45 protein-coding genes and 3 pseudogenes (1 of these 48 only partly in view) are annotated in these 43,945 nt (G+C 72.2%); 22 read left to right on the top strand and 26 right to left on the bottom strand.

Annotated elements, in window-relative coordinates:
- Positions 1-384: 384 nt before the first annotated feature.
- From ABTX62_RS03390 to ABTX62_RS03375, 4 genes and pseudogenes are all read right to left on the bottom strand, one after another.
- Positions 385-1,024, bottom strand: a pseudogene (locus ABTX62_RS03390) (DUF6328 family protein).
- Between the two features lie 69 nt (positions 1,025-1,093).
- Positions 1,094-1,567 carry a C40 family peptidase gene (locus ABTX62_RS03385; RefSeq protein WP_283970880.1) on the bottom strand — a complete coding sequence of 158 codons (474 nt, stop codon included), beginning with the start codon at positions 1,565-1,567 and terminating at the stop codon, positions 1,094-1,096.
- 551 nt (positions 1,568-2,118) lie between these two features.
- Positions 2,119-2,427, bottom strand: coding sequence for a hypothetical protein (locus tag ABTX62_RS03380; protein ID WP_352114581.1), 309 nt, complete (start codon positions 2,425-2,427; stop codon positions 2,119-2,121).
- A gap of 12 nt (positions 2,428-2,439) precedes the next feature.
- Positions 2,440-3,075: an ATP-dependent Clp protease proteolytic subunit gene (locus tag ABTX62_RS03375; RefSeq protein WP_352114580.1), complete on the bottom strand. Its 636-nt coding sequence runs from the start codon at positions 3,073-3,075 to the stop codon at positions 2,440-2,442.
- 90 nt (positions 3,076-3,165) lie between these two features.
- On the opposite strand from ABTX62_RS03375, the gene ABTX62_RS03370 reads away from it, so the two are divergent.
- From ABTX62_RS03370 to ABTX62_RS03330, 8 genes and pseudogenes are all read left to right on the top strand, one after another.
- Complete coding sequence (locus ABTX62_RS03370; protein ID WP_352114579.1) at positions 3,166-3,453, top strand: type II toxin-antitoxin system Phd/YefM family antitoxin; 288 nt, start codon at positions 3,166-3,168, stop codon at positions 3,451-3,453.
- An 834-nt stretch (positions 3,454-4,287) separates the two neighbouring features.
- The gene (locus ABTX62_RS03360; protein WP_352114669.1) at positions 4,288-4,590 is read left to right on the top strand and encodes an urease subunit gamma; all 303 of its coding nucleotides are present in this window, start codon (positions 4,288-4,290) and stop codon (positions 4,588-4,590) included.
- A 13-nt stretch (positions 4,591-4,603) separates the two neighbouring features.
- Positions 4,604-4,915 (top strand): urease subunit beta, encoded by a 312-nt coding sequence (locus ABTX62_RS03355; protein WP_352114578.1) that lies wholly within the window; start codon positions 4,604-4,606, stop codon positions 4,913-4,915.
- Positions 4,908-6,629, top strand: a complete 1,722-nt coding sequence (locus tag ABTX62_RS03350; protein ID WP_352114577.1) for an urease subunit alpha — start codon at positions 4,908-4,910, stop codon at positions 6,627-6,629. The genes ABTX62_RS03355 and ABTX62_RS03350 overlap by 8 nt, the downstream gene beginning before the upstream one ends.
- A gap of 10 nt (positions 6,630-6,639) precedes the next feature.
- A complete protein-coding gene (locus tag ABTX62_RS03345; protein WP_352114576.1) occupies positions 6,640-7,314 on the top strand; it encodes an urease accessory protein UreF in 675 nt (224 codons plus the stop codon).
- Between the two features lie 62 nt (positions 7,315-7,376).
- A complete protein-coding gene (ureG, locus tag ABTX62_RS03340; protein ID WP_352114575.1) occupies positions 7,377-8,054 on the top strand; it encodes an urease accessory protein UreG in 678 nt (225 codons plus the stop codon).
- Positions 8,051-8,827: an urease accessory protein UreD gene (locus ABTX62_RS03335; RefSeq protein ID WP_352114574.1), complete on the top strand. Its 777-nt coding sequence runs from the start codon at positions 8,051-8,053 to the stop codon at positions 8,825-8,827. Before ureG ends, ABTX62_RS03335 begins: the two co-directional genes overlap by 4 nt.
- A 55-nt stretch (positions 8,828-8,882) precedes the next feature.
- Positions 8,883-9,329, top strand: a pseudogene (locus tag ABTX62_RS03330) (alpha/beta hydrolase); the annotation flags it as partial.
- A gap of 50 nt (positions 9,330-9,379) precedes the next feature.
- Here ABTX62_RS03330 and ABTX62_RS03325 read toward each other — a convergent pair.
- Together ABTX62_RS03325 and ABTX62_RS03320 are read right to left on the bottom strand one after the other, a co-directional pair.
- Entirely contained in the window at positions 9,380-10,411 is a 1,032-nt protein-coding gene (locus ABTX62_RS03325) for an NAD-dependent epimerase/dehydratase family protein (RefSeq protein ID WP_352114573.1), read from the bottom strand.
- Between the two features lie 58 nt (positions 10,412-10,469).
- Positions 10,470-11,186 (bottom strand): lysophospholipid acyltransferase family protein, encoded by a 717-nt coding sequence (locus ABTX62_RS03320; RefSeq protein WP_352114572.1) that lies wholly within the window; start codon positions 11,184-11,186, stop codon positions 10,470-10,472.
- 376 nt (positions 11,187-11,562) lie between these two features.
- Between ABTX62_RS03320 and ABTX62_RS03315 the strand changes: the two genes are divergently transcribed.
- A complete protein-coding gene (locus tag ABTX62_RS03315; RefSeq protein ID WP_352114571.1) occupies positions 11,563-12,018 on the top strand; it encodes an RpiB/LacA/LacB family sugar-phosphate isomerase in 456 nt (151 codons plus the stop codon).
- A 1-nt stretch (position 12,019) separates the two neighbouring features.
- Here the strand turns inward: ABTX62_RS03315 and ABTX62_RS03310 are convergent, their stop codons facing one another.
- The 6 genes from ABTX62_RS03310 to ABTX62_RS03285 all read right to left on the bottom strand — a co-directional run bounded on the left by ABTX62_RS03310 (position 12,020) and on the right by ABTX62_RS03285 (position 19,067).
- Positions 12,020-13,258 carry a PP2C family protein-serine/threonine phosphatase gene (locus tag ABTX62_RS03310; protein ID WP_352114570.1) on the bottom strand — a complete coding sequence of 413 codons (1,239 nt, stop codon included), beginning with the start codon at positions 13,256-13,258 and terminating at the stop codon, positions 12,020-12,022.
- A 65-nt stretch (positions 13,259-13,323) separates the two neighbouring features.
- Positions 13,324-15,783 carry a SpoIIE family protein phosphatase gene (locus tag ABTX62_RS03305; RefSeq protein ID WP_352114569.1) on the bottom strand — a complete coding sequence of 820 codons (2,460 nt, stop codon included), beginning with the start codon at positions 15,781-15,783 and terminating at the stop codon, positions 13,324-13,326.
- Between the two features lie 245 nt (positions 15,784-16,028).
- Entirely contained in the window at positions 16,029-16,307 is a 279-nt protein-coding gene (locus tag ABTX62_RS03300; protein WP_352114568.1) for a hypothetical protein, read from the bottom strand.
- A gap of 61 nt (positions 16,308-16,368) precedes the next feature.
- Positions 16,369-17,604, bottom strand: coding sequence for an ornithine--oxo-acid transaminase (gene rocD, locus ABTX62_RS03295; protein ID WP_352114567.1), 1,236 nt, complete (start codon positions 17,602-17,604; stop codon positions 16,369-16,371).
- A complete protein-coding gene (ddaH, locus tag ABTX62_RS03290) occupies positions 17,601-18,422 on the bottom strand; it encodes a dimethylargininase (RefSeq protein ID WP_352114566.1) in 822 nt (273 codons plus the stop codon). Before ddaH ends, rocD begins: the two co-directional genes overlap by 4 nt.
- 126 nt (positions 18,423-18,548) lie before the next feature.
- Positions 18,549-19,067, bottom strand: a complete 519-nt coding sequence (locus ABTX62_RS03285; protein WP_352114565.1) for an Lrp/AsnC family transcriptional regulator — start codon at positions 19,065-19,067, stop codon at positions 18,549-18,551.
- 56 nt (positions 19,068-19,123) lie between these two features.
- Between ABTX62_RS03285 and ABTX62_RS03280 the strand changes: the two genes are divergently transcribed.
- From ABTX62_RS03280 to ABTX62_RS03265, 4 genes are read left to right on the top strand one after another with little or no spacing between them, the layout of a single operon-like run.
- A complete protein-coding gene (locus ABTX62_RS03280) occupies positions 19,124-19,873 on the top strand; it encodes a LytR/AlgR family response regulator transcription factor (protein WP_352114564.1) in 750 nt (249 codons plus the stop codon).
- Positions 19,874-19,875: 2 nt separating this feature from the next.
- Positions 19,876-20,238 (top strand): hypothetical protein, encoded by a 363-nt coding sequence (locus tag ABTX62_RS03275; protein ID WP_352114668.1) that lies wholly within the window; start codon positions 19,876-19,878, stop codon positions 20,236-20,238.
- A gap of 8 nt (positions 20,239-20,246) precedes the next feature.
- A complete protein-coding gene (locus ABTX62_RS03270) occupies positions 20,247-21,962 on the top strand; it encodes a sodium/solute symporter (protein WP_352114563.1) in 1,716 nt (571 codons plus the stop codon).
- Positions 21,959-23,173, top strand: coding sequence for a sensor histidine kinase (locus tag ABTX62_RS03265; protein ID WP_352114562.1), 1,215 nt, complete (start codon positions 21,959-21,961; stop codon positions 23,171-23,173). The genes ABTX62_RS03270 and ABTX62_RS03265 overlap by 4 nt, the downstream gene beginning before the upstream one ends.
- 4 nt (positions 23,174-23,177) lie before the next feature.
- On the opposite strand, the gene ABTX62_RS03260 is transcribed toward ABTX62_RS03265, so the two are convergent.
- From ABTX62_RS03260 to ABTX62_RS03240, 5 genes are all read right to left on the bottom strand, one after another.
- Entirely contained in the window at positions 23,178-23,357 is a 180-nt protein-coding gene (locus ABTX62_RS03260) for a hypothetical protein (protein ID WP_283970897.1), read from the bottom strand.
- A gap of 80 nt (positions 23,358-23,437) precedes the next feature.
- Entirely contained in the window at positions 23,438-24,388 is a 951-nt protein-coding gene (locus ABTX62_RS03255) for a cytochrome c oxidase assembly protein (RefSeq protein ID WP_352114561.1), read from the bottom strand.
- A 187-nt stretch (positions 24,389-24,575) separates the two neighbouring features.
- Positions 24,576-25,601, bottom strand: coding sequence for a 6-phosphofructokinase (locus ABTX62_RS03250; protein ID WP_352114560.1), 1,026 nt, complete (start codon positions 25,599-25,601; stop codon positions 24,576-24,578).
- Between the two features lie 201 nt (positions 25,602-25,802).
- Positions 25,803-26,531 carry a type 1 glutamine amidotransferase gene (locus ABTX62_RS03245; protein WP_352114559.1) on the bottom strand — a complete coding sequence of 243 codons (729 nt, stop codon included), beginning with the start codon at positions 26,529-26,531 and terminating at the stop codon, positions 25,803-25,805.
- Positions 26,532-26,554: 23 nt separating this feature from the next.
- Positions 26,555-27,793 (bottom strand): MurT ligase domain-containing protein, encoded by a 1,239-nt coding sequence (locus ABTX62_RS03240; protein WP_352114558.1) that lies wholly within the window; start codon positions 27,791-27,793, stop codon positions 26,555-26,557.
- 158 nt (positions 27,794-27,951) lie between these two features.
- Between ABTX62_RS03240 and def the strand changes: the two genes are divergently transcribed.
- Entirely contained in the window at positions 27,952-28,491 is a 540-nt protein-coding gene (gene def / locus ABTX62_RS03235) for a peptide deformylase (protein WP_352114557.1), read from the top strand.
- Between the two features lie 74 nt (positions 28,492-28,565).
- Here def and ABTX62_RS03230 read toward each other — a convergent pair whose 3' ends face one another.
- A complete protein-coding gene (locus ABTX62_RS03230) occupies positions 28,566-29,210 on the bottom strand; it encodes a TetR/AcrR family transcriptional regulator (protein WP_352114556.1) in 645 nt (214 codons plus the stop codon).
- Between the two features lie 172 nt (positions 29,211-29,382).
- Between ABTX62_RS03230 and ABTX62_RS03225 the strand changes: the two genes are divergently transcribed.
- Positions 29,383-30,606 (top strand): acyl-CoA dehydrogenase family protein, encoded by a 1,224-nt coding sequence (locus tag ABTX62_RS03225; protein WP_352114555.1) that lies wholly within the window; start codon positions 29,383-29,385, stop codon positions 30,604-30,606.
- Here the strand turns inward: ABTX62_RS03225 and ABTX62_RS03220 are convergent.
- Positions 30,603-31,124 carry a cupin domain-containing protein gene (locus tag ABTX62_RS03220; protein WP_352114554.1) on the bottom strand — a complete coding sequence of 174 codons (522 nt, stop codon included), beginning with the start codon at positions 31,122-31,124 and terminating at the stop codon, positions 30,603-30,605. The genes ABTX62_RS03225 and ABTX62_RS03220 overlap by 4 nt on opposite strands.
- A 74-nt stretch (positions 31,125-31,198) precedes the next feature.
- Positions 31,199-32,266 (bottom strand): annotated as a pseudogene (locus tag ABTX62_RS03215) (type III polyketide synthase); the annotation flags it as partial.
- 167 nt (positions 32,267-32,433) lie between these two features.
- Between ABTX62_RS03215 and ABTX62_RS03210 the strand changes: the two are divergent.
- A complete protein-coding gene (locus ABTX62_RS03210) occupies positions 32,434-33,099 on the top strand; it encodes a thiaminase II/PqqC family protein (protein WP_352114553.1) in 666 nt (221 codons plus the stop codon).
- 110 nt (positions 33,100-33,209) lie between these two features.
- Here the strand turns inward: ABTX62_RS03210 and ABTX62_RS03205 are convergent, their stop codons facing one another.
- The 5 genes from ABTX62_RS03205 to ABTX62_RS03185 form a co-directional block, all read right to left on the bottom strand.
- Positions 33,210-33,446 (bottom strand): DUF6213 family protein, encoded by a 237-nt coding sequence (locus ABTX62_RS03205; RefSeq protein WP_283970907.1) that lies wholly within the window; start codon positions 33,444-33,446, stop codon positions 33,210-33,212.
- A gap of 25 nt (positions 33,447-33,471) precedes the next feature.
- Positions 33,472-34,857: an NADP-dependent succinic semialdehyde dehydrogenase gene (locus tag ABTX62_RS03200; protein WP_352114552.1), complete on the bottom strand. Its 1,386-nt coding sequence runs from the start codon at positions 34,855-34,857 to the stop codon at positions 33,472-33,474.
- A 75-nt stretch (positions 34,858-34,932) separates the two neighbouring features.
- Complete coding sequence (locus tag ABTX62_RS03195) at positions 34,933-35,391, bottom strand: NUDIX hydrolase (protein WP_352114551.1); 459 nt, start codon at positions 35,389-35,391, stop codon at positions 34,933-34,935.
- A complete protein-coding gene (locus ABTX62_RS03190) occupies positions 35,388-36,926 on the bottom strand; it encodes an ATP-dependent DNA ligase (RefSeq protein WP_352114550.1) in 1,539 nt (512 codons plus the stop codon). Before ABTX62_RS03190 ends, ABTX62_RS03195 begins: the two co-directional genes overlap by 4 nt.
- 29 nt (positions 36,927-36,955) lie before the next feature.
- Positions 36,956-37,885 (bottom strand): NAD(P)/FAD-dependent oxidoreductase, encoded by a 930-nt coding sequence (locus ABTX62_RS03185; protein WP_352114549.1) that lies wholly within the window; start codon positions 37,883-37,885, stop codon positions 36,956-36,958.
- A 77-nt stretch (positions 37,886-37,962) separates the two neighbouring features.
- On the opposite strand from ABTX62_RS03185, the gene ABTX62_RS03180 reads away from it, so the two are divergent.
- From ABTX62_RS03180 to ABTX62_RS03155, 6 genes are all read left to right on the top strand, one after another.
- Positions 37,963-38,535, top strand: coding sequence for a helix-turn-helix domain-containing protein (locus tag ABTX62_RS03180; protein ID WP_352114548.1), 573 nt, complete (start codon positions 37,963-37,965; stop codon positions 38,533-38,535).
- Between the two features lie 207 nt (positions 38,536-38,742).
- On the top strand, positions 38,743-39,708 hold the full coding sequence (locus ABTX62_RS03175) for an NADPH:quinone oxidoreductase family protein (RefSeq protein WP_352114547.1): 966 nt from the start codon (positions 38,743-38,745) through the stop codon (positions 39,706-39,708).
- Positions 39,705-40,886: an acyl-CoA dehydrogenase family protein gene (locus tag ABTX62_RS03170; protein WP_352114546.1), complete on the top strand. Its 1,182-nt coding sequence runs from the start codon at positions 39,705-39,707 to the stop codon at positions 40,884-40,886. Before ABTX62_RS03175 ends, ABTX62_RS03170 begins: the two co-directional genes overlap by 4 nt.
- Entirely contained in the window at positions 40,883-41,956 is a 1,074-nt protein-coding gene (locus tag ABTX62_RS03165) for an acyl-CoA dehydrogenase family protein (protein WP_352114545.1), read from the top strand. The genes ABTX62_RS03170 and ABTX62_RS03165 overlap by 4 nt, the downstream gene beginning before the upstream one ends.
- A gap of 285 nt (positions 41,957-42,241) precedes the next feature.
- Positions 42,242-43,126: a phosphatidylinositol-specific phospholipase C/glycerophosphodiester phosphodiesterase family protein gene (locus ABTX62_RS03160; protein WP_352114544.1), complete on the top strand. Its 885-nt coding sequence runs from the start codon at positions 42,242-42,244 to the stop codon at positions 43,124-43,126.
- 119 nt (positions 43,127-43,245) lie between these two features.
- Positions 43,246-43,440 (top strand): hypothetical protein, encoded by a 195-nt coding sequence (locus tag ABTX62_RS03155; RefSeq protein WP_185013539.1) that lies wholly within the window; start codon positions 43,246-43,248, stop codon positions 43,438-43,440.
- A 2-nt stretch (positions 43,441-43,442) separates the two neighbouring features.
- Here the strand turns inward: ABTX62_RS03155 and ABTX62_RS03150 are convergent, their stop codons facing one another.
- A protein-coding gene (locus ABTX62_RS03150; RefSeq protein WP_352114543.1) for a phosphodiester glycosidase family protein crosses the window boundary here: on the bottom strand, positions 43,443-43,945 show its end. The gene runs 733 nt beyond the window's last position; only the last 503 of its 1,236 coding nucleotides appear in the window; its start codon lies beyond the right edge, outside the window; it ends in the stop codon at positions 43,443-43,445.

Raw genomic sequence — 43,945 nt, 5'->3', positions numbered from 1 at the left:
GGCCCGCACCCCGGCGCCCCCATCGGGTCCCTGCGAGCCACGCCGCCTCCTCAGGCACCCTGTGAGCCGCGGTGCCTCCTTCGGGCCTCCCCACGAGCCCCGGACGCGCTCATCGGGCCCGCACCCCGGCGCCCCCATCGGGTCCCTGCGAGCCACGCCGCCTCCTCAGGCACCCTGTGAGCCGCGGTGCCTCCTTCGGGCCTCCCCACGGGCCCGGCGCCCGCATCGGGCCCCTGCGAGCCACGCCGCCTCCTCCGTGCCTCCCGCGAGCCAGGGCGCCCACTCCGGGCCGCCCGCGAGGCTGCGACGCCCCTTCTGTGCGTCGTACGGCGCGGCTCCAGCCACTCCCCGTGCCTCACAACACGCCGTGGCACGCGACGGCCCTCACCTGTGCCGCGCCGGCGTCTCCCGGTGCGCTACCGTCCCCGAGGCCCTGACGGCGGCCTGACGGTGCGCCGCCGTGGTGAGGGAATCCTGACGTCGTCCCCGGCCCGCTCCCCCTCGGTCGTCTCCGCGGTGCCGTCCGTCTCCGGACGCCGACCCGCGCGCCGCACGAGCCGGGGGAGCAGATTCCACAGGCCGACACAGACCAGGAAGGTCGCGACGCCCGCGGCGACACCGCCCGCCCGGCCCGTGGTCACGTCGACCACCAGCAGCACGGAACCGCTGAACGCGAACACCAGCACGCACAGGCTGGTGTGGCCAGGCGCGAGGAGACCTGCACGATGCGGGGCTTGGCGCCCTGCTGGAAGAGGGAGCGGTGCAGCGCGGCCGGGGCTGTGAACAGCGCGGCGGCCAGGACCGACAGCAGCAGGGTGACGACGTAGGTGACGCGCTGGACCGGGTCGAGGTCCCCGAAGCGCGAGGTGAAGGCGAGCGACAACAGGAAGGCGAAGAGGATCCGCACGCCCGTCTGGGTGACGCGCAACTCCTGGAGCAGTTCGACGAAGTTGCGGTCCGCACGTTGCAGCGGAGTCTCGTTGCGCGCGGTGCAGGGGCGATGCTCGGCCGTGGGGCGACGGATATCCGCACAAGTCCGAGTCACGCTCCGGCGTGCGGCGGCGCGTCAGGACGCCGCCGCACGCCGGGCGGATCACTTCACGCGCCCGTACCAGACGCTCTTGGTCCAGATCTTCTGGAGCCGCACCACGTCCCCGCTCTTCGGGGAGTGCCAGAGCTTGTTCTTACCCGCGTAGATACCGACGTGGTACACGTTGCTGCCCGAGTGGAAGAACACCAGGTCTCCGGCCTTGCGGTTCTTGCTGGAGATGTGGCGTGTCTTGTTGTACTGCTGGGCAGCCGTGCGGGGGAGCTTCTTGCCGGCCTTCTTGAACGAGTAGAGCGTGAGCCCGGAGCAGTCGAACCGGTGCGGACCGGTGGCCCCGTACTTGTACGGCGAACCCTTCTTCGAGGCCGCGATCTGGAGTGCCTTGGTCGCCGGCGTGGCTGCCGCGGCGTCGGAGGCGAAGCCGGGCGCCACTATCGAACCGCCGACGGCGGCGATGGTGAGCGCCGAGGCCGTGCCGGCCCGGGCCATGAGCGACGGGACACGATTGAGCGCAGTCATGCGCAACCCTTCGTCAGCCGCCTGTGAAGGATGACCTGTCGGATTCGGGCTGGCGAAGTTGCCCGGCCGCTGACGCGGCTTCACCCCAAGGGCTGCTCGGGTGCGGTCATGGCGTGACCGTCCCGGCGACCCGTCGTGCTTGGGTCCTCCACTCCTGCCGATCCACTCCTGTCGACCGGTCATCCGGGCGGCGGCAGGACTCGGCGTCCGCCCGGATCGCCCCGCCACAGCGGCGGGGGCTTGTCGTCAGTCAGGGATCTTGGCTCATGCCTGTCCCGATTTCCCAACCGAACCGGGGATTTGTGTTGTTACTCACCACTCACCCGTTCGGGTGGACACGTGTGCGTTCGAGCCACTGTCCACAGGTTCGTGGAGCGTCGGACCAGCGATGGAATGCCCCATTCCGTCCCCTGACTACGCGCGTCGCGCAACCGGAACGGTCCCAAAACAGGTCTCCCATCTACTCCGAACAGCGGTACGTCATTTGGTCCGTTTCGACTCAGCCGCGGACGGTCCACGGTCGATCGGACGTCCGGAGCGACGACCGCGCGTCAACTGACGGATTCCGGGGGCAGGCTGAGGCGGGCCGTGCGCCGCTCACCGTCCAGCACCCGCAGCGCACGCGCCAGGGTGCCGGCGTGCAGTTCCGTCTCACCCCGCTGGTGCATCAGGGCCAGCGCGTCGCGCAACCCGGCCGCCTTGCCGACCAGGGCCTGGGCGGCGCGCAGTCCGCGGTAGATGTCGCCGTCCTGCGCCGGGTTGATACGGCCCAGCAGGTCGACGACCTCGAGGTAACGGTCGATCAGTTCCGCCTCGGCGCGCGTCAGGGCGGGCAGCGGCGGCAGTTCCGGCGGGAGCATCGGGGCCTCGCCTCACCGTCCGGTCGGCGGGACCGGGGTGGCCCGGCGGTGGGGGATGACCCCGTCCACCAGGCCGTACTCCACGGCCTCCTGGGCGGTGAGGATCTTTTCCCGCTCGATGTCCCTGCCGATCTGCTCCCGGCTGCGACCCGTGTGCCGAGCGAGCAGCTCCTCCGTACGGAGCCGGACGCGCGTCACCTCGTCCGCCTGGATGGCGAGATCGCTCGCCTGTCCCCGGACGGGCCCGGGCAGTGCGGGCTGATGGATCACCAGGCGCGCGTCGGGCAGCGCGAATCGCTTGCCGGGCGCGCCTCCCGCCAGCAGCACCGAGGAGGCCGCGCCGGTCCGGCCCAGACAGATCGTCTCCACGTCGCAGGAGACGTACTGCATCGTGTCGTAGATCGCCGCCATGGCGGGGAAGGTGCCGCCGGGGGAGTTGATGTAGAGCGAGATGTCGCGGTCCGGGGCCTGGTGCTCCAGGTGCATGAACTGGGCCATCACGTCGTTCGCCGAGGTCTCGTCCACGGGCGCGCCGAGGAAGACGATCCGCTCTTCCAGGAGCTTCGAGTAAGGGTCCATCGTCCGCTGCCCGGACCCCGTCCGTTCGGTGAACTCGGGCAGCGCGTGACGGGCGGACGGTCGGGTCATGGCGAACCCCCTCCTCGCGGCGCAGCTGTCTCCGGCGGCAGCTGCTTCTGTGAAAAATGTACAGGACGTACATCGCGTTATGATGGGGGCATGGCCTACGAGATTCCGGTGACGCAAGCCAGGGCTGAGCTCGCCGACCTGATCAACCGCGTGGTGTACGGCGGCGAACGCGTCGTCGTCACGCGGCACGGCAAGCCCCTCGTCGCCCTCGTCTCGGCCGATGACCTGCGGCGACTCGAAGTGACCCAGGAGCTCGCGGAGTCCGCGGAGGAGCAGGTGGTCAGCGCGGTCTCCACCGTCCGCGAGGTCGCGTCCGCCCCCGGCGAATCCCAGCGGTTCGGCATCGCGGCGGAGCACCGCAGGGCGGGCCCGGCCTAGTCCCGTACAGGCGAGAACCGCGCGTCCCCGTCCCCTGCCGCGGGGACGCACGGTCGCTTTCCGTGTGCTCGGAGGCGCCGGTGTGGTGGTCGGCCGACGGTCGGGAGTTCCCTTCGGTCGGCCGCGGGCTCACTGCCCGCCCTCCGTGCCCGCAGCGCGTCGCCGAGCAGTACGGCGCCCAGGCCGAGCGCCGCCCACCAGACCAGCCTCAGGGCGGGCCCGGTCGCTGCCGCGCCGTCGAAGTGGGGCATCGAGCGCAGCCAGTGTCGTGCCCGTGCCCGAGTGGCAGGCTGCGCCATCAGGCCAGGGTCAGGGCGGGCCCGGTCGCCGCCACGCCGTCGAAGTACGACACCGAGCGCAGTCAACCTCGTGCTCGCGCCCGGCGGCAGCACTGGCCGACGGCGCCGGCCGGCTCCGGCAGCCTCTGCGGGGCCGAGGTGGCGCCGGAGAAGGGTTGCCCAGCGGCATCACCGTGGCGGCCGCGAGGCCCGCGTCGGCGGGGCCGGCCAGGGCGGCGAGTCCGGCGACGGCACCGCCGACCGCCGGCGTGGACAGAGCCGGCACCGAGGCCTCCGCCCACCGGTCGCCGCCGAGCGCTCCGAGCCGGTTGTGCGCAATCCCGGCCGCGGTCAGGCCCACCAGGGCCGAGGCGCCGAGCAATGCGAGCACGGCCGGACGCCGCGCAGCCCGCGCCGCGACCGGTGGATCCCAGCGCGGTTAACGTGCCCGAAACGCGGTCCAACTAGCCTGCCGCTCCACGCCACCTGGCACTTTGCCCCGTGGCCGCGGCAGCCGGGCCCCGCACGGCCCGGAGCGAGGACTGTGAGGTGGGACGTGCAACTGACCCCGCACGAGCAAGAACGACTGCTCATCCACGTGGCGGCCGACGTGGCCGAGAAGCGCCGCGCCCGTGGCCTGAAGCTGAATCACCCCGAGGCGGTCGCGCTCATCACCTCGCACATCCTCGAAGGCGCGCGGGACGGCCGGACCGTGGCGGAACTCATGGCCTCCGGACGCACGATCCTGACCAGGGACGACGTCATGGAAGGCGTCCCGGAAATGATCCACGACGTGCAGGTGGAGGCCACCTTCCCGGACGGCACCAAGCTCGTCACCGTCCACGAGCCGATCGTCTGACGGGGAGGCCGCCGTGATTCCCGGAGAGATCCTGTTCGCCGAGGACCCGATCGTCTGCAACCAGGGCAGCGAGGTCACCCGTCTCACCGTCCTCAACGCCGCCGACCGGCCCGTGCAGGTCGGCTCCCACTACCACTTCGCCGAGGCCAACCCGGGCCTGGAGTTCGACCGCTCCACCGCGCGCGGCAAGCGGCTGAACGTCGCCGCCGGCACGGCCGTGCGCTTCGAACCCGGGATCCCCGTCGACGTCGAACTCGTCCCGCTGGCCGGCGCCCGTGTGGTTCCCGGTCTGCGCGGGGAGACCGGAGGTGCCCTCGATGCCTGAGATCTCGCGCGCCGCGTACGCCGACCTGTTCGGCCCGACGACCGGCGACCGGATCCGCCTCGCCGACACCGACCTGCTGGTCGAGATCGAGGAGGACCGTTCCGGCGGCCCCGGCCTCGCCGGTGACGAGGCGGTGTTCGGCGGCGGCAAGGTCATCCGCGAGTCCATGGGGCAGGCGCGTGCCACGCGTGCGGAAGGGACCCCCGACACCGTCGTCACCGGCGCGGTGATCCTCGACCACTGGGGGATCGTCAAGGCCGACGTCGGCATCCGCGACGGCCGGATCACGGGCATCGGCAAGGCCGGCAATCCCGACACCATGGACGGCGTCCACCCGGACCTGGTCATCGGCCCCGAGACCGAGATCATCGCCGGCAACGGGCGGATCCTCACGGCCGGCGCGATCGACGCGCACGTCCACTTCATCTGCCCGCAGATCGCCGACGAGGCGCTCTCCTCCGGCATCACGACCCTCGTCGGCGGCGGTACGGGGCCGGCCGAGGGCTCCAAGGCCACCACGGTGACGCCCGGCCCCTGGCATCTGGCACGGATGCTGGAGGCGATGGAGGCCCACCCGCTCAACATCGGACTGCTCGGCAAGGGCAACACCGTCTCCCACGAGGCGATGCTGTCGCAGCTCCGGGGCGGCGCGCTCGGCTTGAAGCTGCACGAGGACTGGGGCTCCACACCGGCCGTCATCGACGCCGCGCTGACCGTCGCCGAGGGGACGGGCATCCAGGTCGCCATCCACACGGACACGCTCAACGAGGCCGGGTTCGTCGGCGACACCCTCGCCGCCATCGCCGGGCGGGGTATCCACGCGTACCACACCGAGGGCGCGGGCGGCGGGCACGCGCCGGACATCATGACCGTGGTCTCCGAGTCCTACGTGCTGCCCAGCTCCACGAACCCCACCCGGCCGTTCACCGTCAACACCGCCGAGGAACACCTCGACATGCTGATGGTGTGCCACCACCTCAACCCCGCGGTGCCGGAGGACCTGGCCTTCGCCGAGTCCCGGATCCGGCCCTCCACGATCGGGGCGGAGGACGTCCTGCACGACCTGGGCGCGATCTCGATCATCTCTTCCGACTCCCAGGCCATGGGGCGCGTCGGAGAGGTCGTCATGCGGACCTGGCAGACCGCGCACGTGATGAAGCGCCGGCGGGGCGCACTGCCCGGCGACGGACGGGCCGACAATCACCGAGTGCGTCGATATGTCGCCAAGTACACGATCAATCCCGCCCTCGCCCAGGGCCTGGCCCGCGAGATCGGGTCGGTGGAGAGCGGCAAGCTGGCCGATCTGGTGCTGTGGGATCCGGCGTTCTTCGGCGTGAAGCCGTTGCTCGTCATCAAGGGCGGGCAGATCGCGTACGCGCAGATGGGCGACGCGAACGCCTCGATCCCCACGCCGCAGCCGATCCTGCCGCGGCCGATGTACGGGGCCATCGGGCGGGCGCCCGCCTCCAACTCCGTCAACTTCGTGGCGCCCCTGGCCGTGGAGGCCGGGCTGCCCGAACGGCTGGGACTCGGCAAGCGGTTCGTGGCGATCGAGTCGACGCGTGGGGTCACCAAGGCCGACATGCGGGAGAACGACGTGCGGCCCGAGGTGCGGGTCGATCCCGACAGCTTCGCCGTGCACATCGACGGAGAGCTGGTCGAGGCGGCACCGGCCGCCGAACTGCCCATGGCTCAGCGGTACTTCCTGTTCTGAGGGTGGTCTGATGTCGCGAGCAGCGCTTCTCGTCCTGGCCGACGGGCGGTTCCCCGCCGGAGGGCATGCGCACTCCGGGGGTGCCGAGGCGGCGGTCAAGGCCCGGCGGATCAGCGGGGCGGCGAGCCTGGGCGAGTTCTGCCGGGGTCGGTTGCACACGGCGGGACTGGTGGCGGCGGGGCTGTCCGCGGCCGCGGCGCTCGGGATCGATCCCGTCGCGCTGGACCGCGCCGCGGACGCGCGGACGCCGTCGCCCGCCCTGCGGACCGCCGCCCGGAAGCTGGGGCGGCAGTTGCTGCGGGCCGCACGGTCGACCTGGCCGTCCGCCGAGCTGGACGCACTCGGCAGGGAGTTCCCCAGGGGCGCACACCAGCCGGTGGTGCTGGGGCTGGCCGCCCGGGCGGCGGGACTCGGCCCGGTGGACGCGGCGTACTGCGCGGCGTACGAGAGCGTGAGCGGGCCCGCGTCGGCGACGGTACGGCTGCTGAGTCTGGACCCGTTCGACGCGACGGGTGTCCTGGCCCGGCTGGCGCCGGAGGTCGACCGGGTCGCGGACCGGGCGGTGGAGGCGGCGCGCCGGGTCGTCGACGAGGGAGTCGACGCGTTGCCGGCGGGGTCGGCGCCACTGCTGGAGATCGGGGCCGAGGCCCACGCGGGGTGGGCCGTGCGGCTGTTCGCCTCCTAGCGGGTCGCCGAGCCCGTCGTCCCCACCCGCATCAGCCGGACACCAACGGAGGAGTCGCTCCCATGCACCTCGACCACACCCACCAGGGCCCCGCCGCCGTCAGCGCCGACGCCCTGCGCCCCGACGGCCGCCGCCGTGCCCTGCGCATCGGGCTCGGCGGCCCCGTCGGGTCCGGGAAGACCGCCACCGTCGCCGCGCTCTGCCGGGCGCTGCGGGACGAGCTGTCGCTCGCCGTCGTCACCAACGACATCTACACGCGGGAGGACGCCGAGTTCCTGCTCCGTGAGGCCGTGCTGCCGCCCGAGCGGATCACCGCCGTGGAGACGGGGGCCTGCCCGCACACCGCGATCCGGGACGACATCTCCGCGAACCTGGAGGCGGTGGAGGACCTGGAGGACGCGGTCGGGCCCTTGGACCTGGTCCTCGTGGAGTCCGGCGGGGACAACCTCACCGCGACCTTCTCCAAAGGGCTCGTCGACGCGCAGATCTTCGTCATCGACGTGGCCGGGGGCGACGACATCCCGCGCAAGGGAGGACCGGGCGTGACCACCGCCGACCTGCTCGTCGTCAACAAGACCGACCTCGCCCCGTACGTCGGTTCCGACCTGGCCCGGATGGCCGCCGACGCCAAAGCGCAGCGTGCCGAACTGCCGGTCGTCTTCCAGTCGTTGCGGAGCGAGGCCGGGGTGGCGGACGTCGCCGCATGGGTGCGTGCGCGGCTCGCCGCGTGGACGGCATGAGCGGGCGCGCCGGCGCCGGGGTGCGGTCCCTCGCTCGGATCGTCGCCCGTGCCGATGGGCGGGGCGGAACCTCGCTGCCCGTGCTGGAGAGCGACGGGCCCCTGGCGCTGCGGCGCACCCGGGCCACCGGCTGCGAGGCGCGGGTCATGCTGGTCGGTGCGATGAGCGGACCGCTCGGCGGGGACCACTTCACCGTGGACGCCCGGGTGGAACAGGGAGCGCGGCTGTCCGTCGGATCGGCCGCCGCCACCATCGCGCTGCCCGGCCAGGTGAAGGGCGACGCCCGCTACGACGTCCGGATAGAGGTCGCCGACCAGGCCGAACTGCACTGGCTTCCCGAGCAGTTGATCTCCGCCCAGGGCAGCGACCTGTCTGTGGGCACTCGCGTGGAGCTGGCCGCCACGGCCCGGCTCGTGCTGCGCGAGGAGCAGGTGCTCGGGCGGGTAGGAGAGGAACCCGGGCGGCTCACGAGCCGTCTGACCGTGCGGGTCGCCGGGCAGACCGTGCTTGACCAGGAGCTGGCCTGCGGCCCCGGCGCGCCCGGCGGCTGGGACGGGCCGGCCGTGCTGGCGGGACATCGCGCGGTCGGTCAACTGGTCGTGGTGCGACCGGAGTTCGCCGCCGAGCCGGTGACGGCCGGGATGCTGGGGGAGAGGGCCTCGGTGGTGCCGCTCGCCGGGCCGGCCGCGCTGGTGACCGCGGTGGCGCCGGATGCCCTGCGGCTGCGGCGGCTGCTCGACGAGAGTCTGAGGTCCCTCGCCCCTCGACCGTAACCGTCCGCAGAGCAGCATCGGACCTCCGTTCATAGGAGGGGCAGAGAAGAACGTCCCGCCGGAGAACGGCAACGCCGTCTGCACGGCCGTGGAGTGCGCCGATGCCAGTGGCCACCACTTGGCGGTGCACCTGGGACCGGGACGACACCCGGCTGCACCGCGACCACCCCTTCATGACCTGGGCCAACGCTGGATGAACCTGCCGTGCGCCCGCCTGGCCGACCAAGCAGCACGCGCCGGTGACCGTCAAGACCGGCAAGGGCCTGCCCGGCGTGCTCGTCGTCCAGTCCGAGCGGGACGCGGCCACCCCGCACGAGGGCGCTGTGGAGCTGCACAAGCGGTTCAAGGGCTCCCGTCTGATCACGGAGAAGGACGCGGGTTCCCCCGGCGTCACCAGCCTGGTCAACCCCTGCATCAACCCCCGGTGGACAGCTACCTGCTCACCGGCAAGCCGGACGGCGCCGACGTGACCTGCCCACCGCACGCCACGCCGAAGCCGTAGCCGCGTCCGTACGGTGGTGAGGGGCGGCCGGGACACCGGCCGCCCCTTCCTTACGCCTGCCGGGCCGCGAACCAGGCGTCCTCGGCCGCGTAGTCGAAGAGGTCCGGGTAGACGCGGGCCAAGGCGGGGAACGCCTCCCGCCAGTCCTGCTCGGACAGCCGGCGGACGAGCCACTCGACCGTCTCCGGCAGGCTGTCCGGGTAGTGGACGAGCGGCCGGTAACCCAGCTCCCGTTGGGCGGCGGACATGTCGCACACCACCGGCAGCTCCACCGACCACGGTGAGCCGCCCACGGACGCCTGCGCCGGGCCGTCCAGCAGGACCGTCTCCGTCTCCGTCTCCATGACCGCGTCCACAGCCGCCCCGATCTCCACCGCGGTCGGCGGCCGTGGATCGCAGGCGTTGAGGATCCGCGAGCCCGGCCGTGCCGCCGCCAGCCGGATCAGTTCGGCGACATTGCGCGCGGCAGAGGTGTGGAAGAGGCTCCCGCCCCGGAAGGCGAGCACCCTGCGGCGCCGGCCGTCGAGGTTCCGCTTGACGAAGTACAGCTCCCGGGGGAGCGGGCTGCACGGTCCGTGGATCGCCCCCGGGCGCAGCACGGTCGTGGGCAACCGGTCGCCCGCCGCCAGGAGTTCACGCTCCAGGGCCACCTTGCGGGTGCTGTAGGTGGCGTCCCCCGGCGGGACCGTGACCTGGTCCTCCGTGAGCGGTACGGGATACCGGGGAAGGCCGTCCGGCTCACCCATGGTGTCGAAGCCACGGCCCGTGCCGTCCTCGTACACCGACACGCTCGACACCACCACGGCCGAGCCGATCCGGTCGGCCCGGTGCGTCAACTGCCGTGCGTGCCGGGCTCCGTAGGCGACGATGTCGACCACGAGGTCGCAGCCGTCGCCGATCAGGGCGTCGAACGCCGCGTCGTCCTCGCGGTCCAGGCGCCGTGTCCGCACCTCGTCCGGCCAGTTCTCGTCCCGGCCGCCGCCGCGCGAGGCGGCCGTCACCTCCCAGCCGTCCCGCGCCAGCGCCTTCACCGCCGGCTTCCCGAGCTGCCCGCCCGCCCCGATCACCACCGCTCTCCTCATGCCGCGACGGTAGATCGCCGCGGGCCTGCCGGGAACCGGCCTCTGCCGACAGCAGAGCTCAGCGCAGCGGCAGGCGGCGGAACTTGCGCTCCTTGGCGGCGGCCTCCTCGGCCTTCACCACGGCCGCGTACCGATCGACGTACTCCTGCTCGGACAGGGAGAGGATCGCGTACATGATCTCGTCGGTGATGGCGCGCAGAACGGCCTTCTCGTTCTCCATGCCCTCGTAGCGGGAGAAGTCGAGGGGCTCGCCGAAACGGATCTTGACGGGGTGGAGGTTGGGGATGACCTTGCCGGGCGGCTGGGCCTCGAAGGTGCCGATCATGGCGCAGGGGATCACCGGGACGCCGGCCTTCAGAGCCATCACCGCCACTCCGACCTTGCCCTTGTACAGGCGGCCGTCGTGCGAGCGGGTGCCCTCGGGGTAGATGCCGAGCAGCTCGTCCTTGCTCAGCACGCCGAGGCCCTCGCGGATCGCCGCCTGGCCCGCGTCCTTGCCGGAACGGTCGACCGGGATCTGGCCGGCGCTGCGGAAGAAGAAGGCCGTCAGACGGCCCTTGACGCCCGGACCCGTGAAGTACTCGGCCTTCGCGAGGAAGGTGATGCGGCGCTTGAGGATCGCGGGCATCAGGAAGTGGTCCGAGAACGACAGGTGGTTGCCGGCGATGATGGCGGCGCCCTCCGCGGGAACGTGATCCAGGCCCTCTATACGAGGCCGGAAGACCAGTCTCAGCAGCGGGCCCAGCAGCACGTATTTCAGCAGGTAGTAGAACAAAGCGGGCGCTCCTCGACTCTCGCAGTGGACTCAACCGCCGCGTTCCAGCAGGTCAACCGGCATGTCGTGGGGTGCCAGTGTAGGTGCAGGCGTGGTCGCCGGGCACCTCGTGCGGCCGGACCGCACAGATCCTTCGCCAATTGACTGATGGTCAGTCAGGAAGACGCGCGGCGGTGGTGCTCGTGCGGCCGTGACGGTGGTGCTCGTGCGGCTGGGGAGAACCACGGGGCCGGCGTGCTGCGCCGTCCGGGTGACGGGCAAGCCGAACGGGAGGCGCGGCGCGATGGCGGGGGTGCGTGGCGGGCCCGCGGTTCTTGCGGGCGGGCAGCCGTGGTGGCCGCCGGCCCGCGCCGCCTCGGCGAGTAACCTGCCAGACATGCGGATCTCTGTTTCCTCGGACATGGACGAACCCGTCGCCCGCCTGCTCGTGGCCGCCCTGCGCGAGCGGGGGCACGAGGTGCGCCCGCACGGCGCGCTGCGCCCGGGGGAGGACCCCCAGTGGGCGGTGTGCTCCGAGGCCGCCGCCCGCGAGGTCGCCGACGGCACGGCCGACCAGGCGGTGGTCTGCTGCTGGACCGGCACGGGCGCCTCGATCGCCGCCAACAAGGTGCCCGGCGTGCGGGCCGCCCTGTGCACGGACGCCTACACGGCCGACGGGGCACGCCGCTGGAACGACGCCAACGTGCTCGCGCTCAGCCTGCGGCTGACGTCGCAGCCGCTGCTGACGGAGATCCTCGACGCGTGGTTCGCCGGCGAGCCCAGCGCGGACGCCGAGGACCGGCAGAACATCGACCGTGTCCGGCTGCTGGACCACGGCAGGACCCCCAGGTAGATCACAGACGCACGATGATCAGCGCGGTGTCGTCGGTGGCGCCGCCGGGCGGCAGCAACTCCGACAGCACGGTGTCGGCGAGGGTCTCGAGGTCCTGGTCCCGATGGTCGCGCAGGGCGTCCGCGAGCCGGCCCAGGCCCGTGTCGATGTCCTCGCGCCGCCGTTCGATCAGGCCGTCGGTGTAGAGCGCGAGCGTCGCGCCCGGCGAGAACGTGGTCTCCGCCTGGGGTCTGCGGATCGGGTCCGGGCGCGCGTCGAGCGGCGTGTCCGTGGCCTGATCCAGAAACTCCGTGCGGCCGTCGGCGTGGACGAGCACCGGCGGGGGGTGACCGGCGCTGCTGTACGTGATGACGTGGCGGTCACAGTCGATGAAGGTCGTCACGGCGGTCGCCGACTCGGCCCCGTCGATCACATGGGCGTAGCGCCCCAGCACGTCCAGGGCCTGGGCCGGCCCCGCCGAGACCCGGGAGGCCGCGCTGAGGGCACTGCGCAACTGGCCCATCACCCCGGCGGCCGCCAGCCCGTGCCCGACCACGTCGCCCACGGACACGCCGATACGGTCGCCGCCCACCAGATCGACCAGGTCGTACCAGTCCCCGCACACGTTGAGCGCGCCCACGGCGGGCCGGTACCGGACGGCGGCCCGATGGTGGCCGACCTGCCGGGGAGCGGGCAGCATCGCCTCCTGCAACGCCAGCGCCACCTCGCGCTCCCGGGAATGGGCCTGGCGCAGCCGCTCGTTGAGCTCCTGCAGCTCCCGGGCACGGGTGTACAGCTCGGCCTCCAGCACCCGGGCCCGGCTGCCCCGGTCCCCCGGAGCGCCGCCCCGGGCCCGGATCAGTTCCGTGACCTCCTCCACGCGGTGCAGAATCAGCGCGACCTTGCCGTCCGAGCCCAGCAGCGGCGCGTTCACCGGGCTCCAGTAGCGCTGCTGCCACTCGCCGGGCCGCTCGGGATCCTGGACGTCGTAGCGCTGCAGCGCCATGGTGTCGCGTTCCCCCGTGGCCAGGACGCGGTACAGCGAGGCCTCCAGGTTGCGCATCCCCGACGCGGCCGGATCGGACGGGTTGTCCGGGAAGACGTCGAACAGGTACTTGCCGATCAGCTGCTCCCGTGAGCGGCCGGAGACCCGGACGAACTCCTCGTTGACGTCCGCGTACACCAGATCGGGTGTCAGGAGCGCCACCATGCCGGGCAGGGCCTTGAACACCGCCCCGTAGTCGATCGCCGTGTCCGCCATGGCTGCCGCCTCACCGCCGCCGGATCACACCAGTTTCGCACGGTATGGAGGATCCTCAACCGGCTTCATCCGGGGAGGTCCGTCAGTGACTGCTCGGCCCAGATGATCTTCCCTTCGGGGACGAACCGCGTGCCCCATCGCTGCGTGAGCTGGGAGACCAGCAGCAGCCCGCGCCCGCCCTCGTCCGTCGTACGGGGATGACGCAGATGGGGTGCGGTGGCGCCGCCGTCGAGAACCTCGCACATCAGGGCCCGCTCCCGGATCAGCCGCAGCCGGATGGTCCCGGTGGCGTACCGGATGGCGTTGGTGACCAGCTCGCTCACCACCAGCTCCGTGGTGAAGGCCAGCTCGTCCAGGCCCCAGCGCGCGAGCTGCCGCGTGGCCGTGCGGCGGGCGTCGGCGACCACGGCCGGGTCCGAGGGCAGTTCCCAGGCCGCGACCTGCTCGGTGCCGAGACGTTTCGTCCGGGCCATCAGCAGCACCACGTCGTCGTACGGGCGGGCCGGGACCAGCGCGTCGACCACGGCCCTGCAGTACGACTCGAGCGGACCCGCCCGCTCCAGCGCCCCGCGCAGCCGCTCCCGGCCCGCGTCGACGGCCCAGGTCTCGCCCCGGGCCAGCAGTCCGTCGGTGTGCAACGCGAGCGTGCTGCCCTCCGCGAGGGACAGCTCGACCGCCTCGAAGGGCGGGCCGCCCACGCCGAGCGGCGGCCCCTGCGGCAGGTCGACGAACACGACCGAGCCGTCGGGCAGCACCACGGCCGGTGCGGGGTGCCCCGCCGCGGCCATCGCGCACTCCCCGTCGACCGGGTCGTAGACGACGTACAGGCATGCCGAGCCCACGCACTGCGTGCCCGCGGCGCCGACCGTGCCCGGCTCGGCGCCCTCCTCCCGCGCCGACCGCGCCACCAGGTCGTCGAGATGCGCCAGCACCTCCTCGGGCGGCAGATCCAGAGCCGCCAGCGTCCGTACGGCGGTCCGCAGCTGTCCCATGGCCGCCGCGGCGTCGATGCCGTGCCCGGGCACCTCGCCCACGACCAGCGCGACACGCGCCCCGGACAGCGGGATCAGGTCGTACCAGTCACCGCCCAGTCCGGTCAGCTCGTCGGCCGGCCGGTAACACGCGGCGACCTCGACGGCGTCCTGCTCGGGCAGCCGGTGGGGGAGCAGACTGCGCTGCAGGACGAGCGCGGCGTCCCGTTCCCGGGTGTAGCGGCGGGCGTTGTCCACACAGACGGCCGCACGGGCGACGACATCCTCGGCCAGCCGCAGGTCCTCCGCGTCGAAGGGCTCCCGCTGGTGGCGCCGGTAGAAGGTCGTGATGCCCAGCGTCGTGCCGCGCGAGCGGATCGGCACGGCCATCACGCTGTGCAGACCCAGCTCCCCGAATGTGGCCCTGCGGCCGCTCGGAGTGTCCGTGGTCCAGTCCCGGATCAGCGGGTCGAGCCGCTCCTCACGCCAGGACCGTCCCGTGGCCAGACAACGGAAGGGGGGCGTCCCGGCCCGGAAGGCGACCACCTCGCCGATCGCGATGACGGCCTCCGTGAGGTCGTCCTGTACGGACCGGTATCCGGCGCGGCGCAGCTCCACCGGCTCCCGCGACTCCGCGAGCGGTCCGGGAGCCGGCTCGGCTCCCCGCAGCACCGACTCCAGCAGGTCCACGGTGACGAAGTCGGCCAGCCCCGGCGCGGCCACGTCCGCCAGCTCCTGGGCGGTGCGTGTGAGGTCCAGACTGCGTCCGATGCTCTGGCCGGCCCGGTCGAGCAGCGCCAGCCGCTGCCGCGCGCGGTGCCGCTCGGTCATGTCGACGACCGTGTAGTACACACCGATCGGATGACCCCGGTCGTCCTCGAGCCGGGTGAACGACAGCATGTGCGCCGTCTCGCGCAACGGTGCCGAGCGCACATGACCCACGTGCTCGTAACCGATCACCGCCTCACCGGTCTCCAGCACATGCCGCATCTGCGCCTCGACCGCCTGGGCGTCCATGCCCGGCTGGACGTCCGCGAAGCGCAGACCGAGCCGTCGCGCCGCCGGACCGCCGCCGAACTGCTCCAGGGCGGCGTTCGACCACACGAAGCGCAGGTCCGTGTCCACGATCGCGATACCCACCGGGGCACCCGCCGTCAGCTGTTCCAGGACCGTGCGGCTCATGTCCCAGCCGGGGGCGTCGGCCAGCTCCGACAGGAGCATCAGCCAGCGCGACCCGCCGTGCGCCTCCTCGGCCGAGGCGATCCGGGCCACGACTTTCACCGGCTGCCCGTCCCTGCGGCGGGCCGTCAGCAGCCCCGTCCAGCCGCCGTCCCCGCGGCACCGCTCGACCAGGTCCGGCACGCGCTGCGCGTCCTCGGCGACCAGCAGATCGGTCAGTTTCCTGCCGACCGCCTCGGAAGCCGGGTACGCCAACAGTCGCCGGGCACCGCTGGTCCAGCCCGTCACCACGCCCTGTGGATCGAGCAACAGGGGCGCCGCGTCGGCCACGTCGAACCGCTGCCGGGCACCGCCGTACTCGTCGTCTGCGCCCACGGCCGACCTCTCTGTCGCTGAGAGTGGTCTACCACCTCTTGCCCCAATCTTCACCCTTCCGGCGACAGCGGGCGGCCTGGGCGGGGCCGGTGGGGTGGGGACGGCCCACCGGCCCCGCGTGATCTCGACGGACAAGGGGACGGCGCGTCGGGGCGGAGGCGGCGACACCCTCGGAGCACCTCGCGCTGTCGCCCGGGATCCCCGTCGTCGCCCTGATCAAGGCGACCGAGGTGTCACTCGCCACCTCACCGGGCCTCGAGGTGGCCGGGCAGTCCGGGGCCGGGGGCCAGACCCGGGTCGGGAAGCTGGGCACCGGCGGCGTGAACGACGAACCGCAGGACCTCGCCCTCCCGCGTGAACACGCCGGTGAACGACGGGAGGCGTCCTCGCCGGACCAGCCGGTACGGGCGCCGACCGCGTCGGGCCGGACGGTTGTGCCCGGGCGCGGGCGCAGCCGTCAGCGCCTGCGCGGTCCGTCTGCTCCGCGTCGCCGACGCCCCGCCGAGGGCCCGCCACCGGGCCATCCGCTCCTGCCCGCCTCGCGGGGGACCGTGTCGCTCCCCACCCCGGTGGCGGCCCGGCCGCTCACCCCAGTGCCTTCTCCAGCGCCGCGAGCGCCCCCCGCAGCTCCTCGGCCGTGATGGTGAGCGGCGGGGCCAGGCGGATCGTCGAGCCGTGGGTGTCCTTCGCCAGGATTCCCTCCCGCATGAGCCGCTCGCTGATCTCGCGGCCCGTGCCGAGCGCGGGGTCGACGTCCACGCCCGCCCACAACCCACGCGAGCGGAAGCCGACCACGCCCTTGCCGACCAGCCGCGTCAGTCCGTCGCGCAGGATCACGCCCAGCTCGGTCGCCCGGCGCTGGAACTCGCCCGTCTCCAGCAGTTCCACCACCGCCGTACCGACCGCCGCCGCCAGGGGATTGCCGCCGAACGTCGAGCCGTGTTCCCCGGGATGCAGCACCCCGAGCACCTCCCGGCGCCCGACCACCGCCGACACCGGCACGATCCCGCCCCCCAGCGCCTTGCCCAGCAGCAGCACGTCCGGCACCACCGGCTCGTGCTCGACCGCCAGTGTGCGGCCCGTGCGGCCGAGCCCGGACTGGATCTCGTCCGCGATGAACAGGCAGCCCTTGCGGCGGGTCAGCTCCCGCACGCCCGCCAGATAACCGTCCTCGGGGATGATCACCCCGGCCTCGCCCTGGATCGGCTCGATCAGCACCGCCGCCGTCGTCTCGTCGACCGCCGCCTCCATCGCGGCCAGGTCGTTGTAGGGCACCACCCGGAAGCCGGGCGTGAACGGCCCGAAGCCCGCCCGGGCCGTCTCGTCCGTGGAGAAGCTGACGATCGTCGTCGTACGCCCGTGGAAGTTGTCCGCCGCGACCACGATCGTCGCCCGGTCGGCCGGTACGCCCTTGACGTCGTAGGCCCACTTGCGGGCCACCTTCACCCCGCTCTCCACCGCCTCCGCGCCGGTGTTCATGGGCAGCACCATGTCCATGCCGGTCAGCGCGGCCAGCCGCTCCGCGAACCCGGCGAGCCGGTCGTTGTGGAAGGCGCGCGAGGTGAGCGTCAGCCGGTCGAGCTGGCGGTGGGCCGCCTCGATCAGCGCCGGGTGCCGGTGGCCGAAGTTGAGCGCCGAGTAGCCGGCCAGCATGTCCAGGTAGCGCCGGCCCTCGATGTCCTCCACCCAGGTGCCCTCGGCGCGGGCCACGACGACGGGCAGCGGATGGTAGTTGTGCGCGAGGACCGGCTCCTCGGCGCGGATCAGCTCCTCGGAGCCCCGCGTCCCCTGCGAGCCCTGGGTGCGGACGGGTGCGGTCATGGGCGGTTCTCCCGGATCTCCTGGGTGCAGCACTTGATGCCGCCACCGGCCTTCTGGAACTCGGACAGGTCGACGGGGACGGGGACGTAGCCGCGGCCGGAAAGCTGCTCGGCCAGGGCCGTCGCCCCGGGTGGGATGAACACATGGCGCCCGTCGGAGACGGAGTTGAGCCCGAACGCCATCGCGTCCTCGCGGGTGGCGAGCACCGCGTCCGGGTACAGCCGGGCCAGCACCTCGCGGCTGCCCGGCGAGAACGCCTCGGGGTAGTACACGATGTTCTCCTCGTCGAGGACGAACAGTGCCGTGTCCAGATGGTAGAAGTACGGATCCACCAGCGTCAGGCTGATCACCGGCGTTCCGAAGTACTCCTGCACCTCGCTGTGGGCCTCCCGGGTCGTACGGAAGCCCGTCCCGGCCAGGATCCAGCGGCCGGACGGCACCAGGTCGCCCTCGCCCTCGCAGACCGACTCGGGGTGATAGACCTCGTAGCCCTCCGCCTTGAACCAGGCCTCGTACGGCACGGACTCCGGACGGCGCTCGGGTGCGTGGAAGAGGGAACCGAAGACGCGGCCGTCGACCACGACCGCCGCGTTGGCGGCGAAGACCATGTCGGGCAGACCGGGAACGGGTTTCACGGTGTCCACGGTATGGCCGTGGGCGCGGTAGGCGTCGACCAGCGCCTGCCACTGGTCCACGGCGCGGAGGACGTCGACGGGTTCGCCGGGGCGCATCCACGGGTTGATCGCGTACTGCACGGCGAAATGTCTGGGTTCGCAGACGAGGTAGCGCCGCCGGCGCGGCACACGGGAGTCGGGCACAGAGGGGTCCCTCCGCTTCCTCACGGTGTGTGACTGGTGATTGACACAACGGTAGGAACCGGCGGAGGTGCCCGACAAGCGACAATGGTTGCGTGTTCGCGCAGGAACGCTGCGTCTTCAGCCCGCTCAGCGCACGTCTGATGCGCCGCCCCAACCCTCTTCGGGCGCCGGATGGGTTGCTCCCGCCTCCGGGCTCTCGGGGAGCAGGTGGGACAGCACCATCACACTGATCGTCTTCCGGATGAACGGCTCCTGCCGGATCCGCTCCAGCACCTCCTCGAAGTGCTCCACGTCCCGCGCCCGCACGTGCAGCAGCGCGTCCGCGCCGCCGGTCACGGTCATCCCCGCGGTGATCTCCGGGTAGTCGCGCACGACCTCGGCCAGCCGCCGCGGCGGGGCGGCGCCCTCGCAGTACACCTCGACGTAGGCCTCCGTGCGCCAGCCCAGCGCCGACGGCTTCACCGTGGCCGTGAACCCGGTGATCACGCCGGTCTCGCGCAGCCGGTCGACCCGCCGCTTGACCGCCGTGGCCGACAGGCCGATCGCCGTGCCGATCTCGGCGAACGACGTCCTGGCGTTCGCCATCAACGCCGTGATGATCTTCCGGTCGAGTTCGTCGAACGGCGAGGACGACCTGCTGTTCATGCGGGCACTGTATCCACGTGTCCGGACGGCGGGGATCACCCCTACACTCCGGGTTCATGCTGCGCGTCCTGGCTGTCGACGACGAACGCCCCTCGCTGGAGGAGCTGCTCTACCTCCTGCGGGCCGATCCCCGGATCGGCAGCGCGGAGGGCGCCGGTGACGCCACCGAGGCGCTGCGCCGCATGAACCGTGCCCTGGAGTCCGGGCCGGACGGGCCGGAGGCCATCGACGTCGTCTTCCTCGACATCCAGATGCCCGGCCTCGACGGCCTCGACCTCGCCCGGCTGCTCACCGGCTTCGCCCGGCCGCCGCTCGTCGTGTTCGTCACGGCCCACGAGGACTTCGCCGTACAGGCCTTCGACCTCAAGGCCGTGGACTACGTCCTCAAACCGGTCCGCAAGGAGCGGCTCGCCGAGGCCGTCCGCCGGGCCGCCGAGCTGCGCGGCGCCGCCCCGCGCATCCCCGTGCACGAACCCGACCCGGACCACATACCCGTCGAGCTCGGCGGCGTGACCCGCTTCGTCGCCGTCGACGACATCACCCATGTCGAGGCCCAGGGCGACTACGCCCGCCTGCACACCGACAAGGGCAGCCATCTGGTGCGCATCCCGCTGTCCACCCTGGAGGAGCGCTGGCGCTCCCGCGGCTTCGTCCGCATCCACCGCCGCCACCTCGTCGCCCTGCGCCACATCGGCGAACTCCGGCTCGACGCGGGCACCGTCAGCGTCCTCGTCGGCTCCGAGGAACTCCAGGTCAGCCGCCGCCACACGCGCGAACTGCGCGACCTGCTCATGAGGAGGCCGTGACAGTGCCCCAGGACCACACCGAACGCCGCGTCGTCGTCACCGGACCGCCCCGGCAGACCCGCCGAGCGGCCTCCGGCTACTACCGCCCGCGCACCGAGATCGACGAGCAGACCACCCTCGGCCACACCTACGTCCGCTCCCTGATGCGCACCCAACTGCGCGCCGCGCTCACCGTGTTCGCCGTCCTCGGCCTGCTCGTCGGCCCGCTGCCGCTGCTCTTCGCGGCGATGCCCGACGCCCGCCGCCTGGAATGGGCCGTCCTCGGCTTCGGCCTCTACGCCCCCCTCGTCCTGCTCGCCCGCTGGTACGTCCGCCGCGCCGAACGCAACGAACGCGACTTCGTACGCCTCGTCGAAGACCGCTGAATCCTCCGATGAACTCCAGCTACGCCATCGCCGCCGTCGCCCTCGTCGTGGTCGCGACGGTCCTCGTCGGCGCCTTCGGCCTGCGCATCTCCCGCACCACCTCCGACTTCTACGTCGCCTCGCGCACCGTCGGTCCCCGCCTCAACGCCGCCGCCATCAGCGGGGAGTACCTCTCCGCCGCCTCCTTCCTGGGCATAGCGGGCCTGGTCCTGGTCCAGGGTCCCGACATGCTCTGGTACCCGGTCGGCTACACCGCCGGCTATCTGGTCCTGCTGCTGTTCGTCGCCGCCCCGCTGCGCCGCTCCGGCGCCTATACCCTCCCCGACTTCGCCGAGGCCCGCCTCGCCTCCCAGGCCGTGCGGCGCCTGGCCGGTGCCTTCGTCGTCGGCGTCGGCTGGCTGTACCTGCTGCCCCAGCTCCAGGGCGCCGGACTGACCCTGACCGTGCTGACCGGAGCACCCGACTGGCTCGGCGGAGTGATCGTCGCCGTCGTCGTCACCGCCATCGTCGCCGCCGGGGGCATGCGCAGCATCACCTTCGTCCAGGCCTTCCAGTACTGGCTGAAGCTCACCGCCCTGCTCGTCCCCGCCCTCTTCCTGGTCCTCGCCTGGCAGAGCGACGGCGCCCCCCGGCACGCCTTCGACGAACCGGCCACCTTCCGCGAGCAGCGCGCCGTCCTCGTCGAGGACGGCATCGACCTGAAGCTGGACCGCCCCCTGCCGGTCACCGTGACCGGCACCGTCGACGGCCGGACGCACACCGAGGCCCGCCTCACACTCCCCGCGGGCACCCACCACATCGAACGCGGCACCCGCCTCACCTTCGCCGCGGGCGCCCCCGTCCCCCGTGCCGGGGGCAGCGGCGGCGGCGACCTGTCCCCGTCCCAGGCCGAGAGCCGCCAGGAACGCCCCCTCTACGCCACGTACGGGCTGATCCTCGCCACGTTCCTCGGCACCATGGGCCTGCCGCACGTCGTGGTCCGCTTCTACACCAGCCCGCACGGCGTCGCCGCCCGCCGCACCACCGTCGCGGTCCTCGGCCTGATCGGCGCCTTCTACCTCCTGCCACCCCTCTACGGCGCCCTCGGCCGCCTCTACGCCCCCGAACTCACCCTCACCGGCGATCCGGACGCCGCCGTCCTCCTGCTGCCCGACCGGATGATCGGCGGAGTGGGCGGCGATCTGCTGGGGGCGCTGGTCGCCGGGGGCGCCTTCGCCGCGTTCCTGTCCACGGCCTCGGGGCTGACCATGGCGGTCGCCGGCGTCCTCACCCAGGACGTCCTGCCGTCCCGGGGCGTGCGGCATTTCCGGCTCGGGACGGTCCTCGCCATGGCCGTGCCCCTGGCGGCGAGCGTCCTGGTCGGCGGGCTGCCGGTCGCCGACGCCGTCGGGCTCGCCTTCGCCGTGTCGGCGTCGTCGTTCTGCCCGCTGCTCGTCCTCGGCATCTGGTGGCGGCGGCTGACCCCGCCCGGCGCCGCCGCCGGGATGCTGGTCGGCGGCGGTTCCGCCCTGCTCGCCGTCGCCGCGACCATGGCGGGCTACCCGGGCGAGGGCGCCGCACTGCACGCCCTGCTCGCCTGGCCCGCGCTGTGGTCGGTGCCGCTGGGCTTCCTCACCATGATCCTGGTGTCCCTGGCCACCCCCGGCCGGGTCCCGCCCGGCACCGGGGCGATCCTGGCCCGGTTCCACCTGCCCGAGGAACTGCGCACGGAGGTGCCGGCATGAGCGGCTTCCTGGCGGGCCTGTGCGTCGCGGTGCTCCCGGTGCTCGCCCTGGGCGTCTGGCTCGGCCGGCGCACCGCCCGGGCCACGAGCCTCGCCGGCCTCGGCACACCCGTCGAGCACGCCACCTTCGAGACCCTGCACACCGCGTCCCTCGCCGCGCCCCCGCTGCGGGCCGGCCTGACCGAGGAGACCGCCCGCAAGTCCGCCCGCAAACTGCGCTCGCTGCTCGGCACGGACGCCCTCTGCCTCACCGACCGCGAGCAGGTCCTGGTCTGGGACGGCGACGGCGACCATCACCGCACCGAGATCATGGAACGCCTCGCGAACTCCCTGGAGACCGGCCGCGGTGAGGCCTTCGAGCTCACCTGCGACAGCCTCGACTGCTCGGCGCGCTGGGCGGTCGTCGCCCCGCTGACCGTCGACGACCGGGTGCACGGGGCTCTGGTCGCCTGTGCGCCCCGCGAGTCGGCCGTCCTGGTCCGGGCCGCCGGCGAGGTCGCCCGCTGGGTCTCGGTCCAGCTGGAACTGGCCGATCTCGACCAGTCCCGCACCCGTCTCATCGAGGCGGAGATCAAGGCGCTGCGGGCGCAGATCTCCCCGCACTTCATCTTCAACTCGCTCGCGGTGATCGCCTCGTTCGTCCGCACCGACCCCGAGCGAGCCCGCGAGCTGCTCCTGGAGTTCGCCGACTTCACCCGCTACTCGTTCCGCCGGCACGGCGACTTCACCACCCTCGCCGAGGAACTCCACGCCATCGACCACTACCTGGCGCTGGTGCGGGCACGCTTCGGCGACCGCCTCTCCGTGACCCTCCAGATAGCGCCGGAGGTGCTGCCGGTGACCCTGCCGTTCCTGTGCCTGCAGCCGCTCGTCGAGAACGCCGTCAAGCACGGCCTGGAGGGCAAGGCCGTGCCCTCGGGCAGGTGCCACATCCAGATCACCGCCCAGGACGCGAGCGCCGAGGCGCTCGTCGTCATCGAGGACGACGGCGCCGGCATGGACCCGGGTCTGCTCCGCCGCATCCTCGCCCGCGAGGTCAGCCCCTCGGGCGGCATCGGCCTCTCCAACGTCGACGACCGGCTCCGCCAGGTCTACGGCGACGACTACGGCCTCGTCATCGAGACAGCCGCGGGCGCGGGCATGAAGATCACGGTCCGGCTCCCGAAGTACCAGCCGGGCGTGCACTCGGCGGCCCGGCTGACCCGGGAGTGAGCCGTCAGGTGCTGCGCGCGGTCACCACCAGTCCCAGGGTGATCAGACCCAGGACGACCCAGCCGAACCACAGCCAGCCGTTGCTCCCGAGCGCCACCGTGTAGGCCGTCACCAGGACCAGCCCGCCCACGGTGATCACTCCCATGGTCTTGGTCGAGTTGGAACCGTTCGTGGAACCGGGCATCGCGGCACCCTCCTCATGGTTCGGTTCCTCCATGGTGCCTGGCGCAAGCCCGGCGCGCACGGCCCGTACACGAGTCGGGTTCAGCGCCCCTGCGTGTTCAGCGAGGCCAGATAGGCGTTGTACGCCTCGAGTTCCTTGTCCCCGTCGCGGTCGGCGGCCCGGTCCGTGCGCCTGGCCTGCCGCTGGTCCGAGGCGTACCACTGGAACAGCAGGGCGACCAGCACCAGCACGGACGGGATCTCGCTGAACGCCCAGGCGATGCCGCCCGCCGCGTTCTGGTCGGAGAGCGCCTCGATACCGAGCGAGGCGGGCGGGTTCTCGAACGTCTCGATCATCGGCGCGGACGCCATCATCAACGCGATCCCGAAGAACGCGTGGAACGGCATGCCCGCGAACAGCTCCAGCATCCGCATCAGGTAGCCCGGGCGGTGCGGGCCCGGGTCCACGCCCATGATCGGCCAGAAGAACACCAGGCCCACGGCGAGGAAGTGCACCATCATCGCGATGTGCCCCACCTTGGAACCCATCAGGGTGTCGAAGAGGGGCGTGAAGTACAGCCCGTACAGGCTCGCGATGAACAGCGGGATCGTGAACGCCGGGTGCGTGATGATCCGCATGTACCGGCTGTGCAGGAACATCAGCAGCAGCTCACGCGGCCCCTTGCGGCCCCGGCCCGCGGTCGGCAGCGCCCGCAGCGCCAGTGTGATCGGCGCCCCGAGCAGGATCAGGATGGGCGACACCATGCTGATGACCATGTGCTGCACCATGTGCACACTGAACATGACCATGCCGTAGTCGTTCAGCTGGGTGCACATCATGAGCATGATGGTCAGCACGCCCAGGACGTAGGCGACCGTCCGCCCCACGGGCCAGCCGTCGCCGCGCCGGACGAGCCGCACGACACCCCACCCGTACAGGACCAGCCCGGCCAGGCAGGCGACGAGGAAGAACGGGTCCGCCGACCACTCCAGCCCTCGTCCCAGCGTGAACGGCGGCAGATCCATGGTCATGCCGTGCCCGCTGTGATCCATCCGCCGGCTCCTGTTTCGTGGGGGTGTGCAGCCGTCTGTCCGCCCCAAGACTAGAACCGCCCCCGGTCGTCATTGCGACCGGGGGCGGTACGACGTCTCAGGGGCGCGGGGCTGTGTTCACCACGCGGCTCCGCCGCGTGGGCGCGACAGGCCACGAACGGCCCGCACCCGGCCGACTACAGCGCTCTCAGAGCACGCACTCCGCCTCTTCGTACCGGTTCTCCGGCACGGTCTTCAGCGTCTCGACGGCCTCGGCGAGCGGCACCATCACGATGTCGGTGCCCCGCAGCGCGGTCATGTGCCCGAACTCACCGCGGTGCACGGCCTCCACGGCGTGCCACCCGAACCGCGTCGCCAGCACCCGGTCGTAGGCGGTCGGCGTACCGCCGCGCTGCACATGTCCGAGGATCACCGGCCGGGCTTCCTTCTCGAGTCGCCCCTCCAGCTCCACCGACAGCTGCCGGGCGATCCCGGCGAACCGCTCGTGCCCGTAGATGTCCTTGCCGCCCTCGTCGAACTCCATGGTCCCGGGCTTGGGCTTGGCACCTTCCGCCGCCACGACGATGGCGAAGCGCTTGCCCGCCTCGAACCGCTCACCCACCTTGCGGGTCAGTTCGTCGACGTCGAAGGGCCGCTCGGGGACGACGATGGCGTGCGCGCCGGCGGCCATGCCGGAGTGCAGCGCGATCCAGCCGGTGTGCCGGCCCATGACCTCGACCACCAGGACCCGCTGGTGGGACTCGGCGGTGGTCTTCAGCCGGTCCAGGGCCTCGGTCGCCACGCCCACGGCCGTGTCGAAGCCGAAGGTGACGTCGGTGACCGCGATGTCGTTGTCGATGGTCTTCGGCACACCCACGACGGGCAGGCCGCTGTCCGACATCAGCCGCGCGGCCTTGAGCGTGCCCTCGCCGCCGATCGGGATGATCGCGTCGAGGCCGAGCTCCCGGACATGGCCCTTGGCCCGCTCCACGCCGTCCCGCAGATGGGAGGGCTGGACGCGGGAGGACCCGAGGATCGTGCCGCCGCGGGCGAGGATGCCGCCCACCGCGTCGAGGTCGAGCTTGAGGTAGTCGCACTCCAGGAGGCCTTTCCAGCCGTCCCGGAAGCCGATGACCTCGTCGCCGTGGTCGACGACGGCACGGTGCACGACGGACCGGATGACGGCGTTCAGGCCGGGGCAGTCGCCGCCGGACGTGAGGACACCAATGCGCATAGCCCGAATACCTTCTCCACGTGGGCCGGATCCGGACCACGTTGTCCGGCTCGAATCCCCGCCACCCTAGCGGCATCCAGGTCCCGGACCGAAGCACGCGTCCGCCTGCTGGACGACCCCGCTCACCTGTGCGGATGCGCCGTCAGACGGGCTGTTGACCAGCAGGTTGACGCGTTCTTCGGACACGTTGCGGCGCAGCGCTCACGCAGGCTGCTGAGCAGCGGCGATGCGCTCGTTGCGGAGTGCCTCGTACCAGCGGTCGTCGGTCGGGGGCAGCGCGTTGACGTCGAGGGCCAGCTTCAGCATCAGGTCCGCGATCAGCGGGTTGCGCGCGAGTACCGGCCCGTGCATGTACGTGCCGAACACGGTGTCGTTGTACGCGCCCTCCGTGCCGTCGCCCGTGCCGTTGCCGTTGCCGAAGCGCACCCGGGCGAGGGGGCGGGCGGTGGGGCCGAGGTGGGTGACGCCCTGGTGGTTCTCGAAGCCGGTCAGCGGGGGCAGGCCGAGCCGGGCGTCGACGTCGCCCAGCACGTCACCGACGCAGCGGGCGCCCTCGCCGCGCGTCGACACCACGTCCAGCAGCCCGAGGCCGGGCTCGCGCCGGCCGAGGTCGTTGATGAACTCGTGGCCCAGGATCTGGTAGCCAGCGCACACGGAGAACACGATGGCGCCGTTCTCCACGGCCCGGGTCAGCCCGCCGTCCCGGCGCAGCCGCTCGGCGGCGAGCCGCTGCGGACGGTCCTCACCGCCACCGATCAGGTAGATGTCCCCGGAGGTCGGGATCGGCTGGTCGCTGCGCACGTCCAGCCGGGCCACGTCCAGGCCGCGCTGCTGGGCCCGGCGTTCGACGACGAGGACGTTGCCCTGGTCGCCGTAGGTGCTGAGCAGGTCGGGATAGATCCAGACGATGCGCAGTTGGTTGTCGCTCACAAAAGTCCCCTGACGTCTCGTGCTCAGTTGCCGACGCGGCGGCGGAGGTCCTGGAACGCCGTGTAGTTGGCGATGACCTCGATCCGGCCCGGCGGGCAGGCGGCCACGGCCTGGTCGAGGTTGTCGTAGACCTGGAAGTGCTGGTCGGCGACTTCCAGGCGCACCGCCAGGTCCAGGCGCCGGTCGCCGACCACGCAGACCGGGTGGCCGGTCAGGCGCGTGTAGTCGACGTCCCACAGCCAGGAGGTGTCGGTGCCGTCGGCGCCGCGGGCGTTCACGGAGAGGATGACCGGGGTGGGCGGCGGGTCGATCAGGGAGAACGTCTCCAGCCAGCCGGCCGGGTTCTTCGCGAGCAGCAGACGCAGGTCGCGGCCCTGGAACTGGACGACGTCGTAACGCCCGGCCACCGCCTGCACCTGGTACATGCGCTCCAGCGCGACCTGCGGCGGCACCCCGAACACGGCGGCGACGGCGGCCGAGGAGGCGGCGTTGGCCTTGTTGGCGCGGCCGGGCAGCTGGAGGTGGATCGGCCAGGCCGAGCCGTGCGGGTCGAGGACGTGGTCGCCGGAGAGCGCCCAGCTCGGCGTCGGACGGCGGAAGCCGCACTCGCCGCAGAACCAGTCGTCGCCCGGGCGCTGCATCACGCCACCGCACGACGGGCAGGACCAGGCGTCGTCCTTCCACATCTGCCCGGCCGCGACCCAGATCACATTGGGGGAGGAGGACGCCGCCCACACCACCAGCGGGTCGTCGCAGTTGGCCACGACCACGGCCTTGGAACCCGCGAGCCCCTCCCGCCAGTTCTCGGCGAGCATGCGGGTCTCGGCGGCGCGGTCGAGCTGGTCGCGCGAGAGGTTGAGCAGGGCGATGCACTTCGGGGCGGTGTCCCCGGCGACACCGGCGAGGTACTTCTCGTCGACCTCGATGACGCCGTAGCGGGCGTCCGAGCTGCCGGCGAGGGCCGAGGTGATGCCGGCCGGCATGTTGGCGCCGAGCGCGTTGGAGACGACCGGTCCCGCCGCGCGCAGGGCCTCGGCGATGAGCCGGGTGGTGGTGGTCTTGCCGTTCGTCGCGGAGACCAGGATCACGTCCAGATGCTGCGCGAGCCGGGCGAGGAGGTCGGGGTCGAGTTTGAGCGCGACCCGGCCGCCGATCACCGAACCGCTGCCGCGTCCTGCGGCGCGCGATGCCGCCGCGACCGCCTTGCCCGCGGTCACGGCCAGCTTGGCCCGCGGCGAGAGCGGGTCCGAGTTGCCTGCCATCAGTTCTCGATCCTCCTTGCGTACGCGCCGCGCCCTGAAGCCTGACGGCCACGTGGTGTGGACCTCAGCCTATCGAGATCCGTTCGCACTCCCGAACCGCGGCACTGTGGCGAACTCGTGTGGGAGGCGCGGACCGACAGGACCTTACTCTTGCCGCCATGCGACACAGCTCCCTGCCCGGCACCCACGGCCGCGTGAGACCCCTCACCCTGCACGGCGATCCGCTCCTGCACTCGCCCTGCGCGGAGGTCACCGACTTCGGCCCTGAACTGGTCCGGCTCGTCGAGGACTTGTTCGCCACCATGTACGCGGCCCAAGGCGTCGGGCTCGCCGCCAACCAGGTCGGCGAGCCGCTGCGGGTCTTCGTCTACGACTGCCCGGACGACGAGGACGTCCGCCATGTGGGCCATGTGATCAACCCGCGGCTGACCGAAAAGGACGGTGTGGTGATCCGGGGCCCGGAGGGCTGTCTGTCCCTGCCCGGCCTGGAGGCGGGCACGGAACGGTACGACCACGCGGTCGTCGAGGGCTTCACGGCGACCGGAGAGCCGGTCACCGTCCACGGCACGGGGTTCTTCGCGCGCTGCCTCCAGCACGAGTTCGACCACCTGGAGGGCCGCGTCTACGCCGATCACCTCAAGGGCTGGCGCCACCGCAGGCTGATGCGCCAGGTGTCCCGGGCTTCTTGGCGCCGGTGAGGCTGATCTGGCTTTTCCAGGGCGCGGGGAACTGCGCGACCAGCCCCCACCGGCCCGCACACGACTCGCGAGGGTCAGAACCCGGGACCTCCCACCCGATCTCCCGCGGCCGCAAGCCGCCCCCACAGAAGATCAGCCAGACTCCGCACCAACTCCGCACGAGAACAGGGCCGTTCCCCCAGCCACCAGTCCCCGGCGGCATGCATCATGCCGACGATCCCGTGCCCCCACACCCGAGCCAGTTGCTGCCCGCCCGGGCCGAGGTCCAGCCGCTCCTCGATGACCTGTGCCAGCTCCTCGCCCATCCGCCGCAGCAACGGGGCGCTGTGCTTGCCGACGTCGAAGCCCTGATCCCCCTGCTGGTTCCCGTCCGACGGGTGCATCAAGAACCGGTACACCTGGGGCCGCGCCTCGATCGCCGCGAGGTAGGTGTCCAACGTCGCCTCGACCCGCTCCCGTCGGTCCGCCGGCGCGTCCAGCGCCGCCCGCAGCGAGTCCAGCAGCGCGTCGGTGTGCCGTTTGGCGAGAGCCGCGTAAAGTCCGCCCTTGTCGCCGAAGTGCCGGTAGAGGATCGGCTTGGTGATGCCCGCCTCCGCCGCGATCGCGTTCATCGAGGCCTGCGGGCCGTCGCGCAGCACCACCCGGTCGGCGGCTTCCAGCAGCTCACGCCGACGGCGGTCGGCGGACCGTTGCTGCTCGGTCCGCTGCGTGGTGTCCATGTGCTCTCCCCACCCGTGCTGTTTCGCTGACGCCTGCGCAAACTAACACTGAAGCATGCGCGGGAGACCGGACGGGTGCCGACCGGTCGGTAGGAGTTGACTTCGACTACCCGTCGGTAACAGACTGATGTTACCGCAAGTAACATGCACGTGTGCCGCTGGAGGGGACGACATGGCCGAGTTCACCATGGAGCTCAACGACGAACAGAAGGAGGTCCGGGACTGGCTGCACGGCTTCGCGGCCGACGTGATCCGCCCCGCGGCCGCCGAATGGGACGAGCGTGAGGAGACTCCCTGGCCGGTCATCCAGGAGGCCGCCAAGGTCGGCATCTACTCCCTGGACTTCTACGCCCAGCAGTACTTCGACCCCACCGGTCTCGGCATCCCCATGGCCATGGAGGAACTGTTCTGGGGCGACGCGGGCATAGCCCTCTCCATCGTCGGCACCGGTCTCGCCGCGGTCGGCGTCCTCGCCAACGGCACCGAGGAGCAGATCGGCACCTGGATCCCCCAGATGTACGGCGACGCCGACGATGTCAAGGTCGCCGCGTTCTGCTCCTCCGAGCCCGACGCCGGCTCGGACGTCGCCTCCATGCGCACCCGCGCCGTGTACGACGAGGCCAAGGACGAGTGGGTGCTCAACGGCACCAAGACCTGGGCGACCAACGGCGGCATCGCCAACGTCCATGTCGTCGTCGCGGTCGTCGACCCCGAGCTCGGCTCCAAGGGGCACGCCTCCTTCATCGTCCCGCCGGGGACGCCGGGGCTGGCCCAGGGCCAGAAGTTCAAGAAGCACGGCATCCGCGCCTCGCACACCGCCGAGGTGATCCTCGACAACGTGCGCGTCCCCGGCTCCTGCCTGCTCGGCGGCAAGGAGAAGCTGGACGAGCGGCTGGCCCGCGCACGGGAGAAGGCCAAGCAGGGCGGGAGGGTGAAGAACGCGGCGATGGCCACGTTCGAGGCCTCGCGTCCCGCGGTCGGCGCCATGGCGGTCGGCACCGCCCGCGCCGCCTATGAGGTCGCCCTCGACTACGCCATGACGCGCGAGCAGTTCGGGCGCCCGATCATCGACAACCAGGGTGTCGCCTTCCAGCTCGCGGACATGCGGACGTCCATCGACGCGGCCCGCCTGCTGGTGTGGCGCGCGTCCTGGATGGCGGTCAACGGCAAGCCGTTCACCGCCGCCGAGGGCTCGATGTCCAAGCTGTTCGCGAGCGAGACGGCCAAGAGCGTCACGGCCCAGGCCATCCAGATCCTCGGCGGCAACGGCTACACCCGCGAGTACCCCGTCGAGCGGATGCACCGCGACGCGGCCATCTACACCATCTTCGAGGGCACGAGCGAGATCCAGCGGCTGGTCATCGCCCGGACCCTGGCCGGGGTGCCCATCCGCTAACGGTGTCTCAACGGCGTCAGCTGCTCGATGTCGTACCGCGCCCGCAGCTCCTGGATCGCGGCGTGGTCCGGCGGGCCCCCGGCGCCGAGGATCTCCAGCAGTTCCTCGAAATACCGCTCGTGCTCCGGCGGCGGACTCGCCTGGAAGAACACCTTCGCGGGCTCCTCCGTCGGGTTGGCGAAGGCGTGCGGGCATCCCGGAGGCACGACGATCACCGTCCCCGGTGTCGCCCGTACCACCCGGTTGCCCGAAGGGGACTCCCACTGCTGCCAGTGGTCGGGAGTGCGGACCCGAGGCTCGAAGGCGAGGACGTCCAGCTCGCCCTCGAGGACGTAGAACAACTCCTCGCTGCGGCTGTGCACATGGGCGCCCACGTCGAAGCCCGGGGGCACGACCACCTCGAAGGTGGAGGCCGCCCGGGAATGCGTGCCGGTCACCTTGAACGTGACGTGCTGGGCGGGGGTGGCCATCACCCGGCCGTGCCCCGGGGGGACGAGCAGCCCTTCCGTCGCCGTCATGGCCCGCTCACCGCGTCACGGGCAGGGGGCGGGATCCCGGTGATCGTCTCTCCGTGATCGTCTCCTCGCTCATGTCACCTCGCCTCGTCCCCGCTGTGCCAGCGCCCCAGAGCCATCTCGGCGGTGATACCGGGTCCGAACCCGGCGAGCAGCCCGCGGGCCCGGTCCCCGGGTCCGCCCTCGTCGAACAGCCGGCGCAGCGCGTCCAGGACGACGGCGCCGGCGATGTTGCCGTACTCGGTGAGCGTGGCCCGGCTGAAGCGGAAGGCGTGCGGGTCGACGCGCAGGAAGGTGCCGAGGTCGTCGAGGATACGGGGTCCACCCGCGTGCACGATGTAGAAGTCCAGGTCGGAGGCGTCCCATCCATGGTCGCCCGCCAGGTCCCGCAGCACCGGGGCGAGCGGCTCCATCGTGCCCGGCACGCGCTTGTCCAGCAGGAAGTGGAAGCCGGTCTCCCGGACGTCGTACATGATCCACTCCTCGGTCTTGGGGATCAGGTACGAGCCGTTGCGCTCCAGGCGGACTCCCTCGCCGCCCCGGCCGCGGACCACGGCGGCGGCCACGCCGTCACCGAACAGGCCGTTCGACAGCAGCGAGCCGACACCGATGTCGGTCGGCTGGTAGCACAGCGAGCAGAACTCGCAGGCCACGATCAGCGCGTTGGCGTCGGGGTACGCCGTGCAGAAGTCGTGGGCCCGGTTGACGGCCGCGCCGCCGGCCGCACATCCCAGCTGGGCGATCGGCAGCTGACGGGTGGTCGGGTCGAATCCCATCTCGTTGATGAGCCACGCCGTGAGCGAGGGCATCATGAAGCCCGTGCACGACACGTAGACGAGCAGATCCACCTCGGTGGCGAACAGTTCCGCGTCGTCCAGTGCCCGCTGGACGACCGCGGGCACCCGGGCCTTCGCCTCGGCCTCGTAGAGCTTGTTGCGGTCCGCGAATCCGGGGTGTCGCAGCGTTTCCTCGACGGGCTGGACGATGTGCCGTGTGCGCACACCGGTGTTCTCGATCAGGCGGAGGGCCAGCGGCAGTTGGGGGTGGTCGGTGTGGCGCGCTCGCGCCAGCTCCAGCGTCTCCTCCATCGTGATCACGTGCTCTGGAACGGACACCGCGGGTCTGCACAAAGTCGCCATGAGCCGTGCCTGCTTTCGCCTCCCGGGAGGCCTTCGCTCCGGTCAGATGGTGCGTCACCTCAAGAAGTGGTCCCCCCACGATCCCCCGCCGGTACACCGACTTCGCGCCGGACTACTCCGTATCGGGCACGCCGTGCCACGCTCGTACCGACACCTCGACGACGGAGGACGCGATGACGCACCCGGCACCGGATCTGCTGAAGAGGACGACCGCGGCCCTCGCCCCGGACCCGCACGCCAACCCGCTGATCCCCCGGATCGCCGACGGCACCGCCACCCGCTCCACCCTCGCCTCGCTGGCCCTGGAACAGGCGTGGGTGATCCCGGCGGACCGCCGGGCGTTCGAGTTCCTGGCGGCACGCGGCGAAGCGACCGACCCGGAGGTCGCGGCCTTCTTCACGGCCCTGGCCGAGGGCGAGGCCCTGGCGGGTGAGCGACTGACGGCGTTCGCCCGAGCGTGCGGAGTGGACGAGGCGGGGGAGGCGTCGTACGAGCCCCTGGCGGGCTGTCAGGCGTACCCCGCGTACGTGGCCTGGCTGGCCCTGAACGCCTCACCGGCAGACGTGGTCCTGGCTCTGACGGCCAACTTCTCGGCGTGGAGCGGCTACTGCGCGACGATCGCGACCGCGCTGCGCGAGCGGTACGGCTTCACCGACGAGGCCTGCGCCTTCTTCGACTTCTTCGCGCAGCCGTCACCGGAGCCGGACCGACTGGCGACGGCGGCCGTCCAGGCGGCGCTGGACGCCGGGCGCCTCGACGAGGAGCGAGCACACACCTACGGCCGCCTGCTGCAGGACTACGAGGCGATGTTCTGGAACACCTTGAGCCGGGTGCCGTGAGGGACGCGGGACGCTGTGCGGCTCCGCCGCGTGGACGCGACAAGCCCCACGCGCCCGCACACCCCGCGAACCACACCGCACAAGCCCTCACGCACCGGCCCACGCCGCGACTACGTCGCACTCCCACTGCTGTGCGCGATACAGGCCACATCGATACGATCGGCCAGCTTCGCCAGTTCAATGGCCAACTCGGCGACCGTGTCCTCGTCCAGCCCCGACTCCCCGCCTTCCACGAGCCGCACCCACCGACCCCCCACCGTCCGCAGGAGCTTGCTGACGTCCGCGGCAGCCACCTGCAAGGTCCCGCGGTCGTCGACGATCAGAGGCAGAGTCACTTCGCGGTTCACAGACGGGATCGTAGCCCCGCAACACTCACGCACCATGCCAAACAGTGGTGATGTTGCAGAACTCGCGGATTCCGTGCCCGGACAGCTCCCGCCCGTACCCGGACCGCTTCACACCGCCGAACGGGAACGCCGGGTGGGACGCCGTCATGCCGTTGAAGAACACCCCGCCGGCCTCCAGGTCGCGTACGAACCGGTCGACCTCACCCTCGTCCCGCGTCCACACGTTGGAACTCAAACCGAACGGCGAGTCGTTCGCGATCAGCACGGCCTCGTCGAGGTCGGCCGCCCGGTACAGCGTCGCGACCGGCCCGAACGCCTCCTCCCGGTGGATCCGCATCTCGCGGGTGATGCCGGCGAGGATCGTCGGCGTGTAGTACCAGCCCGGCCCGTCCGGCCGTTCGCCACCGCACAGCACCCGGGCCCCGCTGCGGACCGCGTCGTCGACCAGTTCCTCCACATCACGCAGGCCCTGCTCGCTGGAGAGCGGCCCGACCTCGGTGTCGTCGGACAGGGGGTCGCCGACCTTCAGCGCCTTCATGCCCTCGGCGAACCGCTCGGCGAAGGCGTCGTAGACGTCCGTGTGGACGATGAACCGCTTCGCCGCGATGCAGGACTGCCCGGTGTTCTGCACCCGCGCGGTCACCGCGACCTTCGCGGCCCGGTCGATGTCGGCGGACGGCATCACGACGAACGGGTCGCTGCCGCCCAGCTCCAGCACCGTCTTCTTGATCATCTCCCCGGCGGTGGAGGCGACCGCACGGCCCGCCGGCTCGCTGCCGGTGAGCGTGGCCGCCTTGACCCGCTCGTCGCGCAGGATCTCGTCCACCGCGGCGGAGCCGATCAGCAGCGTCTGGAAGGCGCCCTCGGTGAAGCCCGCCCGGTGGAAGAGGTCCTCCAGGTACAGGGCCGTCTGCGGGACGTTCGAGGCGTGCTTGAGCAGGCCCACGTTGCCCGCCATCAGCGCGGGCGCGGCGAAGCGGACCACCTGCCACAGCGGGAAGTTCCACGGCATGACCGCCAGCACCGGGCCGAGCGGCCGGTAGCGGACCCGTACGCGCGAGGCGCCGGAGTCCTTGACGTCGGCGTCGGCGGGTTCCTCGTCGGCGAGCAGTTCCTCGGCGTGGTCGGCGTACCAGCGCATGGCCTTGGCGCACTTCGCCGCCTCGGCGCGGGCCTGCTGGATCGGCTTGCCCATCTCGGTGGTCATCACCCGGGCGACGTCCTGCTGGTCCTCTTCGAGCAGGTCGGCGGCCCGGTGCAGCAGCCGGGCCCGCTCGGCGAAGGTCGTCGTCCGGTACGTGCGGAACGTGGCCTCCGCGAGCTGGAGCCGGCGCTCGATCTCCTCCTCGCCCATGGCCTCGTACGTCTTGAGCGTCTCGCCGTTCGCCGGGTTCACCGTTGCGATGGGCATGGCTGACCTCCCTCGGAGCGGGCTTGTCTCGACCTTCCCGCGCGGCGGAGGGGACCGCAACGCGGGAGCGTCTCCTCAGGGCGAGTGCTCCGCCAGGCGGTCGAGAAACGCCGCCTGCGCCTTGACGATCACCGCGCGGGCCCGGCCCGGGCCGAACCACGCCACCCGGTCCAGCTCGGGGAACTCCTGGAGCCGCCCCGACCCCGGGGGCCATTCCATCCGGAAGGTGCCGGGCGCGATCGTCGCCGGGTCGAGGTCCGCCTCGACCGCCCACGCCGTGACGATCTTGCCGTTGGCCTGCCGGACCTCGCCGAGGTCGAGGGCCTCGCCGTCGGGAGGGGGGAGCCCCAGCTCCTCCCGGAACTCGCGGCGCGCGGCCTCCCAGGCGGGCTCGTCCGGCTCGTACTCGCCCTTGATCACGGTCCACGCCCCGGTGTCGCGCCGGGCGAAGAACGGGCCGCCCATGTGACCGAGCAGGACTTCGAGGCCGTCGCCGGTGCGGCGGAAGAGAAGCAGGCCGGCGCTGCGCTTCACGGCTGCACTTCCGGGTGCGCGGTCAGGAGCGTCTCCACCGTGTCGGCGTCCTCGGGGCGCTTGTCCTCCCGGTAGCGGACCACGCGGGCGAAGCGCAGGGTGACGCCGACCGGGTAGCGGGTGGAGCGCTGCAACCCGTCGTAGGCGATCTCGACGACGAGTTCCGGGCGAACGGTCACGACGTAGCCGTTGTCGTCGACGGCGAGCTGCCGGAGCCGTTCGGTCTGCCAGGTGAGCATCGCGTCGGTCATGCCCTTGAAGGTCTTGCCGAGCATGGCGAGGCCACCGTCGGCGGTGCGGGCGCCCAGGTGGAGGTTGGAGAGCTTGCCGGTGCGGCGGCCGTGGCCCCACTCGGCGGCCAGGACCACCAGGTCGAGGGTGTGGACGGGCTTCACCTTCAGCCAGGACGCCCCGCGCCGGCCCGCGCTGTAGGGGGCATCGAGTGCCTTGGCCACGACACCCTCGTGGCCGCGCTTCAGGGTCTCGGCGAGGAACTCCTCCGCGCTGGGCGTGTCGTCCGGGCCGGACACCAGCGTGCGCCGCACACGCATCGGCTCGGGCACCAGGCGGGCCAGCTCGGCGTGCCGCTCGGCGAAGGGCAGGTCCAGCAGGTCCTGGCCGTCCACGGACAGCGCGTCGAAGAACACGGGGGAGACCGGCACCGCACGGGCGGCCGTCGCCACGTCGGTACGGGAGCCGACGCGCCCGGCGGTCTCCTGGAACGACCGGGGGCGCCCCTCCTCGTCGAAGGAGATCACCTCTCCGTCCAGGATGAACCGCTCGCCCCGCAACCGAAGGGCGGCGGCCGTCACCTCCGGCAGGCGGTCGGTGATGTCGTCGAGGGTGCGGGTGTAGAGCCGAACGGTGCCGCCGTCGCGGTGCACCTGCACGCGGATGCCGTCCAGCTTCTCCTCCACCGCGCAAGGGCCCAGCTTGTCCACCGCCTCGGCCACCGAGGAGGCGCTGTGCGCCAGCATCGGCAGGACCGGGCGGCCGACGGTCAGGCGGAAGCGGTCGAGGGAGGCGGGGCCGTCCGCCAGCAGTGCCTCGGCCACCGTCTGGAGGGAACCCGCGAGCATCACGGCCCTCCGCACGTCGGCGGACGGCGCGCCGGTCGCCTGCGCGAGGCCCTCGACCGCCACCGCGTCCAGCGCGCCCTGCCGGACCTCGCCGGTGAGCAGCCCCAGCAGGAACCGCTGCTCGTCCTCGGTGGCCGCACCCATCAACTCCCCGACCAGCCGGGCCCGTTCCGCCTGGGAGCCGGGACCGGACACCTTGGCGAGCTCGGACAGCCGGGCGTCCACCTCCCGCACGGTCAGGCCCGGTTCGGCGGCCGGGGTGACCGGGCGGCCGAGCACCTTCCAGCCGACGCCGATCCGGCCCTGCGGCAGCCGCCCGGCCAGATACGGGATCACGATCGGCACGTCGTCGGCCCCGGCGTCCCGGAAGAGCTCCGCGAGCAGGGCCGTCTTGCGGGACCGCGCCGAGGTGGCGGCGACCTCCCGGGACACTCGTGCCAGCCGGTGCAGCAGCATGCAGTCATGGTGCACCGGGTGCGGTGCCGCTACACCTGGACCGCCGCGTCGAGGTCGGTCATCAACAGGTCCCCGACGATCGCCGACGCCGCCCGGTACCCGCCGCTCGCCGCGTGCACCACCTGCTCGGCGAAGCCGATCGCGTTGCCCGCGGCCCACACGCCCGGCACCGTCGTCAGGCCGGTCGCGTCGACGACCGGATACGCGCCGAACGGCGTCTCGTGCAGCTCGGCCCCCAGCCGCTCCAGCAGGCCGGTCTGCGGAACGGGGCGCGGGGCGACGAACAGCACCGAGCGGGAGTGCGCCGTACCGTCGGTGAGCCGGATGCCGGTGAGCCGGTCGTCCTCGATCACCAGCTCCGCGGCCTCGCCCGGCACCACGTCCACCCCGGCCGCGGCGAGCCGGCGCAGGTCCTGGTCGGACAGCTCCTCCTCGGCGACCGTGTGCAGGAAGAACCGCACGTCCTTCGACCACTGGGACACGATCAGCGCCTGGTGCACGCTCGCCGGGCTCGTCGCCAGCACCCCGAACGGCTGGTCGCGCACCTCCCAGCCGTGGCAGAACGGGCAGTGCAGCACGTCCCGGCCGAACCGCTCGGCGACCCCGGGAACCGCGGGCAGCTCGTCCTTCAGCCCCGTCGCGACGACCAGCCGCCGGGCCCGAACCGTCCGGCCGCCGGCCAGCACCACGGTGAAGTCCTCGTCCCTCGTCACCTCCACCACCCAGTCCCGCACGAGTTCCACGCCGTAGCGCGCGATCTCCTCCCGGCCGACGGCCAGGAACTCGGCGGGCGGCATGCCGTCCCGGGACAGATAGCCCTGCATGTGCGCGGCCGGCGCGTTGCGCGGCTCACCCGCGTCGATCACCAGCGTGCGGTGCCGGGCCCGCCCCAGCACCAGCCCGGCGGACAGGCCCGCCGTGCCCCCGCCGATGACGACCACCGCGTACTTCTCGGTCATATGACCACCTCCGCTGCCGAGCGTCGCCCCGGCACTGCGGGATTGACAAACGGCTTTGCCGAATCTGCAATACGTCCATGACGACGGACGAGGTACTCGCGGGCGTGGGCCCCCGGCTGCGGCAGATGCGGAAGGACCGGGAGGTGACCCTGGCGGCGTTGTCCGAGACCACCGGCATCTCCGTCAGCACCCTCTCGCGGCTGGAGTCCGGTCTGCGCAAACCCAGTCTCGAACTGCTGCTGCCGATCGCGCGCGCCCACCAGGTGGCCCTGGACGATCTGGTCGGCGCCCCGCCGACCGGTGATCCGCGGGTGCGCTCCAAGCCGATCGTGATGGGCGGCCGCACCCACTGGCCGCTCACCCGCCAGCCCGGTGGCCTCCAGGCCTACAAGGTCCTGGAACCCCGGCGCAGACAAGAGCCGGAACCGCGGACGCACGAGGGCTACGAGTGGCTGTACGTACTGTCCGGGAAGCTGCGCCTGGTACTGGGCGAGCACGACGTGGTGCTCACGGCGGGGGAGGCCGCCGAGTTCGACACCCGGGTGCCGCACTGGTTCGGGTCGACGGGGGAGGGGCCCGTGGAGTTCCTCAGCCTGTTCGGGCCGCAGGGCGAGCGGATGCATGTGCGGGCCCGGCCGAAGGGTGCGTGACGGACGGCCGTGGTGGGCGGCTGTGACGGACAGGTGCGACGGATGGTTTGACCGACGGCTGTGGCGGACGGCTGTGACCGACGGCTGGGGCGGACGGGGGACCTCCGCACGGGAGATTGCCCGGAGACGGTTCCCTGATCGGCAAGCGACCGCTTAGTATGCGAACCGACCCCGGTCAGACGAAGCAGTCCCCCGTGGAGGCCCCGCATGCAGGCATGGCAAGTGCACGAGAACGGTGAGCCGGGCGAGGTGATGCGGCTCCAGGACGTGGAGCCCCCCACGCCCGGTGACGGCCAGGTCCTGCTGAAGGTGCGGGCGGCCAACATCAACTTCCCGGACGCCCTGCTGTGCCGCGGCCAGTACCAGGTCAGGCCGCCGCTGCCGTTCACCCCGGGCGTGGAGATCTGCGGTGAGACCGAGGACGGCCGCCGGGTGATCGCCAACCCCGCGCTGCCCCACGGAGGCTTCGCCGAGTACGCCGTCGCGGACGCCGCCGCGCTCCTGCCCGCGCCCGGCGCCCTCGACGACGCCGAGGCCGCGGCCCTGCACATCGGCTACCAGACCGGCTGGTTCGGTCTGCACCGCCGAGCCGGTCTGGAGGCCGGCGAGACCCTGCTCGTCCACGCTGCCGCTGGAGGGGTCGGCAGCGCGGCCGTGCAGCTCGGGAAGGCCGCCGGCGCCACCGTCATCGGTGTCGTCGGCGGCTCCGGGAAGGCGGCCGTGGCCCGCGAGCTCGGCTGTGACGTCGTGATCGACCGGCGCTCCGAGGACGTCGTCGCCGCCGTCAAGGAGGCCACCGGCGGGCGGGGCGCCGACGTGATCTACGACCCGGTCGGCGGCGAGGCCTACACACAGTCCGCCAAGACCGTCGCCTTCGAGGGGCGGATCGTCGTCGTCGGCTTCGCCGGCGGCACGATCCCCACCCCCGGCCTGAACCACGCCCTGGTGAAGAACTACTCGATCCTCGGCCTGCACTGGGGCCTGTACAACACCAAGAACCCGAAGCTGGTCCAGCACTGCCACGAGCAGCTCACCGAGCTGGCCGCCCGCGGGGCGATCAAGCCGCTGGTGAGCGAGCGGGTGCCGCTCGGCTCGGCGGCGAGCGCCGTGCAGAAGGTGGCGGACGGTCTGACCACCGGCCGGGTCGCGGTCGTCATGGAGGAGACAGCATGACCGACACCGAGGAACTGCGCCGCCGCACAAGGAAGTTGCTGGCCACCCACCCGCCGGCCTCCACCGACCGGCTGGACTTCCTCCGGGCCCGCTTCGACGCCGGACTGGCCTGGGTGCACTACCCGGAGGGCCTCGGCGGGCTGGGCGCCCCCCGATCCCTCCAGGCCGTCGTGGACGCCGAACTGGAGGCAGCCGGGGCGCCCGACAACGACCCGCGGCGCATCGGCATCGGCCTCGGCATGGCCGCTCCGACCATCCTGGGCTTCGGCACCGACGAGCAGAAGCTGCGGTACCTCAGGCCCCTGTGGACGGGGGAGGAGGTCTGGTGCCAGCTGTTCAGCGAGCCCGGCGCCGGGTCCGACCTGGCCGCACTGGGCACACGGGCCGTCCGCGAGGGCGACGAGTGGGTGGTCAACGGGCAGAAGGTATGGACGTCCAGCGCCCATGTGGCCCGCTGGGCGATCCTCATCGCCCGCACCGACCCGGAGGTGCCCAAGCACCGGGGCATCACGTACTTCGTCTGCGACATGACCGACCCGGGCGTCGAAGTACGGCCGCTGCGGCAGATCACCGGCGAGGCCGAGTTCAACGAGGTGTTCCTCACCGACGTCCGCATCCCGGACGCGCGGCGCCTCGGTGCCGTCGGCGACGGCTGGAAGGTCGCCCAGACCACGCTGAACAACGAGCGCGTCGCCATCGGCGGCATGCGACTGCCCCGCGAGGGCGGCATGATAGGCCCGATCTCGAAGACCTGGCGCGAGCGGCCCGAGCTGCGCACGCACGACCTGCACCAGCGGCTGCTGAAGCTCTGGGTGGAGGCCGAGGTCTCCCGCCTCACCGCCGAGCGGCTGCGCCAGCAGCTCGTCGTGGGCCAGCCCGGCCCCGAGGGCGCCGGCATGAAGCTGGCCTTCGCCCGCCTCAACCAGGAGATCAGCGGCCTGGAGGTGGAACTCCTCGGCGAGGAGGGCCTGCTGTACGACGACTGGACCATGCGGCGCCCGGAGCTGGTCGACTTCACCGGCCGCGACGCCGGCTACCGCTACCTGCGCTCCAAGGGCAACAGCATCGAGGGCGGGACCAGCGAGGTCCTGCTGAACATCGTCGCCGAGCGCGTCCTCGGCCTGCCCGCCGAACCGCGCACCGACAAGGACGTCGCCTGGAAGGACCTCGCCCGATGAGCGACCTGTTGTACTCGGAAGAGGAAGAGGCGCTGCGCGCCGCCGTCCGCGACCTGCTCACCGACCACTGCGACGCCCCCGGCGTCATCGCCCGCGCCGAGTCGGACACCCCGCACCACCGGGCCCTGTGGAAGGCCCTGGCCGACGGCATGGGCCTCGCCGGCCTGCTGGTGCCCGAGGAACTCGACGGCCAGGGCGCCACCCACCGTGAAGCCGCCGTGGTGCTGGAGGAACTGGGCCGCGCGGTCGCACCCGTGCCGTATCTGACGAGCGCCATCGTCGCCACCGAGGCCCTGCTGGCCTGCGGCACCGACGACCTGCTCCGCGACCTCGCGACCGGGAGGACCATCGGCGCCCTAGCGGTCGCCCTCGACGTCGCACCGGGCGCCGCCTACCGGACCGTCCGGCACGACGACGGCGCTCTGCACGGGGAACTGACCGGCATCGCCGACGCGGTTGTGGCGGACGTCCTCCTCGTGCCCGCCGACGACGGCGGCCTGTACGCGGTCGACGCCTCGGCCGCGACCGTCACCCCCCAGACCTCCCTGGACCTGACCCGGCCGCTCGCGACCGTCAGCCTCGACGGAGCGCCGGGCCGGCTCCTGGGCGACGCCGAATTGGCCGTGCATCGGGCCCTGCGCGCCGGGGCCGGACTGCTCGCCTCGGAGCAGTGCGGGCTGGCCGAGTGGACGCTGACCGAGACCGTCCGCTACCTGAAGGAACGCAAGCAGTTCAACCGGCCCGTCGGCGGCTTCCAGGCGCTCAAGCACCGGCTGGCCCAACTGTGGCTGGAGATCGTCAACACCCGCGCGGCCGCCCGCAACGCCGCCGACGCCCTGACCACCGGCGAGGACGTCGACGTGGCCGTCACCGTCGCCCAGGCCTACGCGGCGCCCGTGGCGGTGCACGCCGCCGAGGAGGCCCTGCAACTGCACGGTGGCCTCGGCATGACATGGGAGCACCCCGCCCACCTCTACCTCAAGCGCGCGAAGGCCGACTCGATCGCCTACGGCACCGCCGGCGCCCATCGGGAGGCCTTGGCCGGCCTGGTCGATCTGCAGGCCCCCTGACGCCCGTCCGCCCTGCACCGGGCGACGTTCCCGCCGGAAAGCGGGGGAGCCACAAGGCCCTGGGGAGCCCGTGGGTGGCCCGAAAAGGCCCGTCCCGTCAGGGGCGGGCCTTTTCGGGCGCCCCCTCCCCTCCCCTCGCCCCGCCCCGGCCCGGTGAAGTGAACGCGTAGCGGCGGTGAACGCGTAGCGGCGGTCCGGTCAACTCCGCGCAGGCCCCTGCTCCTTGAGCCCACCCGGACCCCATACTCGCAGGGTTCCCGTACGGCACCTCCAGGGAGGCAGAGCATGGCCCTCACCACCCGTCGCCGAGCCCTCACCACCCTCGGCGCAGCCCTCGCGGGCTCGATCGCCCTCGCGCCCGCACCCACGTCGGCCCACGAACGCACGCACCGGCCCCGCCCGTTCACGCACCGGCCCCGCCCCTTGTGGCGCGCCCACGCCCACAACGACTACGAGCACCCGCGTCCCCTGTTCGACGCTCTCGACCACCGCTTCGGCAGCGTCGAGGCCGACATCCACCTCGTCGGCGACCAACTCCTCGTCGCCCACGACCCGGAGGACCTCGACCCGTCCCGCACCCTCGAGTCCCTCTACCTCGACCCGCTCGCCGCCCGCGTCCGGGCCAACCACGGGTCGGTGTACCGGGGGTACCGCGGCTCGCTCCAACTGCTCGTCGACATCAAGACCGAGGGCGCGTCGACGTACCTCGCACTCGACCGGTACCTTGGGCGCCACCGGCACCTGTTCACCACGTACGCCCACGGGCGCGTCCACCGGGGTCCGGTCACCGTCGTGGTCTCGGGTGATCGCGCCGCCCGCGCGCCCATGGAGGCCCAGACCGTCCGGCGCGCCTTCTACGACGGCCGCCTCGCCGACCTCGGCAGCCAGGCGCCGGCCTCCTTCATCCCGCTGATCAGCGACAACTGGACGCTCAACTTCACCTGGCGGGGCGTGGGCCCGTTCCCCGCCGCTGAACGGCACAAGCTGCGGGACATCGTGAGGACCGCCCACAAGCGCGGGCGGAGGGTGCGGTTCTGGGCGACCCCGGACCTGGCCGGGCCGGCCCGCGACGCGCTGTGGGGTGCACTGGTCGCCGCCGGCGTCGACTACCTCAACACCGACGACCTCGCCGGACTGGAGGCGTTCCTCGACACCCGCCGGGCGGCCTAGAGCGGAAGAACACCACACGTTCGGCGGACAGGTCAGCCGCCCGGACGAACCCTTCGCTACGCCACACTTGCGGCCGAACGCCGTGAACCGGACATGGCGGCGTGGCGGAGGAGTTGACGATGGCCATTTCCATCTCTGTTGTGCTGCTGCTCGTGATCCTGGCGGTGATCTTCCTGCGCAACGGCGGGCTGAAGGTCTCCCACGCGCTGGTCTGCCTGCTTCTCGGCTTCTACCTGGCCAGCACCAGCATCGCCCCCACCATCCACAGCGGCCTCACGGCGACGGCGGACATCGTCAGCGGGCTGCGGCCCTGACATCACCCGGAGAACACGCCGATGCCGTTGGGGACGGGGCGTTCGGCGCCGCCACTGGGGTGGTTGCGCACCGAGACCTCGCTCGCGCCCGGCTTCCGGGCGACCAGGGTCGACGATCCGCCGCCGTCCAGGCTGAAGGCGTCCTCGGCGCCCAGGTCCCGCATGGTGGCGGCGACTTCGGCGATCGTCAGTCCGCTGCGGTAGGCGGCGGCACCGTCCAGCGCGAGCAGCAGCACACGCCGTCCGCTGTCGGCGATCCCCACAGCCGTACGGACGGCCGACGTCGAGCTGTCGAGCCCCGGAAGCGGCTGCCCGCCGGTGAGGACCGGGTAACCGCCGACGGCGAGCCGGCACGCGGCGCCGTCCGTGGCCGCCACGAGACTGTGCTCGACCTCGACCGTCTCACCGGTGGAGAACTTGCGCAGGTGCTGGGCGCCGGCCTCCCGGCCGACCAGCACGGTGCTCCCCGCCGCGATGGGGCCGCCGCCCGGGGTGTCGGCGGCCG

This window comes from Streptomyces sp. NPDC096046 (assembly GCF_040303285.1).
GTDB lineage: Bacteria > Actinomycetota > Actinomycetes > Streptomycetales > Streptomycetaceae > Streptomyces.
This window is presented reverse-complemented; position numbering and strand designations above follow the sequence as displayed.

What these genes read in the sequence shown, in the direction of transcription:
- ABTX62_RS03155 (WP_185013539.1), top strand. Translation starts at nt 43,246, where the DNA reads ATGGCCATTTCCATCTCTGTTGTGCTGCTGCTCGTGATCCTGGCGGTG.
- ABTX62_RS03250 (WP_352114560.1), bottom strand. Translation starts at nt 25,601, where the DNA reads ATGCGCATTGGTGTCCTCACGTCCGGCGGCGACTGCCCCGGCCTGAAC.
- ABTX62_RS03220 (WP_352114554.1), bottom strand. Translation starts at nt 31,124, where the DNA reads ATGACGGCGACGGAAGGGCTGCTCGTCCCCCCGGGGCACGGCCGGGTG.
- ABTX62_RS03255 (WP_352114561.1), bottom strand. Translation starts at nt 24,388, where the DNA reads ATGGATCACAGCGGGCACGGCATGACCATGGATCTGCCGCCGTTCACG.
- ABTX62_RS03280 (WP_352114564.1), top strand. Translation starts at nt 19,124, where the DNA reads ATGCTGCGCGTCCTGGCTGTCGACGACGAACGCCCCTCGCTGGAGGAG.
- ABTX62_RS03385 (WP_283970880.1), bottom strand. Translation starts at nt 1,567, where the DNA reads ATGACTGCGCTCAATCGTGTCCCGTCGCTCATGGCCCGGGCCGGCACG.
- ABTX62_RS03170 (WP_352114546.1), top strand. Translation starts at nt 39,705, where the DNA reads ATGACCGACACCGAGGAACTGCGCCGCCGCACAAGGAAGTTGCTGGCC.
- ABTX62_RS03240 (WP_352114558.1), bottom strand. Translation starts at nt 27,793, where the DNA reads ATGGCAGGCAACTCGGACCCGCTCTCGCCGCGGGCCAAGCTGGCCGTG.
- ABTX62_RS03190 (WP_352114550.1), bottom strand. Translation starts at nt 36,926, where the DNA reads ATGCTGCTGCACCGGCTGGCACGAGTGTCCCGGGAGGTCGCCGCCACC.
- ABTX62_RS03160 (WP_352114544.1), top strand. Translation starts at nt 42,242, where the DNA reads ATGGCCCTCACCACCCGTCGCCGAGCCCTCACCACCCTCGGCGCAGCC.
- ABTX62_RS03350 (WP_352114577.1), top strand. Translation starts at nt 4,908, where the DNA reads ATGCCTGAGATCTCGCGCGCCGCGTACGCCGACCTGTTCGGCCCGACG.
- ABTX62_RS03210 (WP_352114553.1), top strand. Translation starts at nt 32,434, where the DNA reads ATGACGCACCCGGCACCGGATCTGCTGAAGAGGACGACCGCGGCCCTC.
- ABTX62_RS03300 (WP_352114568.1), bottom strand. Translation starts at nt 16,307, where the DNA reads ATGGCCCGGTGGCGGGCCCTCGGCGGGGCGTCGGCGACGCGGAGCAGA.
- ABTX62_RS03270 (WP_352114563.1), top strand. Translation starts at nt 20,247, where the DNA reads ATGAACTCCAGCTACGCCATCGCCGCCGTCGCCCTCGTCGTGGTCGCG.
- ABTX62_RS03310 (WP_352114570.1), bottom strand. Translation starts at nt 13,258, where the DNA reads ATGGCGGACACGGCGATCGACTACGGGGCGGTGTTCAAGGCCCTGCCC.
- ABTX62_RS03165 (WP_352114545.1), top strand. Translation starts at nt 40,883, where the DNA reads ATGAGCGACCTGTTGTACTCGGAAGAGGAAGAGGCGCTGCGCGCCGCC.
- def (WP_352114557.1), top strand. Translation starts at nt 27,952, where the DNA reads ATGCGACACAGCTCCCTGCCCGGCACCCACGGCCGCGTGAGACCCCTC.
- ABTX62_RS03265 (WP_352114562.1), top strand. Translation starts at nt 21,959, where the DNA reads ATGAGCGGCTTCCTGGCGGGCCTGTGCGTCGCGGTGCTCCCGGTGCTC.
- ABTX62_RS03380 (WP_352114581.1), bottom strand. Translation starts at nt 2,427, where the DNA reads ATGCTCCCGCCGGAACTGCCGCCGCTGCCCGCCCTGACGCGCGCCGAG.
- ABTX62_RS03335 (WP_352114574.1), top strand. Translation starts at nt 8,051, where the DNA reads ATGAGCGGGCGCGCCGGCGCCGGGGTGCGGTCCCTCGCTCGGATCGTC.
- ABTX62_RS03180 (WP_352114548.1), top strand. Translation starts at nt 37,963, where the DNA reads ATGACGACGGACGAGGTACTCGCGGGCGTGGGCCCCCGGCTGCGGCAG.
- ABTX62_RS03315 (WP_352114571.1), top strand. Translation starts at nt 11,563, where the DNA reads ATGCGGATCTCTGTTTCCTCGGACATGGACGAACCCGTCGCCCGCCTG.
- ABTX62_RS03345 (WP_352114576.1), top strand. Translation starts at nt 6,640, where the DNA reads ATGTCGCGAGCAGCGCTTCTCGTCCTGGCCGACGGGCGGTTCCCCGCC.
- ureG (WP_352114575.1), top strand. Translation starts at nt 7,377, where the DNA reads ATGCACCTCGACCACACCCACCAGGGCCCCGCCGCCGTCAGCGCCGAC.
- ABTX62_RS03200 (WP_352114552.1), bottom strand. Translation starts at nt 34,857, where the DNA reads ATGCCCATCGCAACGGTGAACCCGGCGAACGGCGAGACGCTCAAGACG.
- ABTX62_RS03375 (WP_352114580.1), bottom strand. Translation starts at nt 3,075, where the DNA reads ATGACCCGACCGTCCGCCCGTCACGCGCTGCCCGAGTTCACCGAACGG.
- ABTX62_RS03175 (WP_352114547.1), top strand. Translation starts at nt 38,743, where the DNA reads ATGCAGGCATGGCAAGTGCACGAGAACGGTGAGCCGGGCGAGGTGATG.
- ABTX62_RS03285 (WP_352114565.1), bottom strand. Translation starts at nt 19,067, where the DNA reads ATGAACAGCAGGTCGTCCTCGCCGTTCGACGAACTCGACCGGAAGATC.
- ABTX62_RS03260 (WP_283970897.1), bottom strand. Translation starts at nt 23,357, where the DNA reads ATGCCCGGTTCCACGAACGGTTCCAACTCGACCAAGACCATGGGAGTG.
- rocD (WP_352114567.1), bottom strand. Translation starts at nt 17,604, where the DNA reads ATGACCGCACCCGTCCGCACCCAGGGCTCGCAGGGGACGCGGGGCTCC.
- ABTX62_RS03325 (WP_352114573.1), bottom strand. Translation starts at nt 10,411, where the DNA reads ATGAGGAGAGCGGTGGTGATCGGGGCGGGCGGGCAGCTCGGGAAGCCG.
- ABTX62_RS03185 (WP_352114549.1), bottom strand. Translation starts at nt 37,885, where the DNA reads ATGACCGAGAAGTACGCGGTGGTCGTCATCGGCGGGGGCACGGCGGGC.
- ABTX62_RS03230 (WP_352114556.1), bottom strand. Translation starts at nt 29,210, where the DNA reads ATGGACACCACGCAGCGGACCGAGCAGCAACGGTCCGCCGACCGCCGT.
- ABTX62_RS03225 (WP_352114555.1), top strand. Translation starts at nt 29,383, where the DNA reads ATGGCCGAGTTCACCATGGAGCTCAACGACGAACAGAAGGAGGTCCGG.
- ABTX62_RS03370 (WP_352114579.1), top strand. Translation starts at nt 3,166, where the DNA reads ATGGCCTACGAGATTCCGGTGACGCAAGCCAGGGCTGAGCTCGCCGAC.